This is a genomic window from Rhodococcus artemisiae (assembly GCF_036327795.1).
In the GTDB taxonomy this organism is placed as follows: Bacteria; Actinomycetota; Actinomycetes; order Mycobacteriales; family Mycobacteriaceae; genus Rhodococcus; species Rhodococcus artemisiae.
Genome location: NZ_JAUTXY010000013.1, coordinates 1 through 57,671 on the forward strand (window position 1 = coordinate 1; position 57,671 = coordinate 57,671).

Sequence of the window (57,671 nt, forward strand, 5' to 3'; positions counted from 1 at the left end):
GTTGCTTGACTTTCCGGGTGTTCGGGCCCTCGCCGGAACCGGTCTTCTTCCCTGCCATTCGTCAATGATCAAGTAGTACGGCGCGAATCCCGTGCAGCGACACACCCTATTATCGAAACATCTTTAATGGACGTGAACCTGCACGGCGCCTACTGGGCGGCACAGGCATGCGGCCGCGTCATGAAGCCGGGCTCGAGCATCGTCAACGTGGCGAGCATGCTCGGGCTGGTCAAGTCGGTCCTCCCTCAGGCCGCCTACGCGGCGAGCAAGGCCGGTCTCATCGGTCTCACCCGGGATCTGTCCCACCAGTGGTCACAGCGAAAAGGCATACGCGTCAACGCGATCGCGCCGGGTTTCGTCGAGACCGACCTGATTTCCGAGATGGCGTCGGATACGCTCGAGGAATTCCTCCGCGGCTGCTCGCTCGGCCGCACCGCCACGCAACGCGAGATCGACGCCGCCGTCGTGTTTCTCGCGAGCCCTGCCTCCGGATATATCACAGGGTCGACGCTCGCCGTCGACGGCGGCACCTCCGGACACTGATCTCGACGAAAAGGACGGCCGATGACGAACTCCAGCAACATCACCCGACTGCACGGTGACGGTGTCTCCCTCGTCGCCGACGTGTGGGAGCCCGAGTCCGAGAAGAAGGGGACCGTCCTGCTGTTGCATGGCGGAGGGCAGACGAGACACTCCTGGCAGCGCACGGGAGTCAGGCTCGCAAGGCACGGGTGGCGTTCCTACACGATCGACGCTCGCGGGCACGGCAACAGCGAGTGGGCCGCCGACGGCGACTACAGCAGCGATGCACATGCTCGCGACCTTCGCGTCATCGTCGATCGACTCGACGAGCCACCCGTTCTCGTGGGCGCGTCCATGGGCGGAATGGCATCGCTACTCGCCGCCGGCGACAACCCGGATCTCGCCCGAGCTCTGGTGTTGGTGGACATCACTCCGAAGGCGGAACCCGCAGGCCTGTCCAAGATCACCGGATTCATGCAGGCGGGACTGACAGGATTCGACAGCCTCCACGACGCACTCGACGCAGTGATCGAATACAACCCACACCGGAGCCGTCCACCGCGGGTGGAGGGTTTACGTAAGAACCTGCGCGAACGTGATGGCCGCTGGTACTGGCACTGGGATCCGCGGATGTTGTCGCACCGGACGAACCTACCGGAAGCTGCCGCCGAGCGCGAGGAACGCGCTCGTGCCGCAGCGCTGGCCGTCACGATTCCCACCCTGCTGATTCGCGGTGCCCAATCCGATGTCGTCAGTAGCGAGGGTGCACGTGATCTCCTGGAACTGATCCCGGGCGCTCGCTACATCGACGTGGGCGGCGCGGGGCATATGGTGGGCGGCGACGACAACGACGTGCTGAGTCGAGGCCTGGTCGAGTTCCTCGACGACGCCGTCCTGACCAGGTGACCACAACCGTGATCAGAACAGATACCATTTAGGTTTAGCCGCGCGGCAGACCCGTCGGGCGGCCCGCACCAACCCGAAAGCGAAATGATGGCCCGACCGTCGAAACCCCTCATCAGTCGCGCATCTGCCGTGGCCGCATCCATCGAGATCATCGACTCCGAGGGACTCGATGCATTCAGTTTGCCGCGTCTGGCCAAGCACCTCGGGGTTCGGGCACCCTCGCTGTACCACCATTTCTCCGACAAATCGGAGATCCTCGCGGCAGTTGCCCGCCAGATCGCCGGCGCCGGCACCATTCCACGTCGCAAGCCCGGCCCGGATTGGCCCGAGTATTTCGTGACGCTGAGCACGAACCTGCGCCGTTCGATCCTCAAGCACCGCAACGCCGCACCGATCCTTCTCCAGTATCTGCCGCGCGACCTGCTGAGCAGGCCCTACGAGGACACCGCTCGGTTCCTCGAAGCGTCCGGTGTACCGGTGCACCTGCACGTCCAGATTCTCGATGGCATGGAGCGGTTGACCCTCGGCGCCGTTCTCACCGAAGCGATGCGCAAGCCGAGTACCAAGAACACCATCTTCCCGAACGTCGATCCGGAGACGCAACCGCTGCTGGCACGAGCGCTGGCCGAGAACGAGATGACCTCCCGCCAGTTGTTCGAGGAGATGATCCGCAGCTTCCTCCACGGTGTGGTCCGCAACGACGACGTCGAGATCGAGGACGCACATGACATGAGTGTGTCCGCACGCTGAACGCTGACCCCCAGGTACGACGACACCCCCGCGGATTCGATCCGCGGGGGTGTCGTAGTCGGCGCTACTGCGCGGGAGCCGGCATGTGGACAGTCTTGATCTCGAAGAACTCTTCGAGACCCTCGATGCCGCCTTCCCGGCCCTGGCCCGATTGCTTGTAGCCGCCGAACGGCAGGGTGAAGTCCATCGTGGCCGTATTGACGCTGATGGTCCCGGTGCGGATGCGCTGCGCCACCTCGAAACCGTGGTCGATGTCCTCGGTGTACACGGCGCCCGAGAGCCCGTACACCGAGTTGTTGGCGATCGCGATCGCGTCCTCTTCGTCTTCGTAGGTGATCACCGAGATCACCGGGCCGAAGACCTCTTCCTGAGCGACCCGAGAGTCGGGAGCGACGTTGTCCAGCAAGGTCGGTGCGACGAAGAAGCCCTTCTCGAGCCCCTCCGGACGGCCACCGCCGAGAACGACTTCGGCGCCCTCCTCCTTCGCGATGTCGATGTAGCCGAGGACGCGGTCCTGCTGACGCTTGGACGCGAGCGGACCGAGGAAGTTCGTCGGCTCCCAGGGGTTTCCGATGGGAAGCGACCCGTAGGCCGCCTTCAGCACCTCGAGCACCTCGTCGTGGCGCTTACGGGAGACGAGCACACGCGTGAGTGCAATGCATGCCTGGCCCGACTGCATGCAACCGCCCATGGGCAGCGTCTGCACCACATGGTTGATGTCTGCATCGTCGAGGATGATCGCTGCGGACTTCCCGCCGAGTTCCAGCGAGACGCGTGCGATGCGCTCGCCCGCCAACGACATGATGCGCCGTCCCGCGGCGGTGCTGCCGGTGAACGTCACGTGGTCGACCTCGGGGTTGGTCACGAGAGTCTCGGATACCTCGCGATCGGCACACAGCGCGCTCACGACACCCTCGGGAATTCGGCCTTCGTCGACGAGTTCAGCGATGATGTCGGCGAACACCGACGGCGAGACCGGCGCCTCAGGAGCAGTTTTGAGTATCACGGAGCATCCGGCCGCGAGCGCCGGGGCGACCTTGAAGGCGATCGTTCCGATCGGACCGTTCCAGGGGATGATCGCGGCGACGACTCCGGTCGGTTCCTTGACGATGCGGGAGACACCTCCGGCCGCACGGGGGCGTTCCTCGAGTGTGTCGAAGTCGCGGGCCACCGCAGCAACCGCGCGGAACAGACCGCCGGTCATCTCCTGGGTCGGTCGGCTGACACTGACCGGCACGCCGACCTCGATGACTCCGATCGGGGTCAGCTCGTCCACGCGTTGTTCGAGACGATCTGCGATGGCATCGAGCACGTCGGCCCGCTCGGCCATGGTGCGCGACGCCCACTCGCCCTTGTCGAACGACCCACGCGCGGCGGCAACCGCCTTGGCAACATCCTCGGTTGTCGCGGCGCGCACGCGGGCGACCTTCTCTTCACTGAACGAGTCGACGACGTCGATCCATTCATCGCCGGTCGAGTCGACCCAGTGGCCGCCGATGAAGACTTGTTCGCGATCGGCAATCGTCGGACGAACGCCTGCCGCGGTCTCGGTAGTGGTCATGCTCGAAAGCTCCTTCGCTCAGCGGATGTTGTAGCCGGCGTCGACCGGGAAGGTGACTCCGGTGACGTAGCGGGCCTCGTCGGAGGCGAGGAATACGATGGCGTTGCTGATGTCGACGGCTTCCACCAGTTCGACGGGCATCGGATTCTTGTAGGACTCGTCGGCGGCGACTTCGGGGTGGGTGTTGATGAATTCGCCGTACTCTGCGTTCGCCACCATCGGGGTGTTCACGCCGGTCGGGTGCACTGTGTTGACCCGAATACTGTGCGGAGCCAATTGTTTCGCATACAGGCGCATCAGTCCTACCACCCCGTGCTTGGCCGCGGAGTAGCCGGCCTGACCGGGGAAGGTGTTCAGGCCGATGCTGGTGAGACCTGCCGCAGAGCTGGTGATGATGATGGATCCACCCTCGCCACGCTCGACCAGGTCGGGGACGGTCACCTCGAGTGTGTGCCACACGCCGGTGAGCATCACATCGATGGCGTCGTGCCATGCCTGTCGCTGATCGCCGGGCTCGATGACCGGCATGATGCCGGCGTTCGGCAGCACGATGTCGACCTTGCCGAACTGTGCCGTACCTGCGTCGTACGCCGCCTGAACGTCGTCGAGGTTCCGGACGTCGCCGACGGAGGTGACAATGGAGCCACCGATTTCCTTGACGAGCCGTTCGGTCTCTGCCAGATCGTCGCTGGTCGCCATCGGGTAGAACACGGTGGGGATCTGGTCGCAGATATCCATCGCGATGATGGATGCACCTTCTTCTGCGAGCCGGATGGCGTGAGACCGGCCCTGGCCGCGTGCAGCACCCGTGATGAAAGCAACTTTTCCGTCGAGCCTACCCATAGCGAATCCCCTTCTTCGGGTGCATTTTTCGAATTACAGCCACACGGCCGGCCGAACGCCGGACAGACGATCCGCCCACCCTGTGAGCTACAGCACATACCGTAGTCGCCTACAGCCATTAGGTCAACGCCGAACAGAATCTGTCGAGTGTCTCGCTCTGTTCCGTCAGAAGCTGGGCACCTCGTACCACTCGCCGACCTGGTAACAGGAGTGCTCTTCCTCCTGCTCGAACGCCATCAACCGGCACATCCGCACCGCGCCCTCGTCGTCCGGATCGATGCGAATCAAGGCGATCTGGGCGCCCTCGTCGCGCAGCGCCTCGAGCGCCCTCACCAACAATGCGGTTCCCACACCGGCGCCGCGAGCGGCCCCACTGAGCACGAGCGCCTTGACCGACGCCGCATCCAGTTCGAGGTGTGTGAACACTGCCGGATCGAACCAGACGAATCCCACATTCGATCCGGCCGAATCACCAGCGGCAACCACCCTGCCCGCCCCGAGGCGGAACTCGTCGGCGAGACGCTCACGTTGCGCAGGCACGAGCGACGCTGCGTCCAGCACCTCGTCGATCACCTTCGACACTGTCGGATCACCGAGCGGTCGTGCGTCGCCGAGAGTGACTCCCTCTGGCAACGACACCTCGTCGAGCGGGGCTGCGAACGGGCCCGACAGGTGACGGAAGAGTGTCCACAACCTGCTCACCGCCGAAATCCCGAATCGTCGCGTCAGCCGTTCGGATGCCGGGTGCGTGCTGTACGCCCAGGAACGCAGAGCCACCGCGCCGGTGCCCTCCCAGCCCCCCTCCGCGGTCGTATCCACGCCGATCTCTTCGACGAGCGTCGTCGCAATGCCACGCGATCGATAGTCGGGGTGGACGACGAACTGCGCCGTACCCAGCCCTTCGCTGTCGACCTGCAGGTGGAGATATGCCACAACCACCAGGGGCGCATCCTCGCGCGCACTCAGGTCTCTCCGCGCCTTGATCGGCAGGTGGAGAACGCGCACCCCGTCACGGTCGGTCGATGTCACATCACCCGGATGTACGCGAGAGAACCCCGCCTCTTCGTCGTACTCGGCGGCCGCGCCAACGAGCGCCAGCACCTCGTCCCGATCGCCGGGTTCCAGCTCTGAACACCACTGATACGAGATCATTCTGCCCGCTCCTCATCTGCCGGTTCGTTTCAATAAATCTAATTGCGATCGGTATGTGACCGCAATGACCGAAGCACCTCGGGCAACGCTCCCTGGGGTTTACACTTAAACCTACTTGAGTTAGATTTAGCATCATCGTCCGAACCCACAGCCTGGAGGGCCGCCATGACAGAGGTCGGAGTTCCCACCGAGGAACGCATTCGCCGCGCACTCGACCACCTGCGCAACGACACCACCGACGAGTTCGAGCACGTCACGTGGTTCGAACCCGTCGAGTTCACCGATCCGGAGATCGCCAAGCGCGAACGCGATCGCATCTTCGGCCGGGTTCCCTCGATCGTCATCCACGGCTCCGAGATCCCCAAGGCCGGTGATTTCGTCACCCTCCAACTGCCGCGGAACAACGTCATCATCGTCCGGCAGCGCGACGGCAGCGTGAAAACCCTCGTGAACCAGTGCCGTCACCGCGGCGCAATGGTCGAGAGCGAGGAGAAGGGCCGCTGCCGCCTGTTCTCGTGCCCGTACCACCGCTGGTCATACGACACCGACGGCACGCTGCGTACCATCACGCGCGACAACACGTTCGGCGAAGCCGACCGTTCCGAGCGCAACCTCGTGCAACTCCCCACCGAGGAGCGGCACGGATTCGTCTGGGTCATCGACGACGCGGACGCCACCATCGATGTCGCCGACTGGCTCGGCCCCGACATGGACTCGATCATGGGGTCCTACGGCATGGACAAGATGGTGACCACACGCATTCAACGCTTCGACGAGCCCATCAACTGGAAGCTCATGCAGGATGCCTTCCTCGACGGATACCACATCCAGTACGCACACCCGAACACCGCCGCGAAGCACATCCACACCAACGTGATGGCCTTCGAGGACTTCGGACACCACTGCCGGTTCCTGAATCTCCGCAAGACCATCGATCGGTGGATCGAGGAGGATCCCGGCGATCGCAGCCTCGCCGATCACGTGACCGAAAGCCACCTGGTGGGCCCCAACAGCACGTTGCTCAAGCAGCCCGATCATTTCCAGCTGCTCACCTTTCGTCCCCACCGGAGCGATCCGCAGCGCTGCCACATGGAGATCCGGCTGGTTGCACCCACTCTCGAGGACAGTGGTCTCGCGGAGGAACGATACAACCGAATCTGGGACAAGAACACCGAGATCCTGGTGGCAGTCCTCCAGAACGAGGACTTCCCGATTCTGCGCGGGTCGCAGATCGCTATGGACAGTGCGAGCGCCGGCAACATGCTCTTGGGCCGCAACGAAGTCGCGAACCAGGTCTTCCGCCGCGAAATCCAGAAACTCGTCAACAAGAACTGACACCCGAACATTGCAGCGGGGCGCCCACCGGAGCCCCGCCTCAGGAGGCTTACATGGAGAGCGATCTCTTCGAGAAGGACCACGAACTGTTCCGCGACTCCGTGCGAGGCTTCGTCGACAAACACGTCGTCCCGAACCTCGAAAAGTGGGACGCCGACCGGCTCATCGACCGCGAAACATGGCTCGCTGCAGGCAAACAGGGAATCCTCGGACTCAGCGTTCCCGAGGAGTACGGCGGTGCAGGCGAACTCGACTACCGGTTCCGCGTCATCATCCAGGCCGAAATCGCGCGAGTGGGCGCGTCGGCACTGCAGTCGGGCTTCTCCACCAACGACGACATCGTCCTCAACTACCTGCTCCGCCACGCCACAGACGAACAGAAGAGGCGTTGGCTGCCCGGATTCGTCACCGGGGAGACGATCGGTGCGATCGCCATGAGCGAACCCGCTGCCGGTAGCGACCTGCGGGGAATCACCACGAGCGCGGTGCAAGACGGAGACCACTGGATCATCAACGGATCCAAGACATTCATCACCAGCGGCATCCTCGCCGACCTCGTCATCGTCTTCGCGAAGACGGACCCCGACGCCGGATCGCGTGGCTTCTCACTGTTCGTCGTCGAGGAAGGCACGGCAGGCTTCACCCGTGGTCGCAAGCTCGACAAGGTCGGCCTGCATGCCCAGGACACCGCCGAACTCTTCTTCGAGAACGTGCGCGTCCCGAAGGAGAACCTGCTCGGGGAACTCGGTCAGGGCTTCGGATACCTTATGCAGAGCCTGCCGCTCGAACGGCTCGGCATCGGCATCGCCGCGCAGACATCGGCCGAGGCTGTCATGACCTGGACGCTCGAGTACGTCAAGGAACGCACCGCGTTCGGCAAGCGCATCGGCGAATTCCAGGGAATGGGCTTCGCTCTCGCGGAACTGCAGACCGCAGTGGAGGTCTCGCGCGCCTACATCGACCGGTGCGTGCGCGAGTACAACCAGGGCGCACTAACAGCGATCGACGCATCGAAAGCCAAATTGTGGGCCACTGAACTACAGGGCAAGGTGATCGACGCCGGCGTCCAGTTCCACGGTGGCTACGGCTACATGATGGAGTACCCGGTCGCGAAGGCCTTCATCGACGCCCGCATCCAACGCATCTACGGCGGCACCAACGAGATCATGAAGGAAATCATCCATCGCGATCTCATGAAGGCGTGAGCCACCGAAACCAGAAGTAGGGGGCCCGATCCTGCGATCGGGTCCCCTACTTGTCTCAGCTCAGGATTCCGGTGTGAATACCAAGGGCAACCGGACACAGCCGCGCACCGACGTGCCGTGCATGATCGGCGGATCGTTCTCGACCAGTGCATAATCCGGAATTCTCCGGTGGATCTCATCCATCGCCAGCCTCAATTCGATGCGGGCAAGGTGGGATCCGAGGCAGCGGTGCGGGCCGGCGCCGAACGACAGGTGACGGTTCGACCCGCGATCGACCACGAACGCGTCGGGATCGTCGAACTCGGAATCATCGCGGTTGGCCGAGCACAGCAGGAGCAAGAGTTGGTCGTCGGCCTTGATGTTCACCCCGGCGATCTCGACGTCACGGGTGGCGCGTCGCCCCATGCTCACCGCAGCCTCGATGCGAAGGATCTCCTCGACGGCCTCCGGTACGAGGCGTGCGTCGTCGACGAGCGCCTGGCGTTGCGTCGGATTGTTCACCAGATGCACCATCGCCCAGCCGAGCGAGCCCTGGACCGTGTGCAACCCTGCAATGAGCAGCAGGAAGAACATGCGGCGCAGTTCTTCGTCGGTGAGCAGCCGTTTCTCGCCGTCCATCGTGATCGGTGTGTTGATGATCTGCGCGGTGACGCTGTCGGGATCTTCGTGCCCGGACCGAACTCGCTCTGCGAACGCTCCGAAGTACTCGAACACCTTCGCCGCGGCGTCTGCCCTGGCGCGGGCATTCTCTTCCTCGGTGGCGCCCGGGATTCCTTGGAGCGCAGTGTCGGTCCACTCGCTGAACCGATCGGCGTCGTCGAGAGGCCACCCCATCAGGGTCAGAAACACCCGGGTCGGCAGTGCATGCGCGAACTCGGCGACGAATTCACAGCTACCGGAGCGGGCGAAGCCGTCGATCAGTTCGTTGATGATCTCGCGGATCTTCGGCTCGAGTTCCTTCATACGTGCCGGTCCGAACAGCGGTTGGAGTGCCTGTCGGTAGGCCGTGTGCTCCGGCGGGTCGATCTCGACCGGGATGAATTTGCCTTGCCCGGCATCGACAAGATTGTTCGGATAGCTCGAGAACGTCTCGGCATCTCGCAGAATCCGGAAAATCTCGTCGTAGCGTGTGACGATCCAGTGGCCCCCGTAGTGCGGGGAGTAGACGATCGGGCCGCGGGCACGAAGCTCCGCGGCCCTCTCCTGAAAGACATCCACCGGCGAGGCGAGGGACGGGTCATAGACGTCGAAGTCGACGAGTAGATCTGCGGATACTTCGTTGATGGTCACTGTGATGACACCTTTCGAACGACGGACGGCGTCCGGTGAACCGGCAATCCAGCGTTCAAGACTCCGGCGTGAACGTGATCGGAAGGCGCATGCACCCGCGGACCTGCGACGCGTGCAGAACAGGTGGATCGGATTCGACCAGGTTGTAGTCGGGAATGCGTCGGTGCAGTTCTTCGAGCGCGATCGTCAGTTCGAGCCGTGCAAGGTGCGAGCCCAGGCACCGATGTGGCCCCGCTCCGAACGACAGGTGACGATTGGGGGTTCGCTCGAGGTCGAGCGTATCCGGATCGTCGAATTCGTCGGCATCGCGGTTGGCCGAACAGAGCATGACAATGAGCTGGTCACCTTCCTTGATCTGCGCTCCGCCGAGTTCGACGTCGCGAGATGCACGGCGGCCCATGATAACTGCCGCTTCGATCCGAAGGATCTCTTCGACAGCACTCGGAATCAGTCCGTCGTCCTCGATGAGCGCCGAACGCTGATCGGGGCGGTTGACCAGATGGATGATCGCCCACGCCAGCGAACCCTGCACAGTGTGCAGACCCGCGATGAGCAAGAGGAAGAACATGCGGCTGAGCTCTTCGTCGGTGAGCAGACGTTTCCCGTCGGCGAGTTCGATCTCGGTGTGAATGAGCGTCGACGTGACATCGTCACCGGGATCGGAGCGACGTTCATCGATGATCTTCTGGAAGTACCCGAACATCTGCTGCGCGGCTTCGGCACGTGCCTGCGCAGATTCTTCCTCACTCGCACCAGGCTTACCCATCAATGCGATATCGGTGGCCTCGGTGAACATAGGTGCGTCGTCGAGCGGCCAGTCCATCAAAGCCAGAAACACGCGCGTGGGTAGCTCGTGCGCAAAAGCAGAGATGAACTCCGCCTCACCCTCACTTGCGAAATCGTCGATGAGGTCGTTGACCACTCCGCGGATCTGATCGGTGAGCGCTTTCATCCGGTTGGGAGAGAACAGTGGTTGTAGGGCCACACGGTAGGCGGTGTGCTCCGGCGGATCCAGTTCGAGCGGCAAGAATTTTCCGTCGCCCGCGTTGACGAGATTGTTCGGATAGCTCGAGAAGGTCTCCGGGCTGCGGAGCACCTCGTGAGCTTCCTTGTACCGAGTGACGATCCAGTGCCCACCGTACGCGGTCGAGTAGACGACAGGCCCCTTCGCCGCCAATTCGGCGACCCTCGCCTGCACATTGTCGACCGGATATGCGAGAGTCGGGTCGTAGATATCGAAGTCGACGACGGGAGCCTGCTGTTCGTCGGTAACGGTCATGTTGTCCACCTCGCGTGACAAATCGACTTGTGGAGAATCAGGATGATTCGAGCATCAACGCTCGTTCGGGACACACTGCGACAGCCTCCGTCGCCGCAGCGATGTGCTCATCGATCTCGAGTGTGTCGTGGAGGATGACCGGATACCCGGAGTCGTCGCAGTCGACGACGTCCGGCGAACGGCTGTAACACATTCCGTGACCGGCGCACGCCGAACGATCCACCACCAGGCGGCGAGTTCCGTGTTGGGTTTTCGTATCGTGAGTAGCCATGTCTCTCACTCTTCCTCTATCAGTACGCGATGAAGAGGATCTCGTCGCGCGAGTAGTTCATTCCCGGGTGTGACTCGGTCAGGTGCGACCGAGTCTTCTCGACCAGGTCGTCTTCGTCGGCGCCGGCGATGGCTGTGCCACAAGGGCAGTTGAGTCTTGTCTTCATTCTCATGTGCGAGCCGATCTATGTACGAAGCCGGCGACAACCGTTCACCCAGATCGTCGCCGGCTTCACCGAGCAGAGGTCTACAGAGCTCAGATGCTCACCGAAGAGCGGATCACTCTTCGCCGGTCACCATCGGCGGAGGATTGTTCCCGTCCTCCGGGAACATCATCGCGACACGGGACAGCGTGCCGCCATCGGTCGTCGGCAGTGTGACACCTGAGATGTATGCCGACTCGTCCGACACCAGGAACAACGCGGCACGGGCGTTATCCTTCAGTGACGGAGGGCGATTGAGCTTGAGCGGAATCGGCGACACGCTCGGGTCCCACGGACCGGCCGTCTCTTCGTAGGATTGACCCACCACCGGAGTACCTGCGGGGGCGAGGAAGTTCGGGGACATGCCGTGGGTCGGGGCGATCGCGTTGACCCGGATGCCGTACTTTCCCAGATCCAGGCTCAGACCCCGAACCATGCCGTTCACACCGGCTTTCGTTGCCGAGTACGCGGCGATGCTGTGGTATGCCGCGAGCGACGCCGCGGATGACGTGGCCAGGATGACACCACCCCCGTTTGCCCGCAACTCCGGCACCGCAGCCTTCGCGGTGTAGAAGACGCCCGACAGGTTCACACCGATGACATCCTGCCAGTCGGCATCGGTGAAGTCCTGGAACTCGACGTGCTCACCACCTGCGACGGAAGGAACACCACCACGCGAGACGATGCCGGCATTCGCCCACGCGATGTCCAGCTTGCCGAACGCTGCCACCGTCGCCGCCACGGCGTCGATGACCTGCTGCTCGACCCGGACGTCTGCGGTGACCGCGATCGCCGAACCGCCCTGCTTCTCGACCAACTCGACCGTGCCCTTTGCACGCTCCGGATCGATGTCGACGACGGCGATCTTGGCGCCTTCGGACGCGAACAGTTGCGATGCTTCGCGCCCCAGGCCGGATCCCGCACCGGTGATCAGCGCAACTTTACCTTCGAGTCTCATGAATACTCCTCAGCTCGAGCACGTGACAGATGGATGGAAGATGTTGGACGACAGAGACTCCCCCGCGCTATTCACTGTCGTGTGATTGAGGTTACATACATAAGACGTGATACGTCAATCATATTTTGTAAATTGACCACCGAGACCGGGGCGATCGCGATGCCCCCGCCAGGCCGATGCACACAGGGAAACCAGGAAGGACGTCGACCCGCCTACCGGCCGCAACGTTCGAGGATTTGACCGACATCGTGTCCTACATCACAGCACTTTATCTACTCTAGATAGGTTTGGCAACAGTCGAGCCATTCCCCGACGGACGGTACGACAGCATCGCGACATCATGTCGCCGACTCCCCATCCTGAGACCTTCCCGAATACCGGGCATGGTCCCGAGCGGATCGGAGATGGGCAAGCCGTGGGTCGGTGCGATCAGGGTGACATCCAGCTCCTCGAACAACTGCGCGTCGAGGCGTTCGAGGTACGGCTCTATATCGGCGTGCAGGGTCCAGTTGAACGCCAAGCCCGCAAACAGCGACACCATGTCGGGTAGATCGATGTCGTCGACCTCCTCGGCGAAATGCCCGCACTGACCCGCCTCGTGATAGTGGCTGTAGGAGAATCCGTCGCCCGTGAACAGCGTCGATGTCCCGGTATCGAATCCCCAGCGGGTCGTGACATGGTCGCGGAACACCGCCTCGACGACCTCGAACTCACTGCCTCCCAGGTCCAGGGCATCCCCCGGGTCGAGCGAGATCAGTCGATCGACGTACTGCGGGAAGACCAGATGCAGATCCGCGATGTCGCCACAAGCGACGAGTTCGGGAAAACGGTCCAGGAGCCGACCGACACCGGAAGCGTGAGGGGTCTCCGTATGAGTGAGGAACACGTAAGACGGTTCCGGGACACCGCGGGCGATCAACTCCTCGAGTTGCCCTTCGATGACCGACAGGCGTGCGGGGTGGCCTGCTTCGACGATCACGGACTTGGTGCCGCCGACCACGACGTACACCGAGTTGTAGGAATGCAGTAACTTTCCCTGGTAGCTCAGCTGATTGCATGCACCGAGCCAGAACAGTCCCGGAGCGAGCTCGCGCGGGAGGGCGACAGAATCCTTCATACGTGGTTCTCTCCAGGAGTCCGTACAGGTCGGTTCCGCCACCGTCCGGCCGCAACGCCGACCGACTCGTCCCGACTCGCCCGCCCCAGGACGCGGAACAGTTGCTCGACATGCGCGTTCACCACATCGGCACCCCGCAGCACACATCCGAATGCGGGGAAGATCGTGCGTACATCGAGGGTCGAGAACAGCTCGGTCAGGTCGGCCACGATCGCCCGGGTGTCGGCGCCGGCGAGCCACCAGTATCGCGAGTGAGTGAGCTGACGATACACATCGTCATCTGGTGCCATATCAGAGACATTTGACACCACCCACGGTCCGGAAGCGAATTCTCGTCTCCGATAAGCAAAAACGTCACTGGTGAAGAGAGTTCCCGAACCGGGGTCGTAGACCCAGCTGAACGGCAGCAACTGCAGCGGGGCTGTGAGTACCCGCAGGACACGCTCGCCGGAGGCACCAACCGCGATGTCGGATCCCGGACGCACCACCTCCACATCGAGGTCGGCCATCACGCCGTGACGGGGTGGGGTGCCGAACGGCACGTCCTGCGGTAGGAAATCCACCAACGACGCCGGATCGCCCATGTTTCCGTAGAGCACCTGGACCGGGCGGGAGGAAACGATGCTGCGGACGTTGCAGATCGAATTCATCTCGCCCATCCGCAACGGGAGAATGGAGAGCGTTCGATCCTCACCCACCGTATCGCAGAGATCGTCGAGGAGCAGTTCCCGATGGACCGTGAATCCGGTGTCGATCAACAGCGCCGCGTCGCGTTCGAGAACGACCGCACAGTTAGCGGTGGCGAAGCCGGTGTCATCGGCAGCGTGTGCACTGAGCACACCTCCTTCGAGCTCGTACGGGTACTGGAGTGCGACAACTGCGCCGTCCGTCTTCATGTTGTGCACCTCTTGTCCGTCACGATCGGTGGTCGCCGGGGGGCGAGTTCTACGGTTCATCGGCCAGGCTCGGCAGCCACGTGACGATATCCGGAAACGCGATCAACAGCGCAACCGCGCCTATCATGATGGCGCACATCGGCATTGCTCCGGCAAACACAGTCTCGAGCTTCACCTTCGCCGTGGTGGAGACCACGAACACGTTCATCCCGACCGGAGGGGTGATCAAGCCCAACTCGATCATGATGACGAACAGGATGGCGAACCACAGTCCGCTGTAGCCCATATCGACCACTACTGGGTGGACCAAAGGAACGAAGATGACCATGATCGACATCGTCTCGAGGAACATCCCGAGCGGAATCAGAGCTGCCAGGATAAGAACGACGATCAGTATCGGCGGAATCTGGAGCCCGGTGAGCCACGCGCCGAACTTCGCGGGTATCCGCGCCATCACCAGAAAGGTCGAGAACACCGACGCGCCCACCAGTAGGCTGAACGACATCGAGGTCACGGCGGCGGATTCCAACGTCGCTTCCCGCACCCGATCCCACAACCCTCGCCACCCGGTTCTGAAATTCTCCACCAGGAGCATCACCAGCGCGAGCAGCGCACCGATCGCCGCCGATTCTGTCACCGTGAACAAACCGGTGAAGATGCCGACGAAGATGGCGACGAAGATCATCCCGATCCAGACGACCGAACGTGTCAATTGCCCACGGGTGAAGTGCGCGTTCTCGTTGCTGCCGGAATCTCCGGAATCCTCCGACGGGACGGGCCTCGGCGCGACCACCACATTCGAAGAACCGTTTGTACGCAGCGCCGTACCGGATTCCGAGACCGACACACCTCCTGAGGCCAACGCAAGTTCTTCTGCCAGAGCAACCTGCGGCTCTGACGATACTCTGCGGGCGCGGACGAATACGTAGAGTGCCATGAGGCACGCGAGCATGACACCGGGAATGATGCCGGCGGTCAGCAACTTCGCGACCGATTCTCCCGAGAGAACCGCATAGATGACCAGGGCGGAACTCGGCGGGATGAGAATACCCAATGTCCCCGCTCCCGCGACGATCCCGGCAGCAAAGCCCGCTGGATATCCGTATCGACGCATCTCACCGACCGAGGTCCGACCGATACTCGCGGCCGTGCCGATACTCGATCCCGACACTGCCGCAAAGCCTGCACATGCAGCGACAGTCGCGATTCCCATGCCACCCGGTAGTGACCGCAGCGCGTTGCTTCCGACGCGATAGACACGTTCGGCCAATCCGCCGTGCAGAGCCAACATGCCGAGCAGAACATACATCGGGATCACCGCAAGAGTGAAGCTCGACGTCGAGTTGTACGGTGCACTCGCCAGCACAGACGTTCCGGCATCCGTGCCGCGCAGGAGAACGATGCCGATCACTCCCGCACCGCCCAACGCCAGGAAGATCGGTGTCTCGATCGCGAGAAGCACGAAGAACAGCACCAATACGAGCGAAACGACCATCATGACGGTCATGACTTTCCTTCCTCGACCGTGGAACTCGCGCTGACACCGTCATCGAACTCATCCACCTGCAACGCGCTACGAGCCGGGCTCGGCACACCCAGGGCGATGACCCTTTCGAGAACCGCTTGAAGCAGCACCAGACACAGGATCGTGAACCCTATCGAGATCATGATGCGCATCGGCCACGTCGGAAACTTCACGAGTCCGGCCATGTATTCGTGTCCACTCACCGACGACCCGAGCGATCCATAGCTCGCCCACGTGAACCAGCACGTGACGATCAGAGCGAACGCCATGGCCACCAACCGAACGACGTTCGCCGAGCGAGCTCCGAGCCGGTCGGTCAAGAGGGTGACGCGGACCGCCGTGCCCGATCTTTCGGCATACGGCAATCCGAGGAACACCACACACACCACGAGCATGACGACGACTTCGAAAGCACCGACCAATGATCGGCCGGTTATCGTCCGGAATGCAAGGTCGAGAATGATCACCACCATGATCGCCATGGTGCACAGCGCTGCAATGTAAGCCAGTACTCGCGATATCCGTTTCATCACGGTGTCCAGACGGACCATGGACTCTTTCCCTTCGACCGAACTCGGGTTGCGGGTGCTACCGAGTGCACACTGGCTACCGTTGACAACGCCGGTCGCCCCTCTCAGATCTCGCGAATGCCGGAACTCATCCCCACTTCCGTGGATCCGCGAACGCACGCGCCATCCAGTGGTGAAAGTGCTGGTTGGCAATCTCGTTGCGCCCGAAGTAGAGCGGACCGATATCGGTGTTCGAAACAGCCTTCTGCAACCCGTCATTGACCACGAGGTCCTCGTCGCGAAGCACAGCCATGAGAATGGCCCAGTTCTTGTCCCAGCGCGCCTTCTGTTCGTCCGTCACGGCAGGTTCGCGGGTGAGGAGGCGCATCTGCATGCGAGTTCCGACCGCAGTGCCGGGAGCGGGGACGAAGTTGAGCACCTCCAGGTGGTCCGGTTGGCGCAGCACCGTCATGTTCGGCATCAGGAAGTGCGCAACAGTGATGTGCCGGTCGATCGGGGCATCCGCGGGTGATCCTCCCCGAACAGTGTCGATGCTCTTGCGCGCAGTCACCATTCGGCCGTGCCGTCCCATCGGCTGCCAGAACTGTGCATTGTTGTAGAAGTAGGGAGCGACGGTTCCGGCGTGGGTCGAGGTGATGTGGTAGCCGTCGAGGAAAGCATCCATCAGGACCTTCCAGTTGATGTCCACATCGAAAGTCCCGACGGTATAACAGGTATACCGGTCCATCTCCATGGCGGCGAGAGAGTCGTCGAAATCATGTCCGAGCCACTCTGCGATGTCGATCTTGCGGTCATCTGCTGCCGAATCGATGACCCAGACGAAGCCGTGCCGCTCCTCGACCGGCACCTCCAGCAGACTCATGCAGTTGCGGTCGACCGTTCCGAACGTGGGTTCGTCCGCGATGGACCGGAGACTACCATCTGCCCCATACGCCCAGCCGTGGTAGCGGCACGAGAAGATCCGCTTCGTGCCCTTCTCCTCGGGGACGAGCCTGCCTCCTCGGTGTCGACAGGTGTTGACGAAGCCTCGCACTTCCCCATCCGGTTGCCGAACGAGGACAACCTCATTGTTGGGTAACCGGACGGTCAGAAAGTCGTTCCTGTCGGGCAGTTCGGTACTGTGCGCCGCAATGATGGGCACGTATCCGAACAGTTCCTTGCGCTCACGGGCTGCGAGTTCCGGATCGGTGTAGATCCGTGGGTCGATCTCGAGGATGTCCGGTGCCATGTCGGTGGTGCCGTTGTCGAGATGATCGAACATCGCCCGGGCAAACCCGGTCTTCGTCTCCTCGTCATAGGGCAGATCCGTGTAGAGCATCGTGTTCACTCCTTCGCGGCGCCCCTGCGGGCACCGCAACATCGTCGCTACAACTGCAGGCTCTTGATTTCGGTGAACTCCTCGAGGCCGAACGCCCCGCCCTCGCGCCCGTGGCCGGACTGCTTGAATCCGCCGAACGGTGCAGCACCGTTGAACTTTCCACCGTTCACTTCGATCTGGGTAGCGCGCAATTTGCGCGCAACCGCTTTCGCACGCGCGGAGTCTGACGACCACACAGCACCGGCGATGCCGAAGATCGTCCCGTTGGCGATCTCGACGGCCTGCTCGGGCGTGTCGTACGCAATGATCGACAGCACCGGACCGAAGATCTCTTCCTGTGCGATCGTGCTGTCCGGGTCGACCTCGGAGAACACGGTCGGTTCGACGAAGAAGCCGGTGCGCGCCGGTGCGTCGACCGAGCCGACGACAAGCTTCGCACCTTCCTTGATGCCGGAACGGATATAGTCGAGGACCCGGTCGCGCTGGGCTGCAGTTACCATCGGACCGAGCTTCGTATCGTTCTCGGCCGGGTCGCCCGGCGCGTAGGCAGCGACCGCCGCCGCCGCAAGCTTCTCGGCCTCTGCAAGGCGAGAGCGTGGAACCACCATACGGGTCTGCGCATTGCAGGACTGTCCGCCGTTCATGTATGCCGCACGCACGGTGTGCGGCACCGCCTTCGCGAACTCTTCGTCGCTCAAGTCGTCGAGCAGCACCGCGGCGCTCTTCCCGCCCAGCTCGACCGACACACGCTTCACGGTCCCGGCAGCCAGCTCCAGCACTCGCTTACCGACCGAATTCGATCCGGTGAAGCTGACCATGTCGATATCCGGATGGACGGCGATGGCCTCGCCGACGATCGGTCCATACCCGTGAACCAAGTTGAATACGCCTGCTGGAATTCCCACCGCATCAACCGCTTCCGCCACAGCATGGGCAGTGAACGGGGCAACTTCGCTGGCCTTGACGACCACAGTGCACCCGGTCACGAGCGCGGCACCGATCTTGGCAGTGATCTGGTGCAACGGGTAGTTCCACGGAGTGATGCATCCGATGACACCGACCGGTTCACGGACGATCAGCGAATTGCGAAGTGGCTCCTCCCAGGGAAAGTCATCTGCAGCGGTGACCGCCTCACGTAAATCCACGATGCCCAACCCGACCTGCGCCCACCGGGCGAGCCTGCGCGGGGTGCCGACTTCGGCAACGACGATGTCGGTGATCTCGTCCTGTCGTCGCTCCAGTTCGTCGGCCAAACGCGACACGAAATCAGCGCGCACGCGCGGTTCGAGTTGCGACCACTTCTCCAATGCGCGTCTCGCAGCAGTTACCGCACGATCGACGTCCGCCGCAGATCCGGCGGGGACGTCACCGATCCGTTCCTCGGTGGTCGGGTTGACCACGTCGACACGATCGCGGCTCTCAGAGGAAGTCCATCTGCCATCCACATATAGGTCATTGTTCACGTTCGGTCACTCCGCATCATTTGGTGGAACTGGGTTGTGGATCGATCTCCGTCAAGGACGGGGCGTGCCCGGTCCGCCGATACATGTCTGGACGCCATTCACCGGCCCGCCGGCGTCACCTACGTTCTGATCGACCAGTTCCCGGAATCGCGCAATCATCGCGTCGGGATCCCCGATAGCCCCGGCCGCACCGGCCTTCCAATTGTCTTCGGTCGCCTTCCTGGCCGCAGCGACCCACGACTCGGCTTCTTCATCGGTACCGATAGTGGAGACCGTGGCGCCTTCATCACGAAGGACCTCGCAGACACGCTCGTTCTCTGGGGCGAGGTAGTCGCTGTACCATGCCGCGACAACGGTGTCGCTCGCCTTGTCGACGGCCGCTCGCTCATCCTCGGACAGATTCTCGTAGACGTCCGCGTTCATGGTGAACGACGCAATGATGTTCGAGCCCACGTACTCACCGATGGCTCCGTAGTACGGTGCTACCTCGAACAGACTGCCCTCCAACGCACCGTCCAAAGTGGTGACGGTTCCGTCGATCACGCCGCGCTGGATGCTCTCGTATTGTTCGGTCTGGGGCATAGCCACCGGTGCCACACCCAAGGGTTCCGCGATCTTCGGCCACACACCCGGGGTTCGCAGACTGAGATTTCGCAAGTCTGCAAGAGTGTCGACCTGCCGTGACGTCGCTACGATGAGCGGGTTCAAAGCAGTGAAGAACAGCAGCTTCTGATTCTGGTTCGCGTACTCCGACTGAATCTCCTCGCTCTCGTCTGCGAGCGCGTTGACAGCCTTGGTGACCGCTGCGACATCTGCGCTCGCAAAACCGACTTCACCCACGGTGGTCAATGGAAACTTGGCCGGCTCCCATGCGGGAGAACTCTGTCCCGAATCCGCACGTCCCGAGCCGATACATTCCACTGCATCGCCTTCGGGACACAACGCACTGTCGTAGTTGAATTCGAAGGTGATCCCGTTATCGGTGGCGGTCTCGATCTCCTCCGCCCACCCCTTCATCACCATCGACAGCGAATGGCCTTCCGACCGTGGCACACTGACCGTCAGAACTTTGGTGTCATCGCTGACCGCCCCTGAACAGCCGGTGGCAACCAATCCGAGCGCACCGAGCACAGCAATCGTGCCCAGGCGTGACATGTGTGTGGTGGAAATCTTCACGGCATCCCTTTCCGAGGTGCATCAATGAATAATCGAGTCGCGCACGGACGTCCCGCAACGACGACTCGGACCGGCTACGAACCGATGAAATCCTCCAGACTCCGGTCGCTCACCGGCGCGGTGACCAGCCCCATCACGCCGGACAGGAATCCGCGGATCGTGACAACGAAGAGCTCCCGCGACGACCACGTGTTGGCAGCCAATGCACGAGTGAGCGTCGGATGCCTTCGCGCATCGACATTCGGAAAAACTTCCCTACTGTCGACCGGTCCACGCATCAGATCTGTCAGAGTAGTTGCGAGGGAGATTTTCTCGAGACCATCCAATATCACCACATGCAGGTTCGCCGGTACACCCCCGTCGTCGAGGATGCGTGCGCACTTCTCATACGTACCCGCGAGGACATCACGCGGAAGAAACTGCAGGAGCACGAGTGCCGCATTGGGATGGCGGAGAATCGCATCGCGGTAATTGAGACTGAGGTCGACGAACCAGTCCGCCCAGTCCGTTCCCACAGTATATTCGGGTACCTTCGCCTCGGTCATCAGTTCCTTCGCCACCTCCGTCATGAGCTCACGACGATCGGCGAAATGGTGGTACAGCGACGAGGTCCTCACGTTGAGCTGCTTGGCGACACGAGGAAGACTGAACGCATCCATACCCTCGGTGTCGATGATGTCGATGCTCGCAGCGATCGTCGCGCTCCGACTGATCAGCGGCTTGGACGGTCGTCCCATCATTCCCGCTTTCGGTCGAGGCTCAGATCAACGACTCGGCCGTAACAACTCCGGTGGAAGACCAGGGGTTCGGTGGTCGAGTCGGCTCCGAAATCGAGCAGGTCCGCGACCGCGATCAGATGATCGCCACCGTCGTGCTCCGCAGCGAGCACCACTTCGAACCAGGCCGCCACACCGTCGAGGATCGGCGATCCGTGCGCGGCAGGACGCCACTGCACTCCGTCGAACTTCGGTCGGCCCGTTTTCGCGAATCCGTCGCTGAGGTCCTGCTGCTCGGAAGCGAGCACGTTGATGCAGAAGGTGTCGGCGATGCGGATCGCGGGCCAGCTGGTCGAGCGCCGGCTCGGGCACAGCAAGACCTGAGGCGGGTCCAGCGACAGGGCCGAGAACGACTGGCACGTGAATCCCACCGGCTCGTCGCCTGACATTGCCGTCACTATCGTCACGCCTGAACAGAAGTGCCCCAATACATCCCGGAGTTCCCGAGTATCCACTGCCGGACGGGTGCTGTGGTCCACTTGTGTCGACATGTGTCATCCTTCCATTCGCTGGGTGCGAGGTGCACCGTGGGCGCAATCCACCGGCGCGCTGCGCATCGTCCCTCATGACACAGCTCGACCAGCGCGAAGTCCGGTACGCCGCCAGATCAGAGCAGGCGACAGGGTGGCGGTGCGGAAGACGAGCGGCTCCGACGACAGCGTCATCCGGTCATGGTCGAAACGCACGTACCGCTTCTGATCGTCACCGAGCCAGTTCGGATACAGCGACACCGCCATCTCGTGCCACACGGCAGAGTCGTCCTCGTCGACGCGGTAAGGGCCGGAGTACGCGAGGTAGCCCCCTGCGGCCTCACTCCGTTCGTTCATCTCTCCGCTGTGCACGTTGGGCGACCGATACGGAGTCCGGTCCGGTCGCATGATCTGCGCCGACATGAACCCGTCGGACGAGTAGATGATCAGGCCGCGGGCGTCGGGGCCGAGCGGGTGGTCGACCTTCCCGGTGTCGGAAGTAGTCGAGTATTCGACGAGTTCCCACGATCCCACGATCCGGTCTGCGATCGCGGTGCTCTCGAGGTCGGTCTCGGTGCTCATGTCCTGGTTCCTTTCCACTCACAACACATCGCGCGTGCAGAGGAGAATCGAGCTCGAGATCGCTGCCATGGGTCCGCCGATGAACAGGGACACCCGCGCGCCGGGCACCTGGTTGGTCGACGTACCACGTACTTGGCGCACAGCCTCGACTCCCAGACCCATTCCGTTGACGAACGAATCTGCGAGGTTGCCGCCGCTGGTATTGACCGGAAGCAGTCCGTGCGGCGCGGTCAGGTTGTCGAGGGTCATCACTTTGCCTGCGCCGGCACCGGACGGGCACAGCCCGTGATCGATCAGCGCAGCGACTCCGGAACCGCTGAAATTCTCGTAGACCTGGACCACGTCGACCTGGTCGGGACCGAGGTCGGCATCCGCCCACAGGGTCTCCGCGACGCCTGCAGCTCCGGAGAATCCGGCCGAGGTGTACTCGAGATCGTTCTCGGTATCGACCGCGTATCCACCCACCGCGCCCTGGCACCCGGCCAGCACATACGCCGGGTTCGGATGGAGCGTCTCTGCCCGATCGGCGGCAACCAGAATCAATGCGACAGCACCGTCGTTCTCGCGAGAGCAGTCGTACAGCCGGTACGGCTCGACGATCATGCGAGACGCTTCGTATTTCTCCTCGTCGAGCGGACGCCCGAACGCCGCGGCATCCGGGTTCTGCTGCGCATGGAAATAGTCGGCGAGAACCAGTGACCTCATCGCGGAGTCGGGGACACCGTCGTGCTCGAGCATCCGCTGGGTGCGCAGCGCACACGCCTGCGCCGGCGATCCGACCCCGTGCGGCAGCATGTGACCGTCGAAGTGATGCTTGGCGTATCCGAGACGCCCGGAATCCTGTTGTGCCATAGCTCGGTACACCACGACGCACTTTGCCTGACCCGCAGCGATCGCCACCGCCGCGTTGGTGATCGCGGCGGCGGCACCCCCGCCGCCACCGCCCCAGATCATGTTCGACCATCGGATCCGGTGAGACATGAGCGACGCACCGACAACCGTTCCGTCGTTCTCGCCGCCACCGTACGAGACGAAGCCGTCGATATCGCGCGGCGATACACCTGCATCCGCTGCGGCCTCGACGATCGCCTGCAGCGTCATCTTCAGCTCGCTATCGGGCGATTCACCTCGCTTGTAATGGAACTCGCTGACACCCACGACAGCGGCCGCACCGCGGAGAAATGTATCGGTCATCGTTGTTCTCCCGACTCGCTCGGCATGGTTGCCCGTTGCCAGCGAAGCACCGGCCAGGACGAATCGGCGGGCTGTTGGATGATGCCCGCCACCGGATCTCCGATGGCGATATCGGTGTCGCCGCTGTCCACCAGTAGACCGAGGACGCGTCGCCCTCCCGCATGTGGAAGTTCGACGAGCACCGTGATGAACGGCAGGTGGTCGGCCAGGTCGGGGATGAATGGGTGCCAGGTCCGCGACCACGAGAAGACCCGCCCGACCGGTTCGATGGCGACCCATTCCGGGTCGAACGCCTGGCACTGACCGCACATCCAGCGTGGCCCCCAGATCCACAGACCGCACTCGCCGCATTTCTGCAGCCGCAGTTCACCCGCCCGCAGTCCCTCCCAGTACGGCAGGTCCAGGCCGTCCTCGTACGGACCGGCCAGGGATGTGGCCGGGAACTGCCTGGCCACTTCGGCACTCGGTGTCATCGGATCACTCCACTCTCGTGAATCAGTGCTTGGTCAGGTATCCCGCGTCGATCGGCACGTCGATCCCGGTGACGTATTTCGCGGCGTCGGATACCAGCCACAGCACGGCATCGGAGATGTCCTGCGGTTCGAGCATCATCACGTCGAGCAGGTTCGTGCGGTCGTTGTCCTTCCACTTCCGCACCACGTGCGGAAGCACCGTCGACAGACCCGCTGCCATGGGCGAATTGACCCCTGTCGGGTTGACCGTGTTGACCCGAATATTGTGCTGGCCGAGTTCGAACGCGAGCGTGTCCTTCAGACCTTGAAGTCCGTGCTTCGCGGCGCCGTAGTGGCCCCACGACGGTGACGCGCCCAGTCCGTCGACTGACGAGGTGATCACGATCGAGCCGCCGCGGCCCCCTTCGATCATCACGGGGACGACGGCCTTGCATGCCTTCCATGCTCCGGTGAGGTTGACGTCGAGCATGGTCTGCCACGCGTCGTCGTCGATCTCGATCGTCGACTCCGCGTGATCGTGGATGCCTGCGTTCGCCAGCAGAATGTCGATCCGTCCGAATTGCGACACGGCCAGATCGGCAACCGCTTTCATATCGGCGCTGCTCCGGACATCCGCTTGCATACCCGCGATCTCGCCGCCGGCCTCCTTGACCAGCTGGATCGTCTCCTCGAGATCGTCCGGTGTGGCAAGTGCGTACTGCACTTCCTTGATCGGTGCGGCAACGTCACACACCACGATCTTGGCGCCGGCGGCGGCGAGAGTGAGCGCGTGTGAACGGCCCTGCCCTCGTGCTCCGCCGGTGATGACTGCAACTTTTCCTTCGAGAGAGGTCATCGATGCTCCTGATTTCGTAATGAGGGTATTGAAGGAGGAATTCCCGGACTCGCTATCGCGTGGTCTTCGCGCGCTCGTAATCCTGTGTCGCCTTGGTGATGCCGGTCGCGAAGCGCTCACTGAAACCTTCCTTGCGCGCCTGTGTCCAGCGGTAGGAGTTCAGGAGCGGTTCGGACGCATCTGTGAACCGCGGCATGACGTCACGCATGAGGATGCGGTACATCCGTGAGGTTGCCTCGGTGTCGGCCCAGTCGTGTGCGGTCGCAAGGAAGGTGCCGAAGCCGCCGGTACGGTCGATGATCTTCTGGATGTAGTCGATGGCGTCCTGTGCGTCGCCGATGCAGCCGTATCCGGACTCGTTGACGCGCCGGACAAGCTCTTCGTGTGCGACGTCTTCGCCGGGTTCGATCATCTTCATCGGAGTGACGACATGGCGGTAATCCATGAAGTCGCGCAGCCCGTAGCGGGTGTCCTCGACCGCCTGCTCGAAAGTGTCGGCGATATGGATGTTGCCGACGATCGCCCACTCGTTCCGGTCGACCGTCTGCCCGTACTCGTTCGCTTCGTCGGTCGTGATGTCCCAGGTCTTTTCGAGAAGCTCGATCGACTTGTCGCCTGTTCCACCGATGGACAACAGGCCGAGGCCGTGCTTTCCTGCCAACTTCGGGCCCGACGGCGACATCGCGGCCGCAACGGTAATCGGCACCCCGGGGTACGAGTAGGGGCCGAGTTGGATGCGAGCGTCCTCGAGAGTGAACCACTCCGTCTTTCGGTCGACCGGTCCCGGTGTGGTGAGCAGTTCCAGAATGGCATCGAGGGATTCCTCCATTCGTGGCCGCAGGAGGCTGTAATCCATGCCCATCATCTGAGAATCGGCCACAAGAGCGCCGGGGCCCACACCGATCCGAATACGTCCGCGAGTCATGTGGTCCAAGAAGGCAATTCGATCGGCGACCATCAACGGATGGTGATACGGCAGGGAGATGACACCGCTGCACAGCTCGATACGCGAGGTGCGCTGCGCGGCTGCCGCGATCATCAGTTCCGGCGACGGCCCTACCTCATATCCGCCACTGTGGTGTTCCCCGAACCACACCTGGTGGTAACCGAGCCGATCGAGGTCCTCGACGTGGCGTAGGTCCTGCTCGATCGCCAGCGTGGGATTGCGCCGAGGGTTGTGGTAGGGCGGCAGGAACACACCGCACCGAAGCGGTGCCCTCCGCGTGGCCGGTTGACTGTCCGCCGCCGAACCATTGTTCACAGGTTTCGGTTCCATATCAGATCTCCCGTCGGTCGTTGCGCGATGCACCGCAGATGGTGACGATGGCCCTGGCCGTCTCGTCACTTCGGTTGTGCCATCGATGCTTGTTGCCGTTGACGACCACCGTGTCGCCGACGTTCAGTTCAATTTCCACTCCGTCGTCGAGCTCGAGCACCAGTGACCCCTCGAGAAGCACATGCACGTCCACAGAGTCGGTGCGGTGGAATCCCGGCGCAGACTCGTCCATCTCGACGATTCCGTTGTCACTGTCGCCGATTCGTCCGGGCTCGAGCACCCAGCCGATCACCCAGACGCCACCGGGATCGGGAAATCCGACGGTTTCGGGCACACGGCCCGGGTTGGGTACCTCGGGAACGGCATCGGTACGCCAGATCGGGTCGAGGCCTGCGGCATCGATCCGCTCGATCTTCTCGTCGGCGATCAACACAGCTGTACCGTTCTGTTCTGCAGCGATGACGCGGCGAAAGCTCATGTATTGCCCTTCGGAATGACACCGGCAACGGGCAGCTGTCGATTCACTTGCCCGGCAATGACTTCACATAGTTGAGATCCACGAAGCTGAGGCATTCGTGCCGTGGATCACATTCAACTAATCTAAACCCCATCGGTTAAACGGTCAAGCATGTGCATCCTGCGTACCAGCGCTACCCGCAAAAAGCGGACATTCAGCACATGCACTGTTGACCGCGCGAAATCGCTGATCTACCTTCGTCGCAGGGCAATCGCCTACTCACATCAGCCCTCATCTCGCGGCGACAGCACGCACCCGATGTCCCGGAACGTCGACGCGCCGCGAGGTGATGTTCGGGCCACTCCCCCTCGTGAAGGATCCCGATGACCACGACACAGATCGACATTCCCGCACACTTGATCACCGACTTCGACGTCTACGATCCGTCCCTGGCCGTGCCTTCCGATGTATTCCAGGATCGTGTCGCTGCGCTGCGCACACAGGGACCGATCCTCTACTCGCCCCATCACGGCGGACACTGGGTCGTCACGCGGTACAGGGAAGCCCTCCAGGTCCTCCAGGATCCCGAGACCTTCTCGAGCTTTCCCAACAATCTCCTGAATGCCGCACAGGGCAAGTTCCTCCCGCTCGAACTCGATCCACCCGAGCACAGCTACTACCGGCAGGCATTGCAGCCGCTGTTCAGCCCCAAGCAGATGAAGGCACTCGAACCCGAGATCCGGGGAATCATCACCGAACTGATCGACCAATTCGCGCACAAGGGCGAAGCCGAATTCATATCGGAGTTCGCACACGAACTGCCCACTCGAATCTTCCTTGCCCTCATGGGATGGCCGTTGAGCGACGCGCCACGCTTCACGGAATGGACCGACATCACGCTCCAGGGCATCCCCGGCGCGAGCGAGGAGGAATCCTCCGAGGCACGCTCGGAGGCGGCCGGCGAGATCTACGAGTATTTCGGGCGGGTCATCGCGCGAGTCCGATCCGGCGAGGACACTTCCGACTCTCTCACGACGCAGATCATCGATACACCGCTCGATGTCGAGGGAACGCCGCGGCAACTCACCGACGAGGAGCTGTGCCGGATGTTCTTCCTGCTTCTGGTCGCGGGACTGCATACCGTCCAAGGAGCACTCGCCTGGGGACTGATCCACCTGTCGCGCAACCTCGAGCAGCGTCAGGCGATCATCGATGATCCGACGTTGATCCCGTCCGCGGTGGAGGAGATTCTGCGTATCGAAACCGCCACCAGTGGAGGGCGGCGCGCGACCCGTGACGTCGAGATCGGTGAGGTGTCGATCAAGGCCGGCGACCAACTCCTCGTGGTGATGACGTCCGCCAATCGTGACGACAACGAGTTCGACGATCCCGACGAGCTGCAGATCGAACGGCATCCCAACCGTCACATCGGGTTCGGTGCCGGCCCGCATCGCTGCCTCGGCTCCCACCTCGCCCGGCTCGAACTGAGACTCGCCATGGAGGAGATCCACAAGAGGATCCCCGACTACGCCCTCGTCCCGGACAATCCTCCGGTCTTCCATTCGTCCCAGGTGCGTGGATGCGAGAAGCTGCCGATCACTTTCACACCGTCGACGAGCTGACCGACCTCGGCCGGTCACGCACGGTCGGGAAAGCGGGAAGGTCCCCGGAGAACTCCGGAGACCTTCCCGCTCGAGTCAGACAGCTCTCGAGTCACACAGCTGGGGACACCTGCAACAGTGCGGGATCATCGGCGGGCGGCTGCAGCACCCCGTCGCGCACAAGGGAGTCGATCTCGACCCTGTTCAGGCCGATCACGCTTTCGCAGATCTCCCGTGTCTGCTCACCCGCGAGCGGTGCTCGCCGCAGCGGCCACTCCGGCAACGTCGCGAAGTGCGCCACCTGCTTCGCTGTCGGAAGCGGCGTCGGCAGCAGCTCGTGCTCGAGTTCGGTGTAGGCGCCGCGCGCAACAAGCTGGGGATCGGTGAGCAACTCCGGCAACCGGATCATCGCACCGCTCGGAACACCGGCAGTCTGCAGAGACTCCATCGCCTCGGTCGGTGTGTGCACCGCCAGCCACGATGCCAGAACTTCGTCGGCCTCCACACGGTGTGCGATCCTGCGCTCCGTGGTCGCGAAACGTGGGTCGTCGACGAGATCGGGTCGTCCGAGCACACCGCACACGCGAGGCCAGTCCGTGTCGTCGCGCACGGTCACCACACACCACTCGTCCTCCCCCGCACACGGATACACACCGGAGGGTGCCGAATACGGATCGGAATTTCCCGGTGCACTGATCGACCCGGGCTCGAGATGTTCGGCGACGAGCTGGTTGCCGAGCATCATGATTGCGGTGTCGGCCTGCGCGACCTCGATCGCAGCACCCCGCCCGGTCCTCAGTCGATCGATCAATGTGGCGAGAATCGTGGTGGCGGTGACCTGGCCGGCGATGTGATCCGGGTAGACAGTGGAGCCGTCGCACAATCCGTCGGCGCTGTCCGAGTACCGCCACAGCGCCGAGACGCCACACGCAGCCCGTACCAACGGTCCGTAGCCGAGCCGCTTGTTCCACGGCCCGACGCTACCGAAGGCGCTGCTCTCGGAGACGATGATGCGAGGGTTGATCGCGGCGAGCTCGTCGTACGACAGTCCCATCGAGGCCAGGGTGCCGGGTTTGAAGTTCGCCAGCACGATGTCGGCCTCGGCGACCAGACGCTTGAATATCCGGATGCCTTCGGGGCTGCGTAGGTTCAGTCCGAGGCTGCGACGATTGCGATGCCCCCACGCGACCGACGCGGCAAGGGCGGCGCCCCGCTTGGATTGACGCAGTCCATCCGGGAAGTTCGAATTCTCGATCTTGATGACATCGGCGCCGTTGTCCGCGAACTGACGTCCGAGTTCGGCTCCGAACACCACGACGCCCATATCCAGGACACGCAGTCCTTCGAACGGGCGAACTCCCGGTTTCCTCGGCGGCGCGGTGTTCGATTCACGGGCCTCCTCCGAGGAGTCGGAGAACACCGCCACGTTGTGCTCTCCGAGTTCCGGCGCACGAGTGTGGAATCCAGCTCGTTCACGGTCGATCTTGGCGTACCCGGAGGGAATGCGTGCAGTGAGTCCCGGGGCGATCTCGGCGTCGACGAACGTGCCGGACGCAGTGAAGTGTTCGGTCGTCAACACTTCCGACACGGTGTTCAACCCACCGATCGGAATCCCCCGGGCAGCCCCCTCGACGACGAGTTCGTCGCGAGTGTAGGTGCTGAACAACTGCTCGATGAGCGGGTTGAGTCGGTCGGATGCCGCGAAGCGTGCGGGAATGGTGTCGTACTTCGGGTCCGCGAACTCCTCTGGCTCGCCGAGCCACTCGAACATCCCACGCCACTGTCGCTTTGCGAGCAGACAGATGCGTACCTGCCCGTCGCCGCACCGGTAGACGGGATAGAAATTGGCGGCGTCGGGACGGCCGCGCGGGAAGTCCTCGGACCGGCCGGCGGCGGCGGAGCCCTGCACGCCGAATCCGGGGTCGAAGCCGTGCACGATGACCTCGAACGCCGAGATGTCGACGAGTTGCCCGCGTCCGGTGTGCAATCTGTCGAAGTAGGCGAGAAGTGCAGACCATGCCGTGTGCACACCCACCGACTCGTCGATAAGTCCGTTGGGTGGGAGCAACGGCCGCTCCCCCGGTTCCCCGGACCTCGACAGCACACCGCTGAGTGCGTAGAGCACCTGCTCCGTCGTCGCCCAGTCTCGGTACGGACCGTCCTGACCGAACCCGGTGATCGACACCGCCACGAGAGCGGGATTGATCTCACGCAGGTCTGCAGCACCTACACCCCGAGCAGCGAGGTAGCCGGGCGCGAACGACTCGAGCAGAATATCCGAGCGGCGTGCGAGGTACCGGAGCCGTTCGCGATCGGCGTCCGTGTCGAGGTCGAGGACGACACCGCGCTTGTTCGCGTTACGGAGCGCGAACGGGATGCTCACGCCGTTGCGTATCGGCTCCGCTGTTCGCGAGGCCGACCCTCCGGGAAGTTCCACCCGGACGACGTCGGCGCCGAGGTCTGCGAGGAATCGCCCCGCAGTGTCACCGAATCCGTCCGTGAGTTCCAGTACCCGGACACCCTGCAGTGGTTGTGCCATCATGTGCTCCAAAGTGTTTGCTACAGAACCTGTTTCAGGGTCATTGGGTGCCGAAGTACACCGACTTCGAGGTGTAATACGGTGAGAGTCCCTCGGGGCCGAGTTCACGGCCCAGACCCGACGCCTTGACACCACCGAACGGTGCCTCGACGCCGAGTTCGTAATAGTTCACTCCGACGGTGCCGCTGTGGATCCGCGCAGCCAGATCGAGGCCGTGCTCCTCGTCGGTGGTCCACACTGTGCCGCCGAGGCCGTAGATCGAATCGTTGGCGATCGCGACGGCGTCGTCCTCACCGTCGTACGCGGTGATGGTCAGTACCGGGCCGAAGATCTCTTCCTGTGCGATCGGCGCCGAATTGTCGACATCGGCGAACACGGTCGGTTCGACGAACCAGCCCTGCGGCTGCGCTGCCGGCACACCACCGCCGGTGGTGATCCGATAGCCGTCGGCGCGACCCGACTCGATGTAGTCCAGGACACGCTCCCGCTGTGCATCCGATACCAACGGACCGATGTCGGTGCCCTTGTCCAGAGGATCGCCGACGGTCAAGGAGCGCACCGTCTCAGTGACCGCGTCGACGATCTCGTCGTACCGCGAACGCGGCGCCAGGATGCGGGTACTCGCATGACAGGTCTGACCGTTGTTGACCAGCGACACCGCGAGCAGGTTCTTGGTGAATACGTCGAGGTCTGCGCGCTCGGTGACGATCGCCGCAGACTTACCGCCGAGTTCGAGGGTCACCGGCCGCAGCAACCGACCACACACCTCGCCGATCGCGCGCCCCGCGGCGGTGGAACCGGTGAACGCAACCTTGTCGATGCCGGAATGCTGGACCAGGTACGCACCCTCGTCCCTGCCCGCGGGAACGATGTTGATCACCCCGTCGGGTAGACCTGCATCGACGGCAGCGTCGGCGTACACGAACGCATCGAGCGCGGTCTCCGGCGCAGGCTTGAGCACGACGGCGCAGCCCGCGGCCAACGCCGGGGCCAGTTTCATCGCGGCGAGGGGTTGCGGATAGTTCCACGGCGTGATCGCCGCGACCACGCCGACGGGCTCACGCCGTACGACAGTGCGGCCACCGAACATGCTCGGGCGCACGTCCTCGTTGGATGCGTCGCGGATCAGGCCTGCATAGTACGAGATCATCGCTGCGGGCCCGAAACCGTTGACACCGTTCGACAGTGCAATAGGCATGCCGTTCTCACGACTGACAAGTCGGGAGGTGTCACGGCCTCGGGACTTGAGGGCGGCGGCGAACCTGTCGAGCAGATCGGCGCGCTCGGCGTTGGTCAGTGTGCTCCATGGCCCGGACAGCGCTGTGCGTGCGGCCGAGACAGCGTCATCGATGTCGGCGTTCGAAGCCATGGCGGTCCGGCCGAGCACCTTCTCGGTGGCTGCTTCGATGACGTCGGCGGTTGCCCCGGAGCGCGGTGCCACCCACCGGCCACCGATGAACAGGTCGTTCCTGTCATGATCGTTCATGTTGTGCCCTTTCACAGGTGGTGGGTGGTGGTCAGAGGGTGTCTTCGTGGCCGAACAGCACCGAACTCACCAGCGGCGCCATCGGTCCGCCGATGAACAGGGATGTCTTCGCAGCAGCCACCGGGTTGGTCGAGGTGCCGCGGATCTGCCGAACTGCTTCGAGTGCAAGGTTGAGTCCGTTGATGAACGAGTCGGCGAGGTTGCCACCACTGGTGTTGATGGGCAGCTTGCCGCTCGGAGCGGTGAGATTCTCGACGGTCATGAAGGTGCCGGCGGCTTCCGCCGGCGGGCACAGTCCGTGATCGATCAGTGCCGCAACGGCCGGGCCGCTGAAGTTCTCGTAGACCTGCACCACGTCGACGTCGTCCGGCCCGAGACCTGCTGCGGACCAGAGCCGTTCGGCAACACCGGGTTTACCGTTGTTCGCCGGGCCGAACCCGGCGCTCATGTACTGCTCGTCGAGATCATTGTCGATCAGTTCCGAATATCCACCCGGTGCGCCCTGTGCGCCCGCCAGCAGATACGCCGGGTCGCGGCGCAGCGTCTTGGCCCTGTCCGACGAGACGAGCACCAGCGCGACCGCGCCGTCGCTCTCGCGGGAGCAGTCGAACAGATGGAACGGCTCGGCGATCAACCGCGAGTCGTCGTAGGTTTTTTCATCGAGGGGGCGGCCGTGGCCCTGCGCGGTCGGGTTGTTCTGCGCGTGTTGGTAGGCCGCGAGTACGAGAGAGCGCATCGCGGAGCGCGGCACACCGCCGTGCTCGAGCATCCGCTGGGTACGCATCGCGCAGATCTGCGCGGGCGAGCCGACGCCGTGTGCGAGGAAGTGGCTGCCGTAGTGGTACTTCGCGTACCCCAGTCGGCCTGTATCCGCCTGCGACATCGCTCGATACACCACAACACACTCGGCCTGCCCGGTGGCGATCGCCGCGGCGGCGTTGGTGATAGCGGCTGCGACACTGCCACCGCCGCCGCCCCACATCATGTTCGACCAGCGCAGTTCGTCGATGAGTAGCGCACCGCCGAGGATGGCACCGTCGTTGTCGCCACCGGCGAAGGATACGAAGCCGTCGACCTCGCGAGGGCTGATCCCGGCGTCGGCACATGCTTCGAGGATGACCTCGAGAGTCATGCGCTTCTCGCTGTGTGGGGCTTCGCCACGGCGGTAGTGTTGTTCGGCAATGCCGACGACCGCGGCGGCACCGCGCATGATGTTGCTCATCACTGTTCCCCTTCCGAGCTCGCGTCGGCGCGGTGCCAGCGCAGCAGTGGCCACGTGGCACCCTCGGCCCGCTCGAATACTCCGACGACCCGGTCCCCGATCTCGGGGCTCGCGTCGATGCCGTCGGTGAGGATGCCCAGCACCCGTCGGCCACCTGCATGGGGCAGTTCGACGAGGACGGTCACGTACGGGAGGTTGTCGGCGTATTCCTCCATGTACGGGTACCAGCTGCGATTCCAGCTGTAGACGGTGCCGACAGGCTCGACGACCTCCCACTCGACCTCGAAGCTATGGCAGTGGCCGCAGATGGCCTGCGGGCCCCAGATCCAGGTGCGGCATGCGGCGCACCGCTGCAGCCGCAGCTCACCTTCGAGGAGGCCGTCCCAGTACGACTGATCGAGTCCGTCGGGGACCGGGCCCCACGGTTCGGTCGCGGATTCCGTTGTCGTCATTCGCTTACATCCGTTCCGGTGGGGAAGTTCTCGAGCCTTGCTGCCAGCCATCGGCCGTCGTGGAGTTCCCAGATGGAACGCAGCCCGATCGAGCGGTCGCCCATGTCGTAGACGGTCTCGCCCACCATGAGGTCGCCCTCTGCCCGCACGTCCTTGATCTCGAACCCCTTCGTGGCTTCGCGCGGGGTGTCGATGCCCTCGAAGACCGCCGGAATGTTCTCGCGCACCATGTCGCGGAGGCATGCCTTCATGTCCCCGACGTGGACATTGCCGACGTGTTGCTCGTACAAGACACGGAAGTCTTCGACAGACATGTGCGTCACTCCTCGGTTCCGTGACACGAACCTGTCGTGTCCACTCAGTGGCTTAACCTTATGTCTTTAGGTAAATGTCGTCAACGTCACGCGAAGCGGAACTGCCCGCCTTCCGAGATCGCGACACGTTGACCTGCAACATCCTCGGCGACGAGCCGAGCGAGGTCGCCGGTGTCCGTGGTCGTGGCAAGCGTCCGCTCGCCCGCCGCGGTGAGTGCCGACAGGAAGCCCTGCTGCGCGTCGCCGCCGCGGTCGTGCACCACGGTCCACGACTCCGCCGACGCCGTGCCGACATAGGACACGAGCGCTTTCGTCGTGCGCTGCGCGTCGACCTCTGCCTGTACGTTCAGTCGCCTGAACTTCCCGGCGGGAGGTTCGGTCCGGTACACGCCCATGGCGTGCTTGGTGAGATAGCCGCTGTTGGCCGTGACGAGGCCGTACGCGCCCGGAGATTCGCGCAGGCGAGTCACCATCGTCGCGATCGAGTGACTCACGTAGTTGTTCCACGGCCCGCCACCGAAGGTCAGACCACCGGTGACGGTGAGGGGCCGACCCGGATCGTCCAGCGTGAGCCCCAGTTCGTTCGCTGCAACCTGCACCGCCGACGGAAAGCACGAGTACACGTCGACGTGGGCGACGTCGTCGAGTCCGATGCCCGCGAGCTCGAGCGCCCGCGCACCTGCAATTCGAATTGCCGGCGACTCGTCGAGTGCGCCTCGTTCGGCAATCGCGTACGTATCGTGCGATTCGGTGCCGGATTGAGGAAATACCCAGTGCTCCTGTGGAATTCCGAGCTTTGTCGCGGTAGCGACCGAGCACATCAGCAATACTGCGCTCTGATCGACCATGTTGTTGGAGTTCAGGAGCTTGGTGTACGGCGTGGAGATCATGCGATTGTCCGCCGACGGCGTCGCGATCTCCGCTGCCGTGTACTCGCGCTGCACCCACGCGTTCGGATTGGTCGCGGCGATCTTGCTGAACCGCGACCACAGGCCGCCGACGAATTCCTGGTGCTCCTCGCGTGAGCGTCCTGCCGACAGGCGCAACGCCTGCTCGAACAGCGGATACACGTACGACGGCCGATCCAGTCCGATCCGGCGTTCACTCTCGGCCGCCATCGGTACGTCGGTGACCATGATCTCGGCGTCAGGTACCGACTCGTCCTGCACGGTCCACTCGGGTCGCAGCTTCTGCGCGCGTAGTTTCGTGCGGGTCCGCCAGGATTCCGCTCCGCCGATGAGCACGACGTCGGCGCGTCCGGCTGCAATGTCCTCGGCGGCGCCGTTGACCAGCACCTGCGGCGAGCTGCCACCGTTCCCGGTGTACCCGGTATGCCGGACGGTCGCGCCGAGACGCTCGCCGACGAGCGCGCCCGGATCGCGGTAGCGCCACGACAACAGGCCGACCACACGAACCGAGTCGACGAGTTCGAGCAGTCGCGCGGAGCCGGCATCGGCAGCAGCCGCACGCGCCGCGCGCACCATCAGATCGACCGGCTCCACGCCGCCTTCACGCTCATTGATCTGGCCGGTGCCGACGAGGATCGGGGTCTTCGGGTCGAGCGTCACGACTGCACCGCCTCGAGGATCCGCTCGCGGTTCTCCGGCTTCGGCCATCCCCCCAGAATCAGCGTGGTCAGGCACGTAGGCTTCCACTTGGTTTCGATCTCTTCGATGATCTTGTCTGCCGGACCGACCAGCGCGACATCCTCGACCATTTCTGTGGGCACCGCCTGTGCCGCGAGCTCCGGGCGTCCACTGAGATACAGCTCCTGAATCTCGGCGCACACGTCTCCCCAGCCCATACGCGCGAACACATCGTTGTGGAAATTGGCACCCTTGGCACCCATCCCACCGGCGTACAGGGCAACCGTCGGCTTGAGCCGGGAGGCGGCCTTTTCCACGTCGTCGTTCTCCACGAGCCAGCACGTGTTCGCAACCTCGAAGTCGTCTTCGGTGCGACGTGCGCCCTCCCGGGCGAAGCCCTCGGCGAGTGCCTTGCGGTAGAATTCGTCGCTCTTGGGTGAGAACCACAGCGGTGTCCACCCGTCTGCGATCTCGGCGGCCAACGCGACGTTCTTCGGCCCCTCCGCTCCCATGTAGACGGGGACGTCGTTGCGCAGAGGATGAACGATCGACTTGAGCGGCTTGCCGAGTCCGGAACCGCCCTGCAGGGGAAGCTGATATTGGCGCCCGGAATACGTCACGGGGTCCTCACGCGCCCACACCTTGCGCATGATCTCGATGTACTCGCGGGTGCGCTCGAGGGGTCGTGGGTAGGGCTGTCCGTACCAGCCTTCGACTACCTGCGGCCCCGATGCGCCGATCCCGATGATCATGCGTCCACCGCTGAGGTGATCGAGGGTCAGCGCAGCCATCGCCAACGCAGTCGGCGTACGTGCCGACATCTGACACACCGACGTACCCAACTTGATCGTGGACGTCTGCGCACCCCACCATGCGAGGGGCGTCAACGCGTCGGACCCGTATGTTTCGGCTGTCCAGAAGCTGTCGACGCCGAGCGCCTCGGCCTCCGTCAGTATCCGTTCGACATTGCGCGGCGGGCCCGCTCCCCAATACCCTGCGGCGATTCCAACTCTCATACTGTTCCCCTGCCTCGTGTCCTCTGCCTCGTGCTGTCGGTGGCTGCCAGGTCGATCGTCGCTAGCGACTCGTCAGTGGTTCTTGAACTCCGGCGGGCGCTTCTCCAGGAACGAGACGACGGCTTCCTTGTGATCCCGCGTCAACGAGCTGAGGATCTGCGTCCGGTTCTCGAGATCGATCGCGGCACGCATGCTGGGTGCCTCGAGGTTCGACCACATGACTTCCTTGGTCATCCACACACCGAACGGGCTGTTCTGCGCGATGGCATCTGCGGTGTCCAACGCGGTGTCGAGCACTTTGTCGGCGGGTTCGACGGACGAGACGAGACCGATGCGCTCGGCCTCGGCGGCATCGATGGACCTACCCGTGAGCATGATCTGGGCGGCCCGCGAGAAGCCGATCATCCGGGGCAGGAGCCAGCTCATGCCGATGTCTCCATTGGACAGGCCGCGCCGGATGAATGCCGCGTGAAACACTGCCGATTCGGACATGATGCGGATGTCGGACATGAGAGCGAGCGACATGCCGCCGCCCGCTGCCGCACCGTTGACAGCGGCGATGATCGGGGGTCGCGCGCTACGGAAGGCATCGACGAGGCCTGCGATGTGCTTCTGCACCCGCAATCCGAGTTGCGCCCGCCCTTCCCCTTCCATCGCGCCCGGCGGGGTTCCGTAGCCGCGCAGATCCAGACCTGCGCAGAAGGCACGGCCTTCGCCGGTGAGAACGATCGCGCGAGTGGTGGAATCGTCGCGCACCTCGGCGAGCACCTCGTGCAATGCGTCGATGAGATCGACGTTCATGGCGTTGAGTTCGTCCGGTCGGTTGAGTCGGATAAGCAGAATGCCCGGCCGAGGCCGCTCGGTCAGCACCAGTTTCGCATCGGACATGTAACTCTCCCAGGGACGTTGTACTCGACAGAATCAGGCTAATGGCTTTAGATTAAAAGCTCAAGGAACCACCCGGGCAAGCCCGACCGAAGGAGTCGCAAGTGACAAATCTCGACGGCAAGGTTGCCGTAGTGACAGGCGCCGCCAGCGGAATCGGCGCTGCCACCGCTCGCACATTCGCGGCGCGCGGGGCTCGCGTGATCGTTGCCGACATCGACGACGCCCGCGGCGAAGCCGTCGCCGCCGACCTCGGCGATCACAGTGCATACCTGCACACCGATGTACGCAAAGAATCCGACGTCGCCGACGCCGTCGCATCGGCAGTCGACCGGTTCGGCCGGCTCGACTGCATGGTCAACAACGCCGGACGCGTAGGCACCTGGACCTTCCTCGAAGACACCTCCCTCGAAGAATGGGAGGACGGGTTCGCAGTCCTCGCCCGCAGCGCGTTCCTCGGCACCAAGCACGCCGCGCGTGTCATGCGCGACCAGGGTTCGGGCAGCATCGTGAATGTCTCGAGCGTCGCCGGTGTGCGTACCGGATTCGGGCCGCACCCGTACAGCGCCGCCAAGGCCGCCGTCCTGCAACTGACCCGGACTGCCGCTGTGGAACTGGCGGAGTTCCACATCCGCGTCAACGCATTGATACCCGGCGGTGTCGCCACCCGAATCGTCGGACACGGCGCCGGACTCGAAGACGAGGCCCTCGATCGCAGTGTCGACGCCGTACGCCGCAGCCTGGGAAAGTTCCAGCCCATCCCCCGCGCCGGCGAACCCGAAGACCTCGCGCATGCCGCCGCGTACCTCGCATCGGACGATTCGACGTTCGTCACAGGTCAGACACTCGGAGTCGACGGCGGACTGGCTCTGGGCAAGAAGTGGCCGTCGAACTATCGGGACGAAGCTCGAGCAGCATCGAGTCGCACCGCAGCGCACTGAATTTCGCGCACGGCTCGAGTATCGATCGATACCCTTCAGCACACCGAGGAGACGACGAGTCGTGACTGCAGTGGATGTGGGAATGCCGTCCGTGCGCGCGGAAACGGACGACGTATCGGACCGTCCCGATGTGCCCGACCTGCTCGACCGCTTCGGGCGCGTCGCGCGGGACCTACGCGTCTCCATCACCGAGAAATGCTCCCTACGCTGCACCTACTGCATGCCCGAAGAAGGCCTACCCGCCATCCCACGCGAGCAACTGCTCACCACCGCAGAAATCGTGCGCCTGGTCGGGGTCGCCACCGGCCTGCTCGGCGTGCAGGAGGTGCGGTTCACCGGCGGCGAACCCCTGATGCGACGCGACCTCGAAGACATCATCGCGGGCTGCCGCCGCATCGCCCCCGGCGTACCGCTGGCTCTGACCAGCAACGCCGTCGGACTCGCACACCGCGCACAAGACCTGCGCGACGCCGGACTGACGCGGGTGAACATCTCCCTCGACACCGTCGACCGTGATCATTTCGCCCGCCTGACCCGCCGCGACCGACTCGATTCGGTACTCGCAGGCATCCGCGCGGCCAAGACCGTCGGATTCACCCGGGTCAAGGTCAACGCGGTCCTCATGCCCGAGACCCTCGACGGCGCCGCCGACCTCCTGCAGTGGTGCCTCGACGAAGGCGTCGAACTGCGGTTCATCGAGGAGATGCCCCTCGACGCAGACCACGAGTGGGCCCGCGCGAACATGGTCACCGCACAGCGTCTGCTCGAGGTGCTCGGTGCCCGCTTCACCTTGACCGAGACACCCCGTGAGGATCCGTCGGCTCCCGCGGAACGGTGGTCCGTCGACGCGGGACCGGCGACCGTGGGGATCATCGCCTCGGTCACCCGGTCGTTCTGCTCGGACTGCGACCGCACCCGTCTCACCGCGGAGGGTACCGTCCGGTCGTGCCTGTTCAGTGATCGTGAAACCGATCTGCGGGCGGCGGTGCGGGGCGGTGCGACCGACGACGAGCTTGCCGCGTTGTGGCGCGGCGCCATGTGGAACAAGTGGGCCGGACACGGCATCGACGCGGCGGATTTCGTTCCGCCGGAACGCAGTATGGGAGCAATCGGTGGTTGAACAAGGTACGACACACCAGGTCCATACATTCTGCCGCATCTGCGAACCGGCCTGCGGGCTCGTCGCCGACGTCCGGGACGACCAGATACTCCGGCTACAGCCGGACAAGGGCCACCCGGTTCACAAGGGATTCTCGTGTCACAAGGGTGTGCACTTCCTCCAGGTCCACAACGACCCCGACCGGCTCGACCGCCCGCTGAAGCGCACCAACCCTCGCGGCGAGACTGCCGGCGACTTCATACCGATCGAGTGGGATGACGCGGCACGCGAGATCGCGTCCGCGCTCGGGGACATCCGCCGCCGGTACGGGCGCAATGCGCTCGCCGTCTATCAGGGCAATCCGTCGGCATTCAACGGCACCTACTACGCCAACGCCGGTGCTCTCGCGCGCGGTTTCGACACCCGGATGCGATTCAGCGCCGGAACCCAGGACACCTCTGCCAAGTACGCGGCGAGCGAAGCGATCTACGGCGCCTCGATGGCACATCCGATCCCGGATCTGCTGCATACCGGCTACTTCCTGTGCCTGGGCAGCAACCCTCTCGTCTCGCACATGACCCTCATGCACATCTCGGACCCGATGGCCAAGATCAAGGCGGTGAAGATGCGCGGCGGCACCGTACTCTTCGTCAACCCGAGAAAGACCGAGTCGTCCACACCGGACACCGGTGACACGCTCCTGATCAAGCCCGACACCGACTTCTATTTTCTCGCGGCAATGCTGCACGAGATCGTCTTCCGCATCGGTTACGACCGCGCAGCGGTAGAAACGCACGCACGCAACATCGACGAACTGCTCGACTTCGTCGCGCGCTATCCCGTCGAACGGGTCGCCGCCGCCACCGGCATCGAAGCCGCGGCGATCAGGAAGGTCGCCGACGAATTCTGCGCCGCCCCCAGCGCGAGCATCTATATGGCGACCGGCGTCAACCAGGGCAGACAAGGCGCCCTGGCCTACTGGATGCTCAACATGATCAGCCTGTTCACGGGCAACCTCGGCCGCCGCGGGGGAAACATCTACTCCCGCGGCATGAGCGACGTCGTGCAGAACTCGAAACGCAAGCGCGAGGATCCCTTCTTCGAAAACCAATTGGGTGAGGTCCGCACCGTCAGCGGAGACCTCCCCGCCGCGAGGCTCGCCGACTACATCGAGAGTCCGGACGACCCCATTCGGGCGTTGATCGTCATCTCCGGCAACCCACTGTTGTCGGTGGGCGGGGAGAAGCGCCTTCGCCGTGCCCTGGAAGACGTCGAACTGATCGTGACGATCGACCTGTACCGTACGGTAACCGGTGAGATATCGGATTACGTACTGCCGGCAACCGACTGGCTCGAGCACGAGGACATCAATTTCCTCAACACCATGGGTGTGGCGATGGAGCCGTACGTTCAATACACACCCGCGGTGGTTCCGCCCAAGGCGGAGCGCCGCGACGACTGGTGGATCCTGTCGCGAATCCAGCAGGCGATGGGCGTGAAAACCCTGCTCGACGACCCGGATCCGAAACCTCTCGCCAATGCGGATGCTGCCATGCGCGATGCGGGCCTGAGCATCGAACTCCTGAAAACCATGCCCAGCCAGACCGCGATGCTGCCCGAAGCCGTCCCGTCACATGTGTTCACCATCGCAGTGCAGCACAACGACGGTCTGGTCGACTGCTGCCCGGCCATATTCCGACGCGCCTACAGCACCGCCGAGGCAATTCTCGAGGAATTGTCCACCGAGCCCGCGGATCAGCTCAAGCTCATCACCCGCCGGACCCCATACATGGTGAACAGTTGGCTGCACAACCTGCCGATTCTGAAACAGGGTGTCCATCAAGATAACCCGCTCTGGATGAATCCTGCCGACGCACACCGTCGCGGACTGATCGAAGGAGATGATGTCACCGTCCGGAATCGCTTCGGCGCACTCGACGCGGTGCTCGCATACGACGCCGCGCTGAAGCCCGGAGTAGTCGCGATGACGCACGGTTGGGGCCAGAAGACAGCCCAGGGACTGCACGTGGCACGGCGCCACCCCGGAGCGAATGTGAATCGACTCGCCCCGATCGGACAGGACGGATACGACATCCTCAGCAACCAGTCACATCTCACCGGAATCAACGTCGACGTGGCGCGGCACGGAGCCTCCGGCCCCTCTAGACAAATCTAATCCATATAGATTAGTGTGGTCCGGGTCACCACATCATTCGGGCTTTCTGCCCACCGCTCACAAATGTGAGGTTACGCATGACCGAACGTACAACCGCGTCACCGGATACGCCTGCAGGCGCGGATTCCGGTCCCTCCCGCGCGGACTCGCGTAAAGCCAGCCGTGCCGCGTTCGTCGGCACCCTACTCGAGTACTACGACTTCAGCCTGTATGCCTCGGCTGCGTCGGTGGTGTTCGCCAGCGTCTTCTTCTCCGGCTCGAGCCCATTCCTCGGCACTCTACAGGCGGTCGGCACCTTCGCGGTCGGATTCCTCGTCCGCCCGCTGGGCGGAGTGATCCTCGGTAGCCTCGGCGACCGGATCGGCCGCAAGAAGATTCTGGTCTTCACCCTGGTTCTGATGGGTGTTGCCACCCTTCTCGTGGGCCTCCTTCCCGGATACGCACAGATCGGATGGGTCGCGCCGGCACTGCTTGTGTTCCTCCGAATTCTGCAGGGAATCGGCGCAAGCGCCGAGTACGGCGGTGCGGCACTCGTCGCGGTCGAGTTCGCGCCCGAAAAGAAGAAGGGCTTGATGGGCTCGTTGCCCGGCATGGGCGCAGCACTCGGTGGAGTGCTCGGGACCCTGTCCCTTCTCACTGTGTCGAGCCTGATGTCGCAGGAAGCCTTCCTGTCATGGGGCTGGCGAATCCCGTTCCTCTGCAGCGTCGTGATCCTCGGATACGGATTGTGGTTGCGCCGCAGCCTGCCCGAGACGCCCGCGTTCCGAGAAATCGAGGAGAACAACACGGTCGCGAAGACACCGATCTTCGACGTGATCCGACAGCAGCCGCGCGCACTGCTCACCGTGCTCGTGATGACCATCGGCCAGACCGGCATCGGCTACTTCTACATCGTGTTCATGGGCACCTTCGGCACCAACCAACTCGGCTTCGGCGGTACCGAGGTCCTCGTCGGCCTGATCGCTGCGCAACTCGCGAACGGCATCCTGATCCCGATCTTCGGATCACTGTCGGACCGGGTCGGACGCGCACCCGTGATCATGTTCGGGTTCCTCTACAGCGCCGTGTTCGCATGGGTAGGTATCTCACTACTTTCGGGCGTGGGCACACCCCCGCTGCTCTACTGGGTGGTCATGGCGCTCGGCAACGGCGTCGGAGTCGCAGCCATCTTCGGCCCGATGGGCGCATACGTCATCGAACTGTTCCACACTCAGCACGCCTACAGTGGCCTCGGCCTGGGCCGCGAAGCGGGCAATGCACTCGGTGCCGCATTCGTCCCGGTCATCGCAGTAGCCTTGGCCTTCGACGACACCACCGTGTGGCTCAGCCTTCTGATCTGCGTCGTGTCGCTGCTCGGATTCGCAGCAACGGTACTGTCCCGTACCCGTACGCCCTCGGCGACGAAATCCGATCAGGACAGGGAACCTGCACTGGCCTGACGCCTCCCCACGTATGTGTGCGCCCTGTGGATCCTTCTCCACAGGGCGCACACACGTTCAACGAACGAACAGTGAATCACTACGATCATGCTGGAACGCTGCCGCGCGGAAGAGTTCCAACTCCTGGGTCCTGGATGCCTCGACCGCAGCATCGACCGAGCCAACGCCGCTCTGCCACAATACTTCCACAGCGGATCGCAGGACCGCCTCGGCACCGGTCTGCCCGAGCCGCGTAGCGGCTTCGGATACCACCATGTCCCGAATTTCTCCGACAGCGCCGTCAGAACCGTCCGACCGGTAGATCCGGAAGTCGCCGAGAATCGTGCCCTCCGCCGACGAGACCTCGAGCCGACGGGCTCCCGGCTTCTCGACCTCGAAGTCGCGCCATCCCGACCGGGACGGGACGACTTCCCCTACTCCGACCTCGGTGACGACGCACTTCGGGCCGGGACCCTTTGCAATCCTGGACATCTCGTACACAGCGCGGGATGGCAGAAGCAGTCGGTCACGGCGTCCGGCCAGTACGGCGCCGACCCGACGGGCCATTCGTTCGGCCGCGGGATGCGAGCCGAACGCACACCCGGATATCTGCCCGGTGACGTCGAAACCCGGCAACGGTCCGGACACCTCCGGACCCAGCCGTTCGAAAACCGCGGTCGCCACCCCTGTTGATCGGAACCGCGGATCGACGACGATGTCCATCGCCCAGCCGAGGCTGCCCGATTTCCACATCGTCAACACCGCAGCGAGCCGAGGCTCGGTCGGTCGTGGCGTCCCCCAGCGATGCAGTGTCGTCCGGATCTCGGCAGTGATACTCCTCCCCGACGCACGTGCGAGCGAGCGCGCCGGCGATGAGAAGCCCATCTCGGCATCCGCGGCGTGTGCTGACTCCAACAGTACTGCCGTGCCCGGACGCGGAGGGCCTTCGTACCATCCGAACTCGACCTGTTCGGCCTCGCCGACCTCGGGTACGGGGAACATCGTCATCCCTCCGAGGACGACTCGACGAGGCGTCGCACTTCCCTGCGGAACAGGTGACTCGCCAGTTCGTTTCGGCCGAGCAGCATGGTTCCGGCATCGAGGCTCGAGAGCGCTCGTTGCGAACCGTCGAGGATCGGGAAATCCTCGTCGTGAAGGATCGAGATCAGTATGTCCCAGTTCTTCTTCCACCGTTTGGTCCAATGCGCTTCCTCCAGACCACTGTCTTCGACGCTGGGGGCCATGATCCGCATCTGCATGATCGATTCGTTCGGGTTCGCACCCACCGGACGGAAGGTCAGCAACTCGATATGGGTGGCGTGCTTGAGCAACATGGTGTTCGGGGCGAGAAAGCAGCTCTCGATGGTGTGGTTCACCATCGACGGATCCCACGAGACATCCTGTCCGATGAACTGGTCGATGGACTTCCTGCTCGTCAGGAACCAGAAGTGCCGACCGTAGTCCTCGAGCGCGACGGCATTGGTGTGGAGCATTTTGCCCGCCGTATTGGGATGCGCATACTTCACGTGGTAGTTGTCGAGGAAGCCGTCCTGCATGATCTTCCAGTTGGTCGGCCGCCGGTAAGTGTGCGGATCGACGCTCACGAGGCGGTCGATTCCGAAACTTTCCAGGATCGAGTCCATTTCCGGACCGAGCCACGATGCAACATCGATCGTCCGTTGCGTATTGTCGATGATCCAGACGAACCCGTGTCGCTCTTCGACGGGAAGCTCGATGAGTCCGAATGCGGAACGGTCGAAGTTACCGAAGGTATCGTCGAGCGTCACGGTTCGGAGTTCACCGTTCGGATCATACGACCACCGGTGATACGGGCAAGAGAAGACACGGCATTTGCCGGACGGTTCACTGACCAGTTCGGCACCCCGATGCCGGCATGCATTGACGAAGGCCTTGATGCTGCCGTTCTTCTGGCGGATGACGATCACTTTGTTACGCGGAAGCTCGACCGCGATGAAATCGTTCTTGCCCGCAAGTTCCGAGCTGTGAGCAACAATGAACGGTACCTCACCGAAGATCCGGTCTCGTTCGTGCACTGCCGTCGCGGGATCTCGGTAGTCCGTCGACTCGAACGGGGCAATGTCCGCCCACTGGTCGGTGACGGAATCGTTCAGATGCGTCAACAGCTTTCGAAGCGCACGGTCCCGTACCTCCTGCATATCAGGCGCGATGCTCATGATCGAATTACCTCCATCTCCCCGAGGATGACTCGAGGGTTCTTCGGCGAAACCCCTACACAGACGTGTCGGTGCCGAATCGGTCGTGATTCTCGGGAATGGCCGCGTACTCGGTCCGCAACCCGCGCTTGTCGATCTTCATGCTCGCAGTGCGGGGCAACGGACTGTCGAGGAACACAACGTAGCGTGGAGCCTTGTAGTTCGACAGTCGGCTCCGGCAGTGGTCGACGATGTGCCGCGCTGTCAGATCTCCGGCGATTCGCACCAGTACGGCAGGGGCTTCGCCGAATTCATCGTCCGAGACCCCGATCACCGCGACTTCCAGTACCTCGGGAAGTTCCAGAACTGTTCGCTCGAGTTCGGCCGCGTAGATGTTCATGCCACCGGAGATGATCACGTCCTTGGTGCGACCCACGACCCGGATTGCACCCTCGTCGTCCTTCACACCGACGTCGCCGGTGCGCAGCCAGCCACCGCCGAAAGTGTGTGCGGTCTGCACCTCGTCCTCCCAGTAGCCCTGGGCGATCCCGGGGCCCGAAATCCAGATCTCGCCGGGCGTTCCCGCCGGGCATTGCGTGCCGTCGGCGTCCCTGATCTCGACACGGGTCAGGATTCCACCGAACCCCACGGATTCCGGCTTACGAATGGACAGTTCTACCGTGGGGAAGGACACCATGGACAGCGATTCGGTGAGGCCGTATGCCTGACGCAGTCCGACGTCCTTCCCGGACCACGCCTCGATTAGCTCGCGTGTCACGGGATTCCCACCGATGAACACGACCTCCAGCGAGGACAGGTCCGTGCCCGCGAACGAGGGAAGGGCTGCCATCTGCTCGAAGAATATGGTGGTACCGGCCGTGCTCGTGATGCCTTCGGATTCGATGAGCGACATCGCGACCTGTGGATCCCACTTCGGCAGCATGACGATGCTACCGCCCAGCACGAGCGGCGCCAGAAAGCCGTTGAGCAGTCCGGCCGCGAACGACATCGAACTCACGTTCAGAGTTCGGGATCCGGTCAGCTTCGGTTCCTGAAGCGTCCACTCGAAAAAAGCTCCGAGCAGCGATTCATGCGTGTACACCACGCCTTTCGGCGCACCCGTGGAACCGGAAGTCGGAATGATGCACACAGCATCCGACGGGTCGCTGCTCGGGGAGGGAAGACGGCCTGCGACATCAACGGACAGCAGGCCCTCCGATACGAGGATCAGCGGCGGTTCGTCGACCTCCTTACAGGCAGATTCGGCGACTTCACGGTTACCTTCGGCGGCGACGACCACCGTCGGACCGAGCTTGCGATAGACCTCGCCGAGTTCGATTTCCTTGTGTCGTTCGTTCAAGGGGCAGAGCACAGCGCCGGCGCGGATCGCTCCCAGCGCCGCAATCGCCCAGTCCACCGAGAGGCCGCCGAGGACTCCGACACGATCGCCCGGACGAACGCCCTCTGCCACCAGTCTTGCAGCAGCGCTCTCCATGGAGGTGGTCAATTCTTTCCGCGTCAGTGAGATGTCGCCGCAGCTCAACACACGCGTGTCGGGCTCACGCGCAGTCCATGCCTGGATGGCATGGAGAATCGAGGTATCACGCATTCGGGTACTCCTTCGCAAGAGACGTCAGTGGATATTTCCGATGGGAGTGGGATGTCGGCATTCGCACCGCCGGTCGTGGTGTCGGCATCAGCCGACCGCAGATAGGATTCGCGCGGAACGGAGGAGGGGAGCTATGGGACGCAAACCTGCGATTACGCGAGGTGCCGTGGCCTCTGCCGCGCTCGAGATCATCGATCGCGACGGTATGGCCGGATTCAGTCTCGAACGGATCGCTACGGCACTTCATGTGCGCGCACCTTCCCTGTACAACCATTTCGCCGACAAGTCCGAAATCTTGACCGCGGTCGCGCGGGCCGTCGTCCTGGAAACACCGCGGGTTCCGGACCCCGCACCGGGACAGTGGCGAGAATGGTTGGTCTCCGAGTGTGTCGAGTTCCGCAATACTCTTCTACGCCACCCGAATGCCGTCCCCACGGTCTTTGCGTACTTTCCGGAGTCGCTCCTGTACAAGTTGTACGGCCGGGACTCCCGGCTGCTGGCCGCCCATGGGGTACCGTCCGCGCGTGCACTCTTTCTACTGGAGGCGACGCACCGCATGACGGTCGGATCCGCAGTGTGCACCGCCACGGGTCGCCCCGCCCTCGTGGAATTGCCACGACCGGATTCGACGGAGGGGAAGGACTGGAGGTCGGCCGCTGCGACAGATGCGGACGAATCACTGTTCGTCGAGATGCTCAGGGCCTTCCTGGACGGCGTCGATCTGGGCGACAAGCACTGAGCGGAAGCACTTCCCGCCGATACGCTGCGGGTTCAGGATGACGACATGGACGCCCCCTCCGGGTTGTAGCGCGTTGTGCGCGAGATGCGATCACATATCCTCCACGTGACGCGCCTCACTACCAATAAACTATCGTCATTAGCCAATAAGGTCAACCATCTGCCCGGATGCTGTCCGAAGGCCTGCAGTCGAGGGCAACACACAAGGAAGGCGGGCCCGGAAATTCCGGGCCCGCCTTGTCGTCGAACTGGGTCGAATCGGTGAATCTGTCGGTGGTCAGACGCCCACCGGACCACCCCTCCACACACCGATCTCCTCACCGGACACGTCGGCAGCGTTGTCGCTCACCAGAAACGAGACGGTCGACGCGATCGATTCCGGCGGGATCGACGGCCAGTGCTTCGTCAACGCCTCGACACCTCCTTCGCCTCCGGACGACACGATGTCGGTGGCCACGAATCCCGGCATCACCGAATTGACCGTGATGCCGCGACGGGCCACCTCCTGCGCGATGGTTTTCGCCATCCCCACGAGACCGGCCTTCGCCGCGGAATACGCGCTCATACCAGGTGCCGGACGGCGCCCGCCCGACGGGCTGTTCACGAACACCACTCGGCCCCAACCCGCTTCGTACATAGCGGGAAGGGCGAAGTGGGTGCAGTAGAACGCGCCATTGAGGTTCACAGCGACGACCTCGTCGAACTCCTCCGGGGCCTGCTTGCGAGCAGCGCCCGCCTTGTTCATACCCGCATTGTTGACCAACACGGTCGGGGCGCCGAGCTCAGCGGTCGCCACGGCCATCAGACGTTCGGCATCAGCAGAATTGGAGATGTCGGCCTGAACGGCAACAGCCCGTCCACCCGCCGCAACGATCTTCGCGACCACATCCTCGGCATCGTGCGCACTCCGCGAATAGTTGACCGCGACGGCGAACCCGTCGGCGGCGAGTCGCTGCGAGATGGCTGCACCGATGCCGCGTCCACCTCCGGTGACAACGGCAGCTTTCTGTGGGTGCATCACTGGATCACCGCACCTTCTCGTAATTGTCGGGCACATCCGCAAAGCTGTCGCGCAACTCACGCTTGGCGATCTTGCCACTGGGCATCCGAGGCAGCGGTTCGTCCATGAACACGACGTAGCGCGGAACCTTGTAATCGGCGAGTCGCTCGTTGCAGAACGCGACGACGTCGGATTCCTTCAACTCGGAGGTCGCCCGCACCAACGCTGCGGGAGTCTCACCGAACTTGGCGTCGGGAACGCTGATCACGGCGACTTCGTCAACACCCGGAATCTGGTTGATGACGGTCTCGATCTCCGCGGGAGAGATGTTGAGGCCACCGGAGATGATCATGTCCTTGAGCCGGTCCACGTAGGTGAGGTAGCCGTTCTCGTCGAGTTTCCCGAGATCGCCGGTCTGGAGCCACCCGTCGATCAGTGCGGCGCGAGTCGCCTCCTCGTTGCGCCAATATCCCGGCATCATGCCCGGACCGCGCAGCAGGATCTGTCCGGTTTCGTTGGGCGGGAGATCGTTCCCCGCAGGATCGACCACCCGGATCTTCGTGAAGATACCGCCCCAACCGCACTTGTCCGGGTTCTCGGCAGCCTCTTCACGGGGCATCGCGGTAGCCGTACCACCGATCTCGGTCTGACCGTAGATCTGCCGCAGCGAGACACCTCGAGCCTGCCACTTGCGCAGGAGGTCGACAGGTACACGAGCGCCGCCGACGTGTGCGGTGATCATGTGGCTCAGATCAGCGTCCGTGAATGCAGGCACCTTCGCGATCTGTTCGAACAGGATCGGCGGTCCGGTGAGAGTATTGGCATTGTCCTCGGTGAGAATGCGCAGTGCCTTCTCCGGATCGAATTTGGGCTGCAGGAACAATGTGCCGCCATGCAGAGCAACGCGTGCGATGCCCCAGATGATTCCGGCAGCACTGAACAACGGCAGCACCAGAACTGGACGCAAGCCGTTGGGCTGGATCGGCTCCGACAGCATCCACTCGTGCATTTCACCCGCGATCGTGGCATGGGTGAAGATGACGCCCTTGGGCTTACCGGTGGTTCCGCTGGTGAACACGATGGCGGCAGGAGTGTCCAGATCGACCACCGGCGTGCGGTACCTCGCGTGCTCACGGCCCCGCAACGGTCGCACATCCTTCTCGAATACCCCGATCGTGAAGGTGTTGCGATTCTGCTGGACCTCCTCGAGTCGAGGCAGCAAGTCTTCGTCGCAGTACACGACGGTCGGCTCGCAGTCCTCGACGAGAGTCGTGAGTTCGCCGGCGAGCATGCGCTGGTTGAACCCGACTGCGATGGCACCGACCTTCATGGCACCGAGCGCCGCAACGACCCACTCGAGACTGTTGACACCCACGAAGCTCACCCGGTCTCCGGGGGTGACACCTCGGGACTCGAGGTCATGGGCGACACCGTCGGCCCAGCGGGACAGCTCGGCATAGGTGACGCGATCGCCGTCGAAGTCGATCGCGGGCATGTCCGGCTTCGACCTGGACCAATAGGTCAGTGCGTCTACAACTGTGCCGCTCATGTAAGCCTCCAAGAATTCAGGGTTGTCGATCGCGAGCTGCTCGGCGGCGAGCATGGTCCACCATGGAGTTACGTCGGACTCGACCGGAAGGTCGCGCGCGTCACATCCGCCCGCTTAAATCTAATGGCCGTTGTTTATTGAGGCAAGTGTCGATTGACGTCTGCACCGCGGGCAACCGCGAGCATCGCATCGACCTCGACCAGCTTCCGGCGAGCCCGCCCACGGCGACGCCCTTCGGTACGTTCGTGCCGATCGATCCGCTTCCACCCGTCGAATCCGAACGAGTCGGGGCAACGGGATGCGACGATCGCCGTCAATTCGTCGCCCGAACGGCTCGGTGACGGCAGGAGCGCGCGTTCGTGGTCTGCGACGATCGCGCCGACCGTCTCGGCAGCGCAGTACCGATTCGTCCCGATCACCCCGCTCGGTCCCCGTTTGATCCAGCCCGCGACGTAGAGACCGGGAATCGGGCGATCGAGTGCCGCATCGATCACGCGGCCGGCGACGTTGGGTACCGTTCCGCGCCCGTCGTCGAACGGCAGTCCCGGAATCGGGCGTCCACGGTATCCGACCGAACGCAGCACCAACGAGCATTCGAGATCCTCGGCGACCCCCTCCTCGCCATAGCGCGAGATTCGCAGCCCCTCGACATGGTCATGACCGAGCACCTCGACCGGGGAACCGAGGAACCGCAGGGTGATCCGCTTCCGTCCCGGTTGCGGTGTCCGACGGGCGTACTCCTCGATCGTCTGCAGTTTGATCGAAGCGCCGGCAGGCGCCTCGTACCCGCCATGGACGGTCACGTCCACCTCGGGCAAGGATCCCAGCGCCAGCAACTCGGGCGTCGTGAACGCTCCATGCTCAGGACCTCGACGCCCGAGAACCACAACCTCATCGATCGCACTACGCCTCAGCACATCCAGAGCGTGCTCAGCAATATCACCCGGGACGAGGAATTCGGGATCCCGCGCCAGGATCCGCGCCACGTCCAGCGCCACATTGCCGTTCCCGATCACGACGGCACGACGCCCCGACAGATCGAATTGACGACCCGCATAGTCCGGATGGCCGTTGTACCAGGCGACGAACTCACGCGCCGCGAAACTACCGGGCAGGTCTTCTCCGGGGATGCCGAGCTTCCGGTCGTCCGACGCCCCGCTCGCGTGGATCACCGCGTGGTGATGATCGAGCAACTCGTCGACGCTGATATCTCGACCGACCTCCACACCGAGGAAGGCACGAAAACCGTTGCGCCCGGCAGTACGCGCGAAGACCCGCTCGACGGCCTTCGTCGTCTGGTGGTCGGGAGCCACGCCGAAACGGACGAGCCCACCGGCAACATGGAGCCGCTCGAACATCGAGACCTCCACGTCGATGTCGCGGCGGGCGAGCAGTTCTTCGGCAGCGTAGAACGCGGAGGGACCGGATCCTACGATCGCCACGCGAAGCGGACCGGGCCGCTCGGCTACGACGACAGGTTCCCGTGGTACTTCGCTGGGGCCCGATACGGTCGGGTTACCCAGGAAGTACGCGGCGTTGAGATCCTTGTAGATCTCCGTATCCGACGTGAGATCACTGTCGGGAACGATTGCTTCCACCGGGCACACATCGGCACACGCCCCACAGTCGATACAGGTGTTCGGGTCGATGTAGAGCATCTCGGTGCGTGCGTACTGCGCCTCGTCGGGCGTCGGGTGAATGCAGTTCACCGGACACACAGCGACACACGTCGCGTCGTTGCAGCAGGCTTGGGTGACTACGTATGTCATGGGGACTCCGGTTGATCGTGTGCTTCCGAACTCTTTTGCGGAGGTATGAAGCGTTCGCCGTAGCGATCGGCGAGTTCCAAGGCGCGAGCCGTGAAGCGCTCCGCGCCTCCGGGATAGGAACGTACGAACGACATGACGCCACCCGTGTGCGGGGGGAACCCGATACCGAGAACCGATGCGGTGTCGGCGTCGGCCGCGGAGTCCACGACGCCGTCGCGAAGACAGCGCAGCGCCTCGACGACTTCGACGAACAGCAAACGGTCGCGCATGTCTTCGAGCGGGATGTTCCGACTCGGTCCGAACGCCTCGCGCAGTCCCGACCACAGCCCGATCCGCGTGCCGTCGGGGTCGTATTCGTAGAAGCCCTGTCCGGCCGCCCTGCCGCCTCGGCCGTGTTCGTCGATCATCCGGTTGCGAACATCGTCTACAGCGTGTCCGTTCCACGATCCACCGGATTCCTCGATGGCAGTGCGATTCTCCTGTTGCACTTCACGGTTGAGTGTCAATGTGATCTCGTCGAAGATCCGCAACGGTGGCACCGGATAGCCGGCGGTGGTGGCCGCGTGTTCGACGACGCCTGGATCAATACCCTCGCCGACGGCGATCAATGCCTCGTCGAGACGAAGTTGCATCACGCGGCTGGTGAAGAATCCGCGACTGTCGCGCACGACGATGGGCGTCTTCCCGAGGAGCCGCGCGTACGTCAATGCTGCGGCACGTGTCGACTCCGATGTGCGCGATCCGATGATCGTCTCGACCAGCGCCATCCTGTCGACAGGTGAGAAGAAGTGCATCCCGACGAAGTTCTCGGGACGGGCCAACGTTGATGCCAAGCTTGTGATCGGTAGAGTCGACGTCGTCGACGCGAGCACGGTGCGCGAATCCGTGACGGACTCGACAGACTGCAGGACATGCGCTTTGACGTCCACGTTCTCCGCCACCGCTTCGATGACCAGCGCGGCAGGGGCCAGATCCACTACGCGTTCGGTGGTCATGATCCGGTCGAGCAGCGCGCGAGAGACGGCACCATCCGTGGTTCCGCCCTCGAGGGCGTGTGCTTCGCGCCGCTTCGCGTAGGACTTTGCTCGATGCCCGCTCTCCGGGGTTCTCGCTACCAGTACGACGTCGGCTCCTGCCCGCGCGCACGTGTAGGCGAGGGCACCGCCCATCATCCCCGTTCCGACGACCCCGATCGTGGTACCTGCCAGACTGTCCACCTGCGCACTCACGATGACACGCTCTCGACGCGGGCGACCTCGACGGCGAAGCCGTTGAAGATCGGGGCACCCGTCAAAGGCTCCACGACGAGATCGTCGACCAGAGCGTTGACATTGGCGCCGGGCGCGGACGCCGAGTGAGTGGTGTGCAGACCCGAGCCGTCGTGACCCCACCCGTGCGGCAGACTCACCACACCCTGTCGCATCGAGTCGGTGACGTGTAGTTCCGCAACGACCGCACCGGTCTTCGACTCGATCCCCACCGTGTCGCCGTCGACGAGGCCACGTCCGGCAGCGTCGAGCGGATTCATGAACAAGGCGCACTGACCGTCGTCCGGTTGTGGAAGAGCGTTGTGCAACCACGAGTTCATGCCGCGCCGCTGCCGGCGATTGATCAGAACCAGATCCGGCAAGGGTTGAGCCAGCGCGGCATGCACGCGCGGGAGGTCCGCAACCAACGCGTCGGGGACGACGTCGATCCGTTTGGTCGGTGTTCGCAGCACGCCGGGTACCCGCGGCTCCAACGGGCCGTAGTCGATTCCGTTGGGGTTGCGTTCGAGAAGCTCGAGGGTCAGGCCTCCTGGCACAGACCCGAATCGGTCACCGTATGGTCCGCTGCGCAGCCGTAGGTCGAGCAACCGTTCCGGACCGGTACGGCCTGCAGTGGCCCGGGCGACAGTGTCGATGTCGCTGCCCGCGAGCTTTGCCGCACGACGCGTCGCAGTGGCGGCCACCTCGTCGTCCAGTTCGACGATCGGGCGATCGGGTTCGCCACGAACAATCGCGGTGAGCCGCAACAGGATCTGCCACTCGGGTATCTGCCCCGGAGCCGGCATGAGCAACGGTGCCGTGTACCTGGCGACATTGCGAACTTGGAAATGAGTGAGCGCGAGGTCGTGGTGTCCGCGGGTCGTCAATGGCGGAGGAGGAAGGATGACATCGGCGTAGCGGGTCGTCTCGTTGAGGTATCCGTCGATGCACACCATGAAGTCGAGACTCGACAGTGCGGCCTCGACGGCGTGGCTGTTCGGGAGCGAGCGCGCCATATTTCCGGAGATCGTGATCAGGGCCCGGACCTGCCCGTGGCCGGGGGTGAGCACCTCTTCGGAGAAACACACCGCGGGAAGCTCCCCCATCGCCTCCGGCATGTCGCGAACGCGCGATCGCCATCGGTCGAAGACGAGTGGCGCCTTGGGGTTGTGAGGCCAGGTGGTCGGCCCACCTGCAGGGGGCACCGGAAACATCGTGCCACCGGGACGATCGAGGTTTCCGGTGATGATGTTGAGGCACTCGACCATCCAGTTCGCGACCGAACCGAACTCCTGGGTACACGAGCCCATCCGGGAATGAGCGGCAGCGGACTCGGCGGTAGCGAACTCGCGGGCGATCGTACGAATCGCGGCGGCCTCGATACCGCAGATCTCCGAAACCGACTCGGGTGTGAAGGGCTCCGCGAGATGCAACAGTTCCTGCAGTCCGTCGGTGTGCTCCGCCAGGCGTCCGGGCGCGGCGAGACCCTCGGTAGCGATGACGGACACGAGCGCGAGCAGGAAGAAGGCGTCGGTGCCGGGACGGATGGCAATGTGTTTGTCAGCGACCTCTGCCGTGCGAGTGCGGGCCGGGTCCACCACCACCAGGGTGCCGCCACGCTTTCGCAGCGCGTCGAGCCGCTTTCCGATTCCCGGCGCCGTGATGGTGCTCCCGTTCGATACGAGCGGATTGGACCCCAGGATCAGCAGATACGACGTGCGGTCGATGTCCGGGATCGCCATCCCGAGCCCGGTGCCGTAGAGCAATGTGTTCGCGTAGTTCTTCGGAAGTGTGTCGATACTGGCGGGCGAGTAGATGTTGCGGGTACCGATCGCGGCGATCAACGGCAATGTGTAGAACGACGGGTCCAGGTGGTGTGCAGCCGGGTTACCGGAGTAGACCGCGCAGCTGCTGGGATCCGCCGCGATGATCGGTGGCAGTCGGCGATTGATTTCGTCGAACGCCTCTTCCCAGGTTGCTCGACGGAAACCGGCCCCGTCGCGGATCAAGGGCGTGCGGATGACGTCGGGGTCGTTCTCCAAGCGCCCCAGGCCCAATCCTTTCGCGCAGCTGTGACCCGCGGAGAACACATCTGCGCTGTTGGGTCGGACCGCCGTCACGGTACGTCCGTCGAGCTCGAAGAGCAGGCCGCAGGTTGCCTCACACAGCGGGCAGATCCGTGCCCCGACCGTCTTGACGCTTGTGCCTGGAATGTCATGGTCGGACATGTCATCGAGCATCGGCGAGCACCTCCCGTTCGATCGCTATCGGCACCGCCGTCATCGTCGGCATCGCGTTGATGGTCTGGACGCGGTCGTAGCCCGTCAGATCGTTGACATTGCTCCCGACGGCCCGCGGGTCGGAGTTCGGGTCGGACACTCCCCAGCAGTGGGTCATCGCTACCGTTCCCGGACTGACGGTGGGATCTGTGTGTGCCACAGCTCGGATGCGACCGTGGGCCGAGCGGATCGACACGGTGTCGCCGTGGTCGATTCCGAGCCGCTGCAGGTCCTGCGGATTGACACCTGCCGGGTTGTATCCGTGACGTGGCAATCCGTCGATCTCCCGCCCCAGCGAATTCATCAGTTCACGCATACGCCGCACCGTCAGCCTCATCGGAAGGTCGCTTTCGATCGGGGATAGGCTCAGTGCAGCAGCAATTTCAGCTGCCACATCGTGCGGGCACAACGCGAGCCGGTGCCCGGAAGAACCTTGGGACGGTCGACCCACTGCCGTGGTGTCAGGAGCCGCGAGTGCACCACGGTGTGCCGACTTCAGTTCATCCATAGGCACCCGCCCACGTTCGGCGAATATCGCGAGCAGTTCCTCCGACGTCGGTGGGTCATCCGGATCGAGTACCCGTCCCGCGAACTTGACCTTGCGTCCGGATGCGGCAGCGAGCCGGAAGAAGAACTCCCAGTCTTCGATCACGCCCTCCGGCGGATCCACGAGTCGCGGCGTGTATTGAGCGAACGGCTGCGCGAAGAAGAATTCCATGAGCATGGTGTGATCAGGGCGCTCGTACACCATCGTCGGCGCGATCACATAGTCGGCGAGACGCGCGGTGTCGGACATTCGAGTATCGACACACACCAAGAGATCCAGTTCTCGCAGTGCGCGTTCTGCCTTCTTCCGGTCGGGTAGGGCCAGCGCCGGATTTCCGCCCGAGACCACCAGCGCACGTACCCGGTCGGATCCGGGTTCGAGGATCTCGTCGGCAAGGATTCCGGACGGCAGTTCGCCGTTCATCGTGCCGATCCCGCCGATGCGGCTACGGAAACCGGACTCCCAGCTCCGATACGGCGGACGCACTTCCGCTTTCAACGGTGTAGTGCGCGCGAGCACGTTACGGTTGGGTGTCTCCTCACCCTCGCGGAGGTAACGACCACACACGACGTTCAGGCAGGCGACGAGATGCTCGGCAACATTGGAGTGGGGCCCCATGCACACACCGGTGCCAGTGGTCGCCATGCCACGCGCGCCGTGTGCGAAGGTGCGGGCCGCACGGATCACCTCGGCCGCCGGCACGCCCGTCTCTGCCTCGGTGTACTCGGGGGTCGCCTGCGCGACCGACGCGGCAAGTTCGTCGAGTCCGTCTGCGAATCGCGCGCAGAACTCGCGGTCGTGCAGCCCTTCGGTCAGGATCACATGCAGGAGGCCCGCGAACAGGGCAGCATCCGTTCCGGGCCGAAGTTGTAGGTGCAGATCGGCCCGAGCCGCGGTCTCGGTGCGTCGCGGGTCGACGACGATGAGCTTCATTCCACGCTCGCGGGCTCTACGGATCGTCACGAACGGGTTCTGAGTGATCGCACCGTCCCCGTCGCCACCGTTGAGTGACACCATCGGATTCGTCCCGGCAAGGAGCCACACGTCTGCGGTGTCGAAACGCTGCCGGCCACCCAGGTACTCCCCCATCCGCGCCTGCACGAGCCATTTGGCGGACTGGTCGATCGTCATGGTCGAGAAGAGTTTGTGAGATCCTGTGGTGCGGAACCACGCCCGTACCATGGGCATGGTCAGTGCCGCGAAGTTCTGCTGGGTTCCCATGAACAGAGCGAGCGCATCGGGGCCGCACTCCCCCGTGATGGCTTCGAGGCGCTCGGCGATCTCTGCTATCGCGACGTCCACCGGGATCGGCTCGTAGCCCCCCTCGGTGGTACGGCGCATCGAGGTGGTCAGTCGTTCGGGGCCCTGGAGGAAATCTCCGCCGCGACGCCCCTTCGGACACGAGTAACCGCCGGAGAGCGGATGCAGCCCGTCACCGACGACGCTCACGATTCGATTGCCGTCGACCTCCACCCGCACCCCGCACGAGGCGGGACACAGGCGGCAATAGGACAACTTCACCGGCATTGAGTCCACTCCGTCCGCCGTTCGGCTGCAGCGAGAGCGCTGCAGGTTGTGACCACGGTCACCGACTTGGCAATAATCTAACTACAATAGGTAAAAGATGCAAATGTCGAACACGACCGTCCTGGTCACATAGGA

General features: G+C 63.5%; 50 protein-coding genes and 1 pseudogene. 11 read left to right on the forward strand and 40 right to left on the reverse strand.

Features of this window, described 5'->3' with window-relative positions; translation table 11 throughout:
- Positions 1–120: 120 nt before the first annotated feature.
- The 3 genes and pseudogenes from Q7514_RS23230 to Q7514_RS23240 all read left to right on the forward strand — a co-directional run.
- Positions 121–543, forward strand: a pseudogene (locus Q7514_RS23230) (SDR family NAD(P)-dependent oxidoreductase); the annotation flags it as partial.
- Between the two features lie 21 nt (positions 544–564).
- The gene (locus Q7514_RS23235) at positions 565–1,428 is read left to right on the forward strand and encodes an alpha/beta fold hydrolase (RefSeq protein WP_330135627.1); all 864 of its coding nucleotides are present in this window, start codon (positions 565–567) and stop codon (positions 1,426–1,428) included.
- A gap of 87 nt (positions 1,429–1,515) precedes the next feature.
- Positions 1,516–2,178, forward strand: coding sequence for a TetR family transcriptional regulator (locus tag Q7514_RS23240; RefSeq protein ID WP_330135825.1), 663 nt, complete (start codon positions 1,516–1,518; stop codon positions 2,176–2,178).
- 64 nt (positions 2,179–2,242) lie between these two features.
- On the opposite strand, the gene Q7514_RS23245 is transcribed toward Q7514_RS23240, so the two are convergent.
- The 3 genes from Q7514_RS23245 to Q7514_RS23255 all read right to left on the reverse strand — a co-directional run bounded on the left by Q7514_RS23245 (position 2,243) and on the right by Q7514_RS23255 (position 5,734).
- The gene (locus Q7514_RS23245) at positions 2,243–3,739 is read right to left on the reverse strand and encodes an aldehyde dehydrogenase (protein ID WP_330135628.1); all 1,497 of its coding nucleotides are present in this window, start codon (positions 3,737–3,739) and stop codon (positions 2,243–2,245) included.
- A gap of 18 nt (positions 3,740–3,757) precedes the next feature.
- Positions 3,758–4,582, reverse strand: coding sequence for a mycofactocin-coupled SDR family oxidoreductase (locus tag Q7514_RS23250; protein WP_330135629.1), 825 nt, complete (start codon positions 4,580–4,582; stop codon positions 3,758–3,760).
- 165 nt (positions 4,583–4,747) lie between these two features.
- Entirely contained in the window at positions 4,748–5,734 is a 987-nt protein-coding gene (locus Q7514_RS23255) for a GNAT family N-acetyltransferase (protein ID WP_330135630.1), read from the reverse strand.
- Positions 5,735–5,899: 165 nt separating this feature from the next.
- Between Q7514_RS23255 and Q7514_RS23260 the strand changes: the two genes are divergently transcribed.
- Both Q7514_RS23260 and Q7514_RS23265 read left to right on the forward strand, forming a co-directional pair.
- Positions 5,900–7,069 carry an aromatic ring-hydroxylating oxygenase subunit alpha gene (locus Q7514_RS23260; protein WP_330135631.1) on the forward strand — a complete coding sequence of 390 codons (1,170 nt, stop codon included), beginning with the start codon at positions 5,900–5,902 and terminating at the stop codon, positions 7,067–7,069.
- A 53-nt stretch (positions 7,070–7,122) separates the two neighbouring features.
- Positions 7,123–8,274, forward strand: coding sequence for an acyl-CoA dehydrogenase family protein (locus tag Q7514_RS23265; RefSeq protein ID WP_330135632.1), 1,152 nt, complete (start codon positions 7,123–7,125; stop codon positions 8,272–8,274).
- Positions 8,275–8,334: 60 nt separating this feature from the next.
- Here the strand turns inward: Q7514_RS23265 and Q7514_RS23270 are convergent, their stop codons facing one another.
- From Q7514_RS23270 to Q7514_RS23365, 20 genes are all read right to left on the reverse strand, one after another.
- A complete protein-coding gene (locus Q7514_RS23270; protein ID WP_330135633.1) occupies positions 8,335–9,564 on the reverse strand; it encodes a cytochrome P450 in 1,230 nt (409 codons plus the stop codon).
- Between the two features lie 55 nt (positions 9,565–9,619).
- Positions 9,620–10,843: a cytochrome P450 gene (locus Q7514_RS23275; protein ID WP_330135634.1), complete on the reverse strand. Its 1,224-nt coding sequence runs from the start codon at positions 10,841–10,843 to the stop codon at positions 9,620–9,622.
- A 37-nt stretch (positions 10,844–10,880) separates the two neighbouring features.
- On the reverse strand, positions 10,881–11,114 hold the full coding sequence (locus Q7514_RS23280) for a ferredoxin (protein ID WP_330135635.1): 234 nt from the start codon (positions 11,112–11,114) through the stop codon (positions 10,881–10,883).
- A gap of 19 nt (positions 11,115–11,133) precedes the next feature.
- A complete protein-coding gene (locus Q7514_RS23285) occupies positions 11,134–11,286 on the reverse strand; it encodes a DUF1059 domain-containing protein (RefSeq protein ID WP_408016170.1) in 153 nt (50 codons plus the stop codon).
- Positions 11,287–11,392: 106 nt separating this feature from the next.
- Positions 11,393–12,274, reverse strand: a complete 882-nt coding sequence (locus tag Q7514_RS23290; protein WP_330135636.1) for an SDR family NAD(P)-dependent oxidoreductase — start codon at positions 12,272–12,274, stop codon at positions 11,393–11,395.
- A 277-nt stretch (positions 12,275–12,551) separates the two neighbouring features.
- The gene (locus Q7514_RS23295) at positions 12,552–13,391 is read right to left on the reverse strand and encodes an MBL fold metallo-hydrolase (RefSeq protein WP_330135637.1); all 840 of its coding nucleotides are present in this window, start codon (positions 13,389–13,391) and stop codon (positions 12,552–12,554) included.
- Positions 13,388–14,287: an MBL fold metallo-hydrolase gene (locus tag Q7514_RS23300; protein WP_330135638.1), complete on the reverse strand. Its 900-nt coding sequence runs from the start codon at positions 14,285–14,287 to the stop codon at positions 13,388–13,390. The genes Q7514_RS23295 and Q7514_RS23300 overlap by 4 nt, the downstream gene beginning before the upstream one ends.
- 49 nt (positions 14,288–14,336) lie before the next feature.
- A complete protein-coding gene (locus Q7514_RS23305; protein ID WP_330135639.1) occupies positions 14,337–15,794 on the reverse strand; it encodes a TRAP transporter large permease in 1,458 nt (485 codons plus the stop codon).
- Entirely contained in the window at positions 15,791–16,363 is a 573-nt protein-coding gene (locus Q7514_RS23310) for a TRAP transporter small permease subunit (protein ID WP_330135641.1), read from the reverse strand. The genes Q7514_RS23305 and Q7514_RS23310 overlap by 4 nt, the downstream gene beginning before the upstream one ends.
- A gap of 106 nt (positions 16,364–16,469) precedes the next feature.
- Entirely contained in the window at positions 16,470–17,660 is a 1,191-nt protein-coding gene (locus Q7514_RS23315; protein WP_330135642.1) for an aromatic ring-hydroxylating oxygenase subunit alpha, read from the reverse strand.
- A gap of 47 nt (positions 17,661–17,707) precedes the next feature.
- Positions 17,708–19,123 (reverse strand): aldehyde dehydrogenase family protein, encoded by a 1,416-nt coding sequence (locus tag Q7514_RS23320; RefSeq protein ID WP_330135643.1) that lies wholly within the window; start codon positions 19,121–19,123, stop codon positions 17,708–17,710.
- A 51-nt stretch (positions 19,124–19,174) separates the two neighbouring features.
- A complete protein-coding gene (gene dctP, locus Q7514_RS23325) occupies positions 19,175–20,299 on the reverse strand; it encodes a TRAP transporter substrate-binding protein DctP (protein ID WP_330135644.1) in 1,125 nt (374 codons plus the stop codon).
- 74 nt (positions 20,300–20,373) lie between these two features.
- Positions 20,374–21,036 carry a TetR/AcrR family transcriptional regulator gene (locus tag Q7514_RS23330; RefSeq protein ID WP_330135827.1) on the reverse strand — a complete coding sequence of 221 codons (663 nt, stop codon included), beginning with the start codon at positions 21,034–21,036 and terminating at the stop codon, positions 20,374–20,376.
- The gene (locus Q7514_RS23335; RefSeq protein WP_330135645.1) at positions 21,036–21,566 is read right to left on the reverse strand and encodes a flavin reductase family protein; all 531 of its coding nucleotides are present in this window, start codon (positions 21,564–21,566) and stop codon (positions 21,036–21,038) included. Before Q7514_RS23335 ends, Q7514_RS23330 begins: the two co-directional genes overlap by 1 nt.
- Before the next feature lie 72 nt (positions 21,567–21,638).
- A complete protein-coding gene (locus Q7514_RS23340) occupies positions 21,639–22,127 on the reverse strand; it encodes a lipocalin-like domain-containing protein (protein ID WP_330135646.1) in 489 nt (162 codons plus the stop codon).
- 18 nt (positions 22,128–22,145) lie between these two features.
- Complete coding sequence (locus tag Q7514_RS23345; RefSeq protein ID WP_330135647.1) at positions 22,146–23,321, reverse strand: thiolase C-terminal domain-containing protein; 1,176 nt, start codon at positions 23,319–23,321, stop codon at positions 22,146–22,148.
- Positions 23,318–23,794: a Zn-ribbon domain-containing OB-fold protein gene (locus Q7514_RS23350; RefSeq protein WP_330135648.1), complete on the reverse strand. Its 477-nt coding sequence runs from the start codon at positions 23,792–23,794 to the stop codon at positions 23,318–23,320. Before Q7514_RS23350 ends, Q7514_RS23345 begins: the two co-directional genes overlap by 4 nt.
- A 22-nt stretch (positions 23,795–23,816) precedes the next feature.
- Entirely contained in the window at positions 23,817–24,629 is an 813-nt protein-coding gene (locus Q7514_RS23355) for a mycofactocin-coupled SDR family oxidoreductase (RefSeq protein ID WP_330135649.1), read from the reverse strand.
- A gap of 52 nt (positions 24,630–24,681) precedes the next feature.
- Complete coding sequence (locus Q7514_RS23360; RefSeq protein ID WP_330135650.1) at positions 24,682–25,905, reverse strand: LLM class flavin-dependent oxidoreductase; 1,224 nt, start codon at positions 25,903–25,905, stop codon at positions 24,682–24,684.
- A gap of 1 nt (position 25,906) precedes the next feature.
- Positions 25,907–26,383 carry a cupin domain-containing protein gene (locus Q7514_RS23365; protein WP_330135651.1) on the reverse strand — a complete coding sequence of 159 codons (477 nt, stop codon included), beginning with the start codon at positions 26,381–26,383 and terminating at the stop codon, positions 25,907–25,909.
- A gap of 362 nt (positions 26,384–26,745) precedes the next feature.
- Between Q7514_RS23365 and Q7514_RS23370 the strand changes: the two genes are divergently transcribed.
- Positions 26,746–27,984, forward strand: a complete 1,239-nt coding sequence (locus tag Q7514_RS23370; protein WP_330135652.1) for a cytochrome P450 — start codon at positions 26,746–26,748, stop codon at positions 27,982–27,984.
- A 91-nt stretch (positions 27,985–28,075) separates the two neighbouring features.
- Here Q7514_RS23370 and Q7514_RS23375 read toward each other — a convergent pair whose 3' ends face one another.
- The 8 genes from Q7514_RS23375 to Q7514_RS23410 form a co-directional block, all read right to left on the reverse strand.
- Positions 28,076–30,505 (reverse strand): CaiB/BaiF CoA transferase family protein, encoded by a 2,430-nt coding sequence (locus Q7514_RS23375; RefSeq protein ID WP_330135653.1) that lies wholly within the window; start codon positions 30,503–30,505, stop codon positions 28,076–28,078.
- A gap of 37 nt (positions 30,506–30,542) precedes the next feature.
- Positions 30,543–31,988, reverse strand: a complete 1,446-nt coding sequence (locus Q7514_RS23380) for an aldehyde dehydrogenase (RefSeq protein ID WP_330135654.1) — start codon at positions 31,986–31,988, stop codon at positions 30,543–30,545.
- A gap of 31 nt (positions 31,989–32,019) precedes the next feature.
- Positions 32,020–33,210, reverse strand: coding sequence for a thiolase C-terminal domain-containing protein (locus Q7514_RS23385; protein ID WP_330135655.1), 1,191 nt, complete (start codon positions 33,208–33,210; stop codon positions 32,020–32,022).
- Complete coding sequence (locus Q7514_RS23390; protein ID WP_330135656.1) at positions 33,210–33,662, reverse strand: Zn-ribbon domain-containing OB-fold protein; 453 nt, start codon at positions 33,660–33,662, stop codon at positions 33,210–33,212. The genes Q7514_RS23385 and Q7514_RS23390 overlap by 1 nt, the downstream gene beginning before the upstream one ends.
- On the reverse strand, positions 33,659–33,976 hold the full coding sequence (locus Q7514_RS23395; RefSeq protein ID WP_330135657.1) for a hypothetical protein: 318 nt from the start codon (positions 33,974–33,976) through the stop codon (positions 33,659–33,661). The genes Q7514_RS23390 and Q7514_RS23395 overlap by 4 nt, the downstream gene beginning before the upstream one ends.
- 86 nt (positions 33,977–34,062) lie before the next feature.
- Positions 34,063–35,544: an acetyl-CoA acetyltransferase gene (locus tag Q7514_RS23400; protein WP_330135658.1), complete on the reverse strand. Its 1,482-nt coding sequence runs from the start codon at positions 35,542–35,544 to the stop codon at positions 34,063–34,065.
- On the reverse strand, positions 35,541–36,578 hold the full coding sequence (locus Q7514_RS23405; protein WP_330135659.1) for an LLM class F420-dependent oxidoreductase: 1,038 nt from the start codon (positions 36,576–36,578) through the stop codon (positions 35,541–35,543). The genes Q7514_RS23400 and Q7514_RS23405 overlap by 4 nt, the downstream gene beginning before the upstream one ends.
- A 72-nt stretch (positions 36,579–36,650) precedes the next feature.
- Entirely contained in the window at positions 36,651–37,466 is an 816-nt protein-coding gene (locus Q7514_RS23410; protein ID WP_330135660.1) for an enoyl-CoA hydratase/isomerase family protein, read from the reverse strand.
- Between the two features lie 101 nt (positions 37,467–37,567).
- On the opposite strand from Q7514_RS23410, the gene Q7514_RS23415 reads away from it, so the two are divergent.
- From Q7514_RS23415 to Q7514_RS23430, 4 genes are all read left to right on the forward strand, one after another.
- Positions 37,568–38,404 (forward strand): glucose 1-dehydrogenase, encoded by an 837-nt coding sequence (locus Q7514_RS23415; RefSeq protein ID WP_330135661.1) that lies wholly within the window; start codon positions 37,568–37,570, stop codon positions 38,402–38,404.
- A 61-nt stretch (positions 38,405–38,465) separates the two neighbouring features.
- Complete coding sequence (gene moaA, locus Q7514_RS23420; protein ID WP_330132872.1) at positions 38,466–39,524, forward strand: GTP 3',8-cyclase MoaA; 1,059 nt, start codon at positions 38,466–38,468, stop codon at positions 39,522–39,524.
- Positions 39,517–41,679, forward strand: a complete 2,163-nt coding sequence (locus Q7514_RS23425; RefSeq protein WP_330135662.1) for a molybdopterin-containing oxidoreductase family protein — start codon at positions 39,517–39,519, stop codon at positions 41,677–41,679. The genes moaA and Q7514_RS23425 overlap by 8 nt, the downstream gene beginning before the upstream one ends.
- A gap of 77 nt (positions 41,680–41,756) precedes the next feature.
- On the forward strand, positions 41,757–43,118 hold the full coding sequence (locus Q7514_RS23430) for an MFS transporter (protein WP_330135663.1): 1,362 nt from the start codon (positions 41,757–41,759) through the stop codon (positions 43,116–43,118).
- Between the two features lie 57 nt (positions 43,119–43,175).
- Here the strand turns inward: Q7514_RS23430 and Q7514_RS23435 are convergent, their stop codons facing one another.
- The 3 genes from Q7514_RS23435 to Q7514_RS23445 are packed head-to-tail and all read right to left on the reverse strand — an operon-like array spanning position 43,176 to position 46,880.
- Positions 43,176–44,105: a hypothetical protein gene (locus Q7514_RS23435; RefSeq protein WP_330135664.1), complete on the reverse strand. Its 930-nt coding sequence runs from the start codon at positions 44,103–44,105 to the stop codon at positions 43,176–43,178.
- Positions 44,102–45,292 (reverse strand): aromatic ring-hydroxylating oxygenase subunit alpha, encoded by a 1,191-nt coding sequence (locus Q7514_RS23440; RefSeq protein WP_330135665.1) that lies wholly within the window; start codon positions 45,290–45,292, stop codon positions 44,102–44,104. Before Q7514_RS23440 ends, Q7514_RS23435 begins: the two co-directional genes overlap by 4 nt.
- A gap of 55 nt (positions 45,293–45,347) precedes the next feature.
- Positions 45,348–46,880: a class I adenylate-forming enzyme family protein gene (locus Q7514_RS23445; RefSeq protein WP_330135666.1), complete on the reverse strand. Its 1,533-nt coding sequence runs from the start codon at positions 46,878–46,880 to the stop codon at positions 45,348–45,350.
- Positions 46,881–47,013: 133 nt separating this feature from the next.
- On the opposite strand from Q7514_RS23445, the gene Q7514_RS23450 reads away from it, so the two are divergent.
- Positions 47,014–47,619: a TetR family transcriptional regulator gene (locus Q7514_RS23450; protein ID WP_330135667.1), complete on the forward strand. Its 606-nt coding sequence runs from the start codon at positions 47,014–47,016 to the stop codon at positions 47,617–47,619.
- Positions 47,620–47,895: 276 nt separating this feature from the next.
- On the opposite strand, the gene Q7514_RS23455 is transcribed toward Q7514_RS23450, so the two are convergent.
- From Q7514_RS23455 to Q7514_RS23480, 6 genes are all read right to left on the reverse strand, one after another.
- On the reverse strand, positions 47,896–48,636 hold the full coding sequence (locus Q7514_RS23455; protein ID WP_330135828.1) for an SDR family oxidoreductase: 741 nt from the start codon (positions 48,634–48,636) through the stop codon (positions 47,896–47,898).
- 7 nt (positions 48,637–48,643) lie between these two features.
- Entirely contained in the window at positions 48,644–50,167 is a 1,524-nt protein-coding gene (locus tag Q7514_RS23460; RefSeq protein WP_330135668.1) for a class I adenylate-forming enzyme family protein, read from the reverse strand.
- A gap of 134 nt (positions 50,168–50,301) precedes the next feature.
- A complete protein-coding gene (locus Q7514_RS23465; RefSeq protein ID WP_330135669.1) occupies positions 50,302–51,936 on the reverse strand; it encodes an FAD-dependent oxidoreductase in 1,635 nt (544 codons plus the stop codon).
- Positions 51,933–53,165: a 3-hydroxyacyl-CoA dehydrogenase family protein gene (locus Q7514_RS23470; protein WP_330135670.1), complete on the reverse strand. Its 1,233-nt coding sequence runs from the start codon at positions 53,163–53,165 to the stop codon at positions 51,933–51,935. The genes Q7514_RS23465 and Q7514_RS23470 overlap by 4 nt, the downstream gene beginning before the upstream one ends.
- Positions 53,162–55,423, reverse strand: coding sequence for a molybdopterin-dependent oxidoreductase (locus tag Q7514_RS23475; RefSeq protein WP_330135671.1), 2,262 nt, complete (start codon positions 55,421–55,423; stop codon positions 53,162–53,164). Before Q7514_RS23475 ends, Q7514_RS23470 begins: the two co-directional genes overlap by 4 nt.
- Positions 55,413–57,536 carry a molybdopterin-containing oxidoreductase family protein gene (locus tag Q7514_RS23480; RefSeq protein ID WP_330135672.1) on the reverse strand — a complete coding sequence of 708 codons (2,124 nt, stop codon included), beginning with the start codon at positions 57,534–57,536 and terminating at the stop codon, positions 55,413–55,415. Before Q7514_RS23480 ends, Q7514_RS23475 begins: the two co-directional genes overlap by 11 nt.
- Positions 57,537–57,671 lie beyond the last annotated feature (135 nt).

Coding starts and splice junctions, on each gene's coding strand:
- Q7514_RS23235 (WP_330135627.1), top strand. CDS start 565: ATGACGAACTCCAGCAACATCACCCGACTGCACGGTGACGGTGTCTCC.
- Q7514_RS23240 (WP_330135825.1), top strand. CDS start 1,516: ATGGCCCGACCGTCGAAACCCCTCATCAGTCGCGCATCTGCCGTGGCC.
- Q7514_RS23245 (WP_330135628.1), bottom strand. CDS start 3,739: ATGACCACTACCGAGACCGCGGCAGGCGTTCGTCCGACGATTGCCGAT.
- Q7514_RS23250 (WP_330135629.1), bottom strand. CDS start 4,582: ATGGGTAGGCTCGACGGAAAAGTTGCTTTCATCACGGGTGCTGCACGC.
- Q7514_RS23255 (WP_330135630.1), bottom strand. CDS start 5,734: ATGATCTCGTATCAGTGGTGTTCAGAGCTGGAACCCGGCGATCGGGAC.
- Q7514_RS23260 (WP_330135631.1), top strand. CDS start 5,900: ATGACAGAGGTCGGAGTTCCCACCGAGGAACGCATTCGCCGCGCACTC.
- Q7514_RS23265 (WP_330135632.1), top strand. CDS start 7,123: ATGGAGAGCGATCTCTTCGAGAAGGACCACGAACTGTTCCGCGACTCC.
- Q7514_RS23275 (WP_330135634.1), bottom strand. CDS start 10,843: ATGACCGTTACCGACGAACAGCAGGCTCCCGTCGTCGACTTCGATATC.
- Q7514_RS23280 (WP_330135635.1), bottom strand. CDS start 11,114: ATGGCTACTCACGATACGAAAACCCAACACGGAACTCGCCGCCTGGTG.
- Q7514_RS23285 (WP_408016170.1), bottom strand. CDS start 11,286: ATGAGAATGAAGACAAGACTCAACTGCCCTTGTGGCACAGCCATCGCC.
- Q7514_RS23290 (WP_330135636.1), bottom strand. CDS start 12,274: ATGAGACTCGAAGGTAAAGTTGCGCTGATCACCGGTGCGGGATCCGGC.
- Q7514_RS23295 (WP_330135637.1), bottom strand. CDS start 13,391: ATGAAGGATTCTGTCGCCCTCCCGCGCGAGCTCGCTCCGGGACTGTTC.
- Q7514_RS23300 (WP_330135638.1), bottom strand. CDS start 14,287: ATGAAGACGGACGGCGCAGTTGTCGCACTCCAGTACCCGTACGAGCTC.
- Q7514_RS23305 (WP_330135639.1), bottom strand. CDS start 15,794: ATGACCGTCATGATGGTCGTTTCGCTCGTATTGGTGCTGTTCTTCGTG.
- Q7514_RS23310 (WP_330135641.1), bottom strand. CDS start 16,363: ATGGTCCGTCTGGACACCGTGATGAAACGGATATCGCGAGTACTGGCT.
- Q7514_RS23315 (WP_330135642.1), bottom strand. CDS start 17,660: ATGCTCTACACGGATCTGCCCTATGACGAGGAGACGAAGACCGGGTTT.
- Q7514_RS23330 (WP_330135827.1), bottom strand. CDS start 21,036: ATGGGACGACCGTCCAAGCCGCTGATCAGTCGGAGCGCGACGATCGCT.
- Q7514_RS23335 (WP_330135645.1), bottom strand. CDS start 21,566: ATGTCGACACAAGTGGACCACAGCACCCGTCCGGCAGTGGATACTCGG.
- Q7514_RS23340 (WP_330135646.1), bottom strand. CDS start 22,127: ATGAGCACCGAGACCGACCTCGAGAGCACCGCGATCGCAGACCGGATC.
- Q7514_RS23345 (WP_330135647.1), bottom strand. CDS start 23,321: ATGACCGATACATTTCTCCGCGGTGCGGCCGCTGTCGTGGGTGTCAGC.
- Q7514_RS23350 (WP_330135648.1), bottom strand. CDS start 23,794: ATGACACCGAGTGCCGAAGTGGCCAGGCAGTTCCCGGCCACATCCCTG.
- Q7514_RS23355 (WP_330135649.1), bottom strand. CDS start 24,629: ATGACCTCTCTCGAAGGAAAAGTTGCAGTCATCACCGGCGGAGCACGA.
- Q7514_RS23360 (WP_330135650.1), bottom strand. CDS start 25,905: ATGGAACCGAAACCTGTGAACAATGGTTCGGCGGCGGACAGTCAACCG.
- Q7514_RS23365 (WP_330135651.1), bottom strand. CDS start 26,383: ATGAGCTTTCGCCGCGTCATCGCTGCAGAACAGAACGGTACAGCTGTG.
- Q7514_RS23370 (WP_330135652.1), top strand. CDS start 26,746: ATGACCACGACACAGATCGACATTCCCGCACACTTGATCACCGACTTC.
- Q7514_RS23375 (WP_330135653.1), bottom strand. CDS start 30,505: ATGATGGCACAACCACTGCAGGGTGTCCGGGTACTGGAACTCACGGAC.
- Q7514_RS23380 (WP_330135654.1), bottom strand. CDS start 31,988: ATGAACGATCATGACAGGAACGACCTGTTCATCGGTGGCCGGTGGGTG.
- Q7514_RS23385 (WP_330135655.1), bottom strand. CDS start 33,210: ATGAGCAACATCATGCGCGGTGCCGCCGCGGTCGTCGGCATTGCCGAA.
- Q7514_RS23390 (WP_330135656.1), bottom strand. CDS start 33,662: ATGACGACAACGGAATCCGCGACCGAACCGTGGGGCCCGGTCCCCGAC.
- Q7514_RS23395 (WP_330135657.1), bottom strand. CDS start 33,976: ATGTCTGTCGAAGACTTCCGTGTCTTGTACGAGCAACACGTCGGCAAT.
- Q7514_RS23405 (WP_330135659.1), bottom strand. CDS start 36,578: ATGAGAGTTGGAATCGCCGCAGGGTATTGGGGAGCGGGCCCGCCGCGC.
- Q7514_RS23410 (WP_330135660.1), bottom strand. CDS start 37,466: ATGTCCGATGCGAAACTGGTGCTGACCGAGCGGCCTCGGCCGGGCATT.
- Q7514_RS23430 (WP_330135663.1), top strand. CDS start 41,757: ATGACCGAACGTACAACCGCGTCACCGGATACGCCTGCAGGCGCGGAT.
- Q7514_RS23435 (WP_330135664.1), bottom strand. CDS start 44,105: ATGACGATGTTCCCCGTACCCGAGGTCGGCGAGGCCGAACAGGTCGAG.
- Q7514_RS23440 (WP_330135665.1), bottom strand. CDS start 45,292: ATGAGCATCGCGCCTGATATGCAGGAGGTACGGGACCGTGCGCTTCGA.
- Q7514_RS23445 (WP_330135666.1), bottom strand. CDS start 46,880: ATGCGTGATACCTCGATTCTCCATGCCATCCAGGCATGGACTGCGCGT.
- Q7514_RS23450 (WP_330135667.1), top strand. CDS start 47,014: ATGGGACGCAAACCTGCGATTACGCGAGGTGCCGTGGCCTCTGCCGCG.
- Q7514_RS23455 (WP_330135828.1), bottom strand. CDS start 48,636: ATGCACCCACAGAAAGCTGCCGTTGTCACCGGAGGTGGACGCGGCATC.
- Q7514_RS23460 (WP_330135668.1), bottom strand. CDS start 50,167: ATGAGCGGCACAGTTGTAGACGCACTGACCTATTGGTCCAGGTCGAAG.
- Q7514_RS23465 (WP_330135669.1), bottom strand. CDS start 51,936: ATGACATACGTAGTCACCCAAGCCTGCTGCAACGACGCGACGTGTGTC.
- Q7514_RS23475 (WP_330135671.1), bottom strand. CDS start 55,423: ATGCTCGATGACATGTCCGACCATGACATTCCAGGCACAAGCGTCAAG.
- Q7514_RS23480 (WP_330135672.1), bottom strand. CDS start 57,536: ATGCCGGTGAAGTTGTCCTATTGCCGCCTGTGTCCCGCCTCGTGCGGG.